Here is a 52845-nt window from a genome sequence, read left to right on the forward strand (position 1 = left end):
CGGGGCGCAGCCACCGCCTCGGGCGATCAGGGCGCAGCCACCGCCTCGGGCTATCAGGGCGCAGCCACCGCCTCGGGCACTTGGGGCGCAGCCACCGCCTCGGGCGATCAGGGCGCAGCCACCGCCTCGGGCTATCTTGGAATGGTTCAAGGGAAGGCAGGTAATGCCTTGTTCGCCGTTGAGCGCAAAGCTTGGGGTGGCCCGATTGTATCTGTTGCATGCGGCATTGTCGGCAAGGACGGGATTGATCCTGACACTTGGTATCAGGCCAAAGACGGGAAGCTGGTGAAAGGCGGTGCGCTATGACCGCCCCCATCCTTTTCCCGCACTCGATGGACGCCCTGCTTTACCAGCGCCGCGAGACCATCCGTCTGGCCACTTATGCGGTGCAGCAGACCCGGCATCATTTCCGGTTCGCGGCCCGGCTGACGAACTGGCAGCTGCGGCTCAACGCCCGTATCGCGCAGGTGGCGGCATGACCGCCCGGCTCTCCGACTGCGGCACCATCGCCGCCCGCAAGCGCGCATCGCGTGACACGCTGATCGTGGCCCTTGCAGACCATGCCCGTTGTCTCGGGCCGTCGCTGCCTTCCGCAAGCTGGCAATCCGGCATCGTCATCGACCTGGACGCTGCCGAGTGGGTGGACATCACCAGCCCGGCAGCCCTGATCCCGCCCGCGCATATCGCAGCGGCTGAACTGGAACGGGGACGCAAATGACCTACGCATCCACGACAACGCTCCACGCCATCCGCGCGGCAAACCCCTGCACCGATGGCTGGACCAAGTTGCTGTCCACTCTCGGCAAGACCCGCGCCGATGACGAGCCGCTGGACCTGCTGACCGTCTTGGACAGCAATGGCCTGGACGACGCACTTTGGGTGCTGTCCTACGCCATGCCGGATGATCGCTTGGCCCGGCATTTTCAGGCATGGTGCGCGGAACAGGTCGTGCATCATTTTGAGGCCGAGCGACCTGATGACCATCGCGTCCGCAACCAGATCGCCATGCTACGGAGCGATGAAGCTTCCGATGAGGAAAGGGCTGCCGCGAGGGCTGCCGCGTGGGCTGCCGCGTGGGCTGCCGCGAGGGCTGCCGCGAGGGCTGCCGCGTGGGCTGCCGCGTGGGCTGCCGCGAGGGATGCCGCGAGGGATGCCGCGAGGGCTGCCGCGAGGGATGCCGCGAGGGCTGGCGCGAGGGCTGCCGCGTGGGCTGCCCAAGAACGTCAGCTTCGGCTGATGCTGGCGCCCGTGCAGATGGAGGCCGCAGAATGACCCGCCCGACCCCCGAAGAACGCCACGACTGGCGCACCGACCGTCACGGCTTGGACCGCCAGCGCCGCATCGCCATCGCGATGATAGATCTGTGGGTCGGCGTCCTGATCGCCCTGCTTGCTCTGGCTTCGGTCTGGTCCGCTACGGATCGCGCCTATGCCCGTCCTGCCGCTTGTGCGGGGCTGAGTGCTGCGGAATGCGGCGCGGCTGTTGCGGAGGGCCGGTGACATGACCTCCGCAGTTGTCGCCACCTATGCCGACGAAGCCTACGACCCGCTGCGCAACTACCTCAAGGCCATGCAGCACGACGACGACCTGATGGACGGCGCCGAGGTCCAGTGGGCCAAGCAGCTGCTCATGGCGATGGAACGGCAGATCGACGCCACGGCCTCGCTGCTGGACCCGGCGCAATTGGCCGCGATCCGCACCCGCCCGGTCCGGCTGATCCGGGAGGAGGACGCATGATCCGCCTCATCACCGATTGGCTGTCCTACCGCACTCTGCGCCGCCAATGGTCCTATGAGCGCGATACAGGCCAATGGACCCGCAACGTGTGGGTGATCGAACAGGGCACCCACGGCTATCGCGTCCGTCGGCGCTGCGGCCCATGGCTGGTCCGTCGCACCCTGTATGAGGCGATGCAAGCAGCCGCCGAGTGGGACCGCGCCGTCACCAGCACCATTACGCACTCCGCCCGTCACATGATCCCCGAGGAGGACTGACCATGCGCGCTATCGTTTTCGTCCACCGTGACACCGGCCAGCGGCATATTTGCGCCTGTATCCAGCAGATCGCGCTGTTCATGGACAGGGCCGACCGTGACGACTGGATCTGCTGCCAGCATCGCAAGCGGTGGCGGCAATGAAGGACGCCGCCCCCGCGACGGATGAAGCAGCCGTCATGGCGGAAATCTTCGCGGAGATTGAGCGACTGCACGACTACTGGCGCAACTACACCCCGCCCGCCTCGCGCTGGCGCATACCCGAAGGCGCAACCGCAGCCGACACGATCTGCCACACCTGCCGAGGCTTCGGCCACCTGACGGACGTGCACGAATACGGCGACCCCACCCATCCCCCATGCCACCGCTGCGGCGGGACCGGCATCAAGCCATAGCCATCCGCGCGCCCTCCTCCCGCGCGGCACCGCTGCCCCGGCTTTCCTCCTCCCTGGCCGGGGCAGCATCAACCCGACACCGAAAGGATATGACGATGAGCATCTTCTCTTTCCTCAAACGAAAGCCCGGTCCCGCGCCCGTAGTGCAGCCGGTAGTCAGCGGCAACAACGACAGCCGGGCCTCCATCTCGATCAAGGGCGATGAAGCGCAGATCGAGGAAATCCGCAAAGGGCTGGCGTTCATCAGGGACCGTCAGAGGCTGCGGAACCAACCCGACGCGGTGCTTTACCTCATCCGCAAGTATCGGGAACACGTCGAACGGCTGTTGCGCGATGAAGGGATTGTGACGATCAAGCCCGCGAAGCAGCCGCAGGAAATCGTTTCCAAGCAGTCAGCCACATTGCCGCCGCGTCCGCCGATTGGCTTGGCTGGCAAGGATGCAATTCAGCGCCGGATTGAAGTTTGCAATCGCGCTATCACGCAGATCGACAATGAGGGCTACTCGTGGGCCTTGCGCAAGCAGTGGACTGAAACGCTGGAAGCCCTGGACCGCCTGATGATCTTGCTCGATAGCGGGCTTTCCCTTGAGAACCGCGTCAGCCACGGCGTCCTAGTTGATGGAAAGCACTATTATCGGCTCGGCAAGGGGCAGGCAAAAATGCTTGGGAACACACATTTCGTGCCGATGGATGTTCACACGTTCATCGCAACCGTGGGGGCGGCAGCATGACCACTGCCCAACTCGCCCGCCTCACCCTTGACGAGGCCGCAGCCTACGCCCCCGGCGACCCCGACCGCGAATGGCGCGTCCGTGCCGCCTGGAAGCTGCAACAGATCGCTGACGGCATCCCGTGCAGCGAATGGACACCGCCCCCCGCATGGTTCGGGCCGGGCTATCAGAAGGAGGCCGCGTGATGGACTGGCAGAAAGCATCCGTAGAACTGGCGAAGAAGCTGGACCCGTCCGCCGTTCGCCAGCGGTCGCAATCGGGGCAGTCGCTGTCCTATGTGGAAGGCTGGTTCGTCATCGCAGAAGCCAACCGGATCTTCGGCTTCGAAGGCTGGACCCGCGAGACGCTGGACATCCGCTGCGTGGCTGAGCGGGAACGCAAGATCGGCAAGGCCCCCAACCAGCGCGACGGCTGGACCGTGACCTATACTGCCCGCGTCCGAGTGACCGTTGACGGCGTGGTGAGGGATGGCGTCGGCGCCGGTCACGGCATCGGGACTGACCTTGGCGAGTGCCACGAAAGCGCGATCAAGGAAAGTGAGACTGACGCGATGAAAAGGGCGCTGATGACCTTCGGCAACCCGCTTGGCTTGGCCCTCTATGACAAGGCCCGCGAGAACGTAGGCGTCAACGTCGATGACAGCGCCGTCACCGAGGCCGTGGACTGCTTCGCCAAGGCCGACACGCTGGACGCCGCGAACGCCATCTGGCGCGACCTGCCTGCCGATCTGAAAGCCGATGCGCGTGTAATCGACGCCGCCAAGGCAGCGAAGGCCCGGAACAAGCCGCAGGTGGCGGCATGACCGCCCCGGCACTCACCGACGACCGCATCCGTGCTGTCGTCCTTGAACAGTTAGAGCGCGACCCCACGGCCCCTCGGACGCTGTTCATCGACTTCTGCGCACATGCCCTGACGGATGCGCGGGCTACCAGGCAGCAGCTTGAGGATGCGGCGGAAGCTGTGGCCGACTGGTTGGCCCGTGAGCATGTCGAGAGGGGGCGGTGATGGCGACCCTTATCCTTCGCGACCCTTCCCATATCGACGCCCTTGCCAAGCGGCTGTCTGAACGCAAGTTGCCTCTCACTGTCTCATGGGCACAAGGGGCCAGCCTGTCAGGACGCCAACAGAGGCTGTCCTTCCGCTGGTATCAGGACATCAGCCGCCAGCTTGGCGACATGGACGTGGAAACCGTCCGCGCCGACTGCAAGGTCACGCATGGGGTGCCGATCCTGTCCGGTGACAGCGACGGTTTCCGGGACAGCTGGCAGCGCAGCATCGGACGGTTCGACTACGAGGGGCAGCGCGAGATCGTCAAGCGCCTGCAAGTGCCGGTCACGTCCCTGATGAGCGTCAAGCAGATGACGGCCTACCTGGACGCGGTTCATCAGCGATACGCGCCGCAGGGGGTGCGGCTGACTGATCCAGAGGCTCTGAAATACGAGGAAGAATTCGCATGAGCCGGGCTGTTGACGAATGGATCGGCAAGACTGACGATGCCGCTATCCCGCCCCGCGTCCGGCTGCGCATCTTCGAGGCCCATGGCGGCATTTGCCACCTGACAGGCCGGAAGATCCGCGCAGGCGACAAATGGGACTGCGACCACATCATTGCCCTTTGCAACGGCGGCGAACACCGGGAAAGCAACCTTGCCCCTGCAATTCGCGAAGCCCACCGGGCCAAGACCGCCGAGGACGTAGCGCAGCGCGCCAAGGACGACCGAGTGCGCAAGAAGCACCTCGGGATCTGGAAGCCTAAAAGCGTCATGGCTGGATCAAAAGCCAGCAAGTGGAAAAAGCCGCTGCATGGCCCGGCTGTTCCGCGATGACACACCCCGACCCCCGCGCCCGCCTTGTCACGTCGGCGGAGCCTCCCAAACAGCGCGGGCACCTGGGCGGCGGCATATCGCTGTGCTGCCGCCCCTTTTCCACAACCGGCAAGGAGCCGATGAGATGAGCGTCACCACCATACCCACCCTTGGCTTTGCACGCGGGGCAATCGTCCGAGCCAGGGGCGGCGGACCTAATATGTTGGCCGTGCGCGGGTTGGATGATCGCACTGTTGTCGTCGTCTGCGAGAGCGACGAAGGCGGCTCGTTGCGACTGCGCGATCCTGAAACCAGCACGCTAGAGCAGGTTCTGCCTGCCACCACCCCCACAGGTGCCGCATGACCGCGCGCACGGACGGGGGAGCGGACGAACGCGAACCGCTCACCACCTGCGAGGATTGCAGCAAGCCGATCTACGAGGGCGACCAATACCAGCCGGGCGGTGAATGCGACTTCTGCCCGGAACACGCCGCGACCTTGGCCGACATTCTCGACTTCTGGGAACAGGACGTTTCGGACGACTGCGAGTGTCCCGCTTGGTCCGACCAGTTCGACAGCATCGAGGATGCACAAGCCTTCATCGTCAGCCTGCGTGAACAGATTGCGCGCGACGGCGCTGACTTCAAACCCCTTTACACAGCATGAGGCCCGACATGACTGACCGCCCCCGGATCAGCGACGAGGAACTGCTGCGGGAAGCCGAGCGCATTGAGGCTTGCGGCTGGCATCCTGACCATTCGCAGAACCAGATCGCCCGCGCGCTTCGGGAACTGTCCGCTCTCCGCACCCGTGAGGCGGAGACGCAGGCGGAGATCGCTGACCTCAAGACCAGCGTGATCGCGTTCGGCGCACTTTGGGCTGCGCAATACGCCAAGGATCGCGGACTGCCGGACGGGCATCTGATCGCCGGTCACTACGACATTCTGGAAAAGGCAGGGGCGCGCATGGACAGCTTCACCCGCGCCGCCCTGTCCCAGCCTACCGGGGAGGGATCGGCATGACCTGGCGCGAGGAAGCAGCCTTGATCATCGCGCACGCCACCCGCGCCTTGCCAGCCGACGCGCCCCTGCACGAGCGCAAGCGCGTTGTCGACGCGGCCCGCCCGCTTGGCTGGATGTGCGCAAGCTGGCCCAAGAAAGCATGGCAGGCCGCCCGCCGCGATTACCTAGTGAGGTTCGGATACCAGCCCAAGACCAAGAAGGCGAAGCAACAGGCCGCTGAGGGGCTGCCGCTGTTTGATGGGGGATCGGCATGAGCGACACCGTGAACGGGACGATTAAGCCGCTTTTGGCGCTTGCGGACCGGATCGAACAGGCAAACGAGCAGCCCATCCGTATTGGGGTATCTGCCGCCGCCGCAATCCGGTCCTGTATCGCCACCCCTGCCAATGCCACGGATACGGCTGGGCTGGTGGCGGAACAAGTGCGCCGTGCCTATGCGAACTTGGAACATGGGGACGAGTTCACCGCTGCTGATTTGCGGGCAATATTGACCGACCATGCCGCGCTACGTGCGGACTTGGACCAGGGTGCGCGAGATTATTGCGATCTGATGGTCAGGCATGATGCGCATTTCGTGTCATGGCAATCTGCCAAGCGCCGCGCCGAAGCCGCCGAATCCCGCTGCGACCGACTGCAAGCGGAGCTGGCGCGGGCGAAAGGTCTTCTGCGCGAAGGCTGCAACTTGTTGGCCGATGAACATGAGGCCCTCAGGAACAGCATAACAATGCCGGACGGGGAATTGCTTTCCGATAACCCTTTGGATGCATGGGCCATTGAAAAGATTGAGGCAATGGATGACTGGATCGGTCGCGCAGGCCGCGCCGCCCTCACCGACAGCCAGAAGGAGACGCGCCATGACTGACACCCGCACCCTGCGCGAACAGGCCCTTGCTGCGCTTGCAGCCTATGACCGCGCCAACCCCATGCGAACCGCAGACTGGCATGGGGATGATTGCGACTGCTTCCGCTGCGAAATGGACCGGCTGCGCACCATCCTCGACGCCCACGCCCCCGCACAACCAGAGCAAGCGGATGCGGTGAGGGAGGCGGCGCTCTACGTCTGCCGGACCTGCCGTCGCGCCGATCCCAACTGGCAGCTTTGCAACCACCCAGCCTGCGCCGATGGACGCTGAACCCATGACCGATGCACCTAAACCTGAAACGCGTGAAGCCTATGCTGTAGTCGGGAACACCGACCGAACGGAAGGCCGGGGCCAGCAGATCGTCCTGCATATCTGCCGCATACCCGCGACGGCATACCGACTAGCGAAAGGTCAAGGCGTCATGGGCAGCGATGCGTGGGTGACGCGCTGCGATCTGGTCAAGCACGGCACTGCTTGGTTCGGCCCCATCACGGTAGTTGAGCCGACTATGGAGGACGAAAACACCCAAGAGCGCATGGACGAGGAAGAAGCGGCCATTGAGGAAGCGCGCAACCTTGGTCTGACAGATGCTCAGATCGCCGCAATCAGGAGGTCGAAGCCATGACCACCCCCGACAAGCAAGCGCCCGAGCGGATCGACACGTCGCGGGAGAATATCGAGCGCATCTACTGGCTGGTCGCAGAAAGCAAGGCAGGCAGGGAAGTCCGCACCGAAGCCCTGCGGCTAATTACTGCCCTATCAGCCGAACGTGACCTTGCCTCCGCACAGACAGCCGCAGCCTGGATCGCGGGCTATTCAGACGGCTGGCGTGACCGCGAGGAGAATAACGCTTGGCAATGCGACGGACCGCCCGCCGATCTGCAAGCCGCTCTTGACGCCCTGATCGCAGAGCGGGTGCGGGAGGCGTTCATCGGTATGGCAGCAGAAATCGAGGACGAGGAACGCGAAGCGGCGTCATGGGGCGGGCCAGATCCGAGAGGGATAAACGCGGCGCAGGTTAACCTAGGCTTTGCGCAGAAGTTGCGCGCCCGTGCCAGCAAGGAGGGCCGCTGAATGGCTGACGAACGGTTCGGCAAGCGCCGCGTTCCGAAGATGTATGCCCAGATCAACGAACTGCGGCAGGCTATAGCCGCAGAGGCAACGCCACGCATCCAGGCGGCTTGGGATAAGGTCGAGGAACACATCGACTATGTTTATCAGGAAGTCGCCCGCGCAGCAGAAAGGGGGAAGTGAGATGCCAGCACCCAAGCCAACAGAAGCCGCTGTCGCCCGCGCTGTCAATGGCGTGCGGAAGGCAGGGCTTGAGGTGATGGGCGTCGAGTTTCATCCCGGCGGGATATTCAGAGTGCTTGCCTGGCAGCCGCATCACGACATACCGTCCACAGAAAACGAGGTGGACGAATGGGACCGTGCATCAGGGATGGGGTCGTAACGCTCGTGGGGATCAGGACCGTCCAGAGGCGAGGCAAGACCTATCGGTATTTCCAGACCAAGGGAATGCCGCTGGTGAGACTGCCGGATCTGCCAATGGATCACCCGGATTTTCTGCGCGCCTATGCCGAGGCCAAGAAGACCAAGCCTGTCAAGGGGGCGCCCGCCGCCGGATCGTTCGCCGGGCTGGTCCGTTCGGCGCTGGCGTCCAAGGACTTTCGGGAGAAGCAGCCAGCCACCCGCGCCATGTTCCAGCGCCATTGCGACGACCTGCTGAAAGACTTCGGCAAACTGTCAGCACGCGGCCTGCGGTCTAAGCATATCAGGGCCAACCTGCCCAAAGCGGCATCCGAAGGCCACAGGCTGCGGACCTGGCGCTTTCTGTGCAGCTACGGCGTCCGCGTGGGCCTGCTGGAACGCAACGAAGCGGCAGACGTGGATATGCCCAAGCCCGGCAAGACCGAAGGGCACCCGATCTGGACGACTGGCGAGATTGAGAAGTTCCGCGCCCGCTGGCCGATGGGTTCTGCCACGCGCGCCGCCTTCGAATTGCTGCGGTTCAGCGGATCGCGGATCAGCGATGCCGTGCGGCTTGGGCCGGGGATGATCGCGCGCGATGGGGTTCTGTCCTACCGGCAGGTAAAGACCGGCGGCATGGCGCATGTGCCGTGGACCTGCCCGCTGCCAGACTTTGCCGTTCATCTGGCGGCGGATCGGGCGATGATGCACGAGGCGCTGAAAGCCTTGGCCGGGCAGATGACGTTCCTGGATGCCAAGGGCAAGGCGCGGTCGGAGAAGTCGCTAGGCACGATGATTCGAGAAGCTGCGAGGGATGCCGGGGTTCCGAAGTCGTCTCACGGGCTGCGGAAGGCGCTGGCAACCGAACTGGCCGAGGGCGGCGCTACCCCCCATCAGATCGCCGCGTGGACGGGTCACGAGACGCTGAAAGAGGTGGATCACTACACCAAGGCAGCCGACCGCCGCAGGGCCGTCAGGGGAACGGAACGCGACGGGAACGGTGGAAAACACCCCGGACAGGGTTGGAAAACCGGAGAATAGCTTTGCGAAATCAAGCGTTTGGAGGTATAATGGCGGACAGTGAGGGATTCGAACCCTCGAGACGGTTCCCCGCCTACACACTTTCCAGGCGTGCGCCTTCGACCACTCGGCCAACTGTCCGTGGGCGCGGTCTAGCTTGTGTCCGCGCCGGGCGCAAGTCAGAGCTTCGAGATACGCTGTTGAAGTTCTGCCAATTGGCGCCGGATTTCCGCCATGTCCTCGCCGCTCTCGTCCTCGGGGGCGGGGCGCTGCCGGGTTTTGCGGGCTGACGCGGCCTCGGCCGTCTGTTCCGGCGCCTCGAGATCGGTGGGCTCGGGGCCCGAGGAGCCGGTCCAGCCCCCCATCAACGCCTTGAGAAAGGCCTGCTGCTGGCGGTGCATGGCGTCGAACCCCGGGACGCGGGCCATGGGATTCGGCATGACCGCCATGTTTTCCATCAGCTTTGACTGGCTTTCGCGCAGCATCTCGAAACTGGCGGCCAGGAACTGCGGCACCACCGACTGCGCGCTGGTCGTGTAGCTGCGCACCAGATCGGTCAGCACGGCGATGGGCAGGACGTTTTCGCCCCGCCCCTCGTGTTCGGCGATGATCTGCAACAGGTATTGCCGCGTCAGGTCGTCTCCGGACTTCAGGTCGATGATCTTGACCTCGCGCCCGTCGCGGATAAAGGCGGCGATGTCCTCCAGGGTCACGTAGTCGCTGGTTTCGGTGTTGTAAAGCCGCCTGCTGGCATAACGCTTGATCAGCAGCGGCTTGGATGTTCCGGCCATGTCGGACCTCGGGCAAACGGTTTCCGACATGATGGGTGCTGCATGCGCAAAAGGCAAAGAAAATTCTGCGCCTGCCAAGGGGCTGTCCCGCGCGCATGAAAAAAGGGGCGCTGACGCGCCCCTTTCCACGAACATTGTCCGGCAGGATTACTTCGCGGCGACGGTGGTCGAGGCGGCCGCGGCCTTTTTCACGGCGATCTGATTGTCGCGCGCGACGTTTTCGGCGACGGTGCGGGCCTCGGCGGCAACGTCCTTGCCGGCGGTCAGCATCAGGTCAACGGTGTCCATCTGGACCTTTTTCGCCACTTCGGCAAAGGCGGCCATGTGCTCGGCCGCGACTTCGGCGGAAGCCGAGGCGAAATCGCTCAGCGACTTGGCGTAATCCGAGGGTTCCTGCTTGACGACGGCCAGCTCGCCCATGCGGGCAATGGTGTCCTTGGCCCAACGGGCCGAAATGTCGGTCGAGCGTTCGGCGGCGCTCAGCGCGACCCGGGCCAGTTTCTCGCCCAGAACGCCCTGCGATTTGACGGCTTCTTGGAACGACGAGGTGTCAACCGGGAAGTTGGCCATCATGTCTTGAAAGGTCTTTGCGAAATCGGGGGTCTTTGCCATGTCAGTCACTCCTGTCAGCGCAGCGGAAGGAAGAGATTCGATGAGAGAGGTTTCCGCAGCTAAAGCCATTCTCGTGACGACAATATGAATGCTGCACCGCAGCATTGCAAGGATTTTGCTGCTGCGGCGCAGAAATTTTTAGCGTGCCGGACGGGGCGGATGGGCAGATCGGGGTAACCTGCTGTTATGGCCCGTCCTTTGTTCCGGGGTCATGCGGCCCTTTCATGGACATAGGTGCCGGGCGCGGGGGCTAGGCCCGGACCGGGGTCGCGCGCAGGCACCATCGGCCCCGCCCGTTCGGCCAGCCATTCGCCCCAACGCGGCCACCAGCTTCCCTCGGCGAAGGAAGACGATTCCTTCCAGGCATGATGGTCCTTGCTGAAATCGCGGCTGCCCATGTAGTGGCCGTATTTCTTCTTGGACGGCGGATTGACGATGCCCGCGATATGGCCGGATTCCGACAGGATAAAGGTCTTGTCGTCTGATCCCATCCGCGCGACGCCGCGCCAGCTGTCCTTCCAGGGCGCGATGTGGTCCGTTTCGCAGGTGATCGCGCACAAGGGCGCCGTTACGTCCGAGATGTGCAGGGTGTGTCCCATCAGGTCGAAGCCGCCTTCGACAAAGGCGTTCTGCTGGCACAGCCTGCGCAGATACTGCATTGTCATCCTGCCGGGCAGGTTCGTGCTGTCGCCGTTCCAGAACAGCAGGTCGAAGGCCGGTGGCGTTTCGCCCATCATGTAGCTGCGGATGGCCGGTCCCCAGACCAGGTCGTTGGGGCGCAGAAAGCTCATGGTGCGCGACATCAGCCTGGCGCGCAGCAGGCCGTGGCGGCTGACCTCGTCGGCGATGCCGCTGACGATGTCGTCCTGAAGAAAGCTGACGAATTCGCCCTGGTCCGAGAAGTCGGTCAGCGTCGTGAACAGCGTGGCGGAATTCACGCGGTCGTCTTTCCGCTGCTTCAGCAGCGCCAGCGTCAGCGACAGAACGGTTCCGCCGATGCAATAGCCCACGACGTTCAGCTTGGGTTGCGCGGTCAGGTCGCGCACCTTGTCCATCGCCTCCAGATAGGCCGACACATAGTCTTCAAGCCCGACATCGGCATAGCTGGCATCGGGGTTCTTCCAGCTGACCACGAACAGCGTGTGCCCCTGTTCGACCAGCCACTTGACCAGGCTGTTCTGGGGTTTCAGATCCAGGATGTAGAACTTGTTGATCCAGGGCGGGAAGATCAGCAAGGGCATCTGGTGCACCTGACCGGTCGCGGGCTTGTACTGGATCAGTTCGAAAAGCGGGTTTCGGTGGACGACCGACCCTTCCGAGGTGCCCACGTTCTCGCCCACGGCAAAGGCCTCGCGGTCGGCCAGCGACACCACGATGTCGCCGCCGTTCATTTCCACGTCGCGGACCAGGTTCTCCAGTCCCCGGACCAGGCTTTCGCCCTCGGTCTCGATGGCGCGCTCCAGGGCGTCGGGATTGGTGGCCAGGAAATTGGTGGGCGCCATCATGTCCACGATCTGATTGGTCAGCCAGCCGATGCGGCGGCGGGCGGTGTCGTCGGGCAGTTGCAGGTTCTGCGCGGCGTCCTTCAGCGCCTTGGCGTTGATCAGGTATTGGCGCTTGACGAAGTTGAAATAGGGATGGCTTTGCCACAGCGGATTGGCGAAACGCTTGTCGGCGGGGGCCTCGTCTTCGGGGATGCCGTCCTGACGGCGCGTCAGCATCATCTGCGCGTTGGCATAGTTCTTCAGCGTCTCGCCCCAATAGTTGACCTGGTTTTCCAGGACGCGGCCCGGCTGTTCGGACAGGGTCTTCATCCAGGCATTGGCGGCGGTCATGAACAGTTCAGGCCCCGGCGCCTCGATCCCGCGGTTGGGCAGGGGCCGCGACGACAGCGCGGCCATGAGGCGCTGGCCCAGGGCCTCGATCCGCTCGATGTTCTCGGCCAGCTTCTTCGCGGTCGAAGGCGAAGACCCCCGGGCCATCGCCTCGGCCATGACTTCGGATGCGCGGCCGTCGCCGGCCACGGTCGAGGCCGCCTGGTGCAGCTGGACCTGCGGCGCGGCAACGGCGGGCGCGGGTTCGGATGCCGGGTCTGCGGGGGGCGCTGATTCCATCGGGGCGGGTTCCGCGGCCTGGGGCCTTGCGCTTTTCTTGCCCGGACGCCGGGCGGCCCGCGCCTTAGGCTTTTCAGACGCTTCCGCCTTGGCCGACGCTGCAACGTCCTTGCCGCCGTTCGATCCTGCGCTGCTTGCCATGATCCCGGTTCCCCCCTTATACCTGAGAGGATGATATGCGCAGGGCAGGCGTTGCGCAAATGCGGTTGGAACCTATTTGCCGCCCCTTTGCTTCCTGTGATGCCGCAGCCGCGAAAGGATGGCCCAGTTGACGATCAAGGGTATCAAGGGCATCGTGTCCTATGACGCTATGGAAACCATTCGGAACACGAACGAATGGATGGGCGCCTCGGCCCGGGCCATCGCCTCTTATCCGATCTTCGCGCTGAACCCGCACCCGATCTTCAAGCTGATGAGCGCGTGGGGCCGCGTCACCGAACGCAGTTTCGCCCGCATGGTTATCAAGCCGGATTGGGAAATCCCGCCGATCGCGGGCGACCAGGGCCAGGACCACATCGTCTATGTCGAACCCGTGATGAAGCGGCCCTTCGGCGACCTGCTGCATTTCCGGGTGGCGCGCCGCGAGGTGCTGCCCCGCAAGGTTCTGCTGATCGCGCCCATGTCGGGCCATTATGCGACGCTGATGCGCTCGACCGTGACATCGCTTCTGCCCGACTGCGAGGTCTACGTGACCGACTGGCACAACGCCCGCGACATCCCCGTCAGCGAGGGCAAGTTCGACATCGAGGATTACACCCAGTATCTGGTCGATTTCATCCGCCACATGGGCCCGGACACCAATGTCATCGCGGTGTGCCAGCCCGCGCCCCTTGCCCTGGCCGCGACCGCCATCCTGGCCGAGGACGACCCCGGCTCGCAGCCGCGCACGCTGACGCTGATCGGCGGCCCGGTCGATCCCGACGCGGCCGCGACCGAGGTGACGGATTTCGGCAACCGCATGACCATGGGCGAGCTGGAGCATCTTGTCATCCAGTCCGTCGGCTTCAAGTACCGCGGCGCCGGGCGGATGGTTTATCCAGGCCTTGCGCAGCTGGCCTCGTTCATCGCCATGAACGCCGAAACCCATGCCCGGGCCTTCACCGACAAGATCTGGGCCGAGGCGCGTGGCTCGGGGTCGGAAGGCGACCGGCACAACAAGTTCTATGACGAATACCTGGCGGTCATGGACATGACGGCGGAATTCTATCTTTCCACCGTCGAGCGGATCTTCAAGAACCTTGAGATCGCGCAGAACCGCTTTGTCGTGAACGGCCGTCCGGTCGACATCGGCAAGATCACCGACGTGGCGATCATGACGGTCGAGGGCGCGAACGACGACATCTCGGCCCCCGGGCAATGCGTGGCGGCGCTGGATCTGTGCACGGGCGTTTCCGCGGACCGCAAGCAGCAGCACCTGGAGCCCGGCGCGGGCCATTACGGCATTTTCGCAGGCAAGTCCTGGCGGCTGAACATCCGCCCGCTGGTGCTGGATTTCATCGACGAACACATGTCCGTGCCCGATTCGATCAAGCCGAAAAAGCGCCGCGCGCGCGGCGGCGTGGCGGCGGATTGCGGCGTCACCGACCCGATCGGCGACAGCGGCAAGATCGCCGTCTGAAGCAACCGCCGCCGGTTGTTCCCGGATCAGCGCAGCCTGGCGATCCAGTCGGCGATCGCCGGCACAAGGTCGCGGGTCAGGCCGGGCGACAAGGCCTCGCCCGCGATCACATGGGCGTCGGGATCGTCCCTCGGGCCCGGCGCCACCTTCAGGACCGTCGCGCCGCCGCCCCATTCGGCGGCGATCCGGGCGCTGGCCCGGTGGTCGATGATCCGGTCCGCATCGGACCAGATGAACAGCGCAGGCGCCTTTGCCGCGCGATAACCGCCTTGCCGGGCCTGCCGCAACACGGCCCCGACCGCCAGCAGCGCCGAGGCAGGATAGCAGCTTGTCCACCCTGCCCGGTGCAGGTCGTTGCGGGTGACGAAGCACCGCTTCGGGTCGCCCGCCAGCCGCAGGATGGTCCGCGCAAAGGGCAGGTCCAGCATCCAGGCATCCCGCGCCCGCAGCGCGAAGTTGGGCGAGACCAGGACAACCCCGTCCACTGCCGCGCCCATCTGCGGATCGCGCGCGGCAAAGGCGGCCAGGGTCGCGCCCGTGGACATTCCCAGCACAACCACGCGGCGGCCCGTCTGCCGCGCAGCCGCCAGCCCTTGGGCCAGATCGCGCCACCAATCCCCGGCGCGGGCGGCGGCCAGATCCGCCCCGCCCTGCCCGTGCCCGGTCAACCGGATCGCCAGCAGGTTCGCGCCAAGCCGCCGCGCCAGATCCTCGGGCAAGGGGCGAAGTTCGGCCGGGCTGGCGGAAAAGCCGTGAATGTAAAGGATCGCCAGATCGGTGGCCTGCCCCGGCTGACCCGCCCATTGCAGATAAGACGCGACCTCGGGCCTGACCCCCGCGTCCCGGGCCGCCAGCCATGCGGCTGGATCGGCGGGCAGATCGACCGCGATCGGGGCAGTCCGCAGCCTGTCGCGCGGACCCAAGATCCACAACAGGAACAGCGCGGCAGCCAGCGCAAGCGCCAGCTTAAGCCAGAACATCGTCGATGGATTGCGCGATCAGCCGCAGGCATTCGGGCGACGAAAAGCGGTGATCGGCGCCCTTGACCAGCGTCAGCCTGATGTCGCTGCCCGTCACGTGATCCAGCAGCCGCATGGCCCATTCGACCGGCACATCCGCATCCGCCGTGCCTTGCAGGAACCGCGCCGGAAAAGGCAGCGGCAGGGGCTGGTTCATCACCAGATGGTCGCGCCCGTCCTCGATCAGGCGGCGGGTGATGACATAGGGCTGGTCGGCATACTCGCTGGGCAACTCGATCCGCCCCGCACGGGCCAAGGCCTGCCGCTGCGTCTCGCCGAACCCCGCCCAGAACCCTTGTTCCGTGAAATCCGGCGCGGCGGCGATGGTGACAAGCCCCGCCACCCGCTGCGGCAGCGTCCGCGCGACCAGCAGCGCGATCCAGCCGCCCATCGAGGATCCGACCAGCACCTGCGGTCCGTCGGTCAGCGTCTCGATCACGTGGCGGGCGTCCTCGAACCAGTCGCCGATGCAGCCTTCCTCGAACACGCCGCTGCTGTCGCCATGGCCCGAATAGTCGAAGCGCAGAAAGGCGCGGCCCCGCTCGCGCGCCCAGTCGTGCAGCCAGGCGGCCTTGGTCCCGGTCATGTCGGACTTGAACCCGCCCAGGAACACCACGCCCGGACCCCGCCCGGCGCTGCGCTGGAATGCGATGCGCCGCCCGGCGGGGGTTTCCAGATATTCGCTCATGTCCGGCCTTTCACTGTCGTGCCGCTTATCTTGACAGTTTTCCCGCCCCGGTCCAAGGAAGGCCGCACATAACCCGCAACCGGGCGTTCCGTGGGCGCCAAACCGACGAGGAGGACGTTTTGTCCCAGATTTCCCTGACCTTTCCCGATGGCCACTCGCGCGACTATCCCGCCGGCGTCACCGCCGCGGCGGTCGCCGAAAGCATCGCGCCCAGCCTGGCCAAGCGCGCGATCTCGGCCAGCCTGGACGGGCGGCATATCGACCTGGCATGGCCCATCGACGCATCGGGCGCGATCAGCATCCACACGATGAAGGACGACGCGCCCGCGCTGGAACTGATCCGCCACGACTTCGCCCATGTCATGGCCCGCGCCGTGCAGGAGTTGTGGCCCGACGTGAAGGTCACCATCGGACCGGTGCGCGATCACGGCTGGTTCTACGACTTCGACCGGGCCGAACCCTTCACGCCCGAGGATCTGGGCCGCATCGAGGCGAAGATGAAGCAGATCATCGCGCTGCGCGAACCCGTCCGCACCGAGGTCTGGGACCGCGACCGCGCCATCGCCCACTACAAGGAGCGCAACGAGCCGTTCAAGGTCGAGCTGATCGACCGCATCCCCGAGGGCGAGCCGCTGCGGATGTACTGGCACGGGCCTTGGCAGGATCTGTGCCGCGGCCCGCATTTGCAGAATCTGGGCCAACTGCCCGCCGACGCCTTCAAGCTGACCCATATCGCCGGGGCCTATTGGCTGGGCGACAGCAGCCGCCCCATGCTGCAACGCATCTATGGCGTGGCCTTCCGCAGCCGCGACGAACTGAAAGCCCATCTGACCATGCTGGAGGAGGCCGCCAAGCGCGACCACCGCAAGCTGGGCCGCGAGATGGACCTGTTCCACATGCAGGAGGAGGCGCCGGGCCAGGTCTTCTGGCACCCGAACGGCTGGAACATCTACACGACCTTGCAGGACTACATGCGCCGCAAGCAGCGCGCCGACGGCTATGTCGAGGTGAACACCCCCCAGGTCGTCAGCCGCACCCTGTGGGAAGCGTCGGGCCACTGGGAAAACTATCAGGAGAACATGTTCATCGTCGAGGTGGACGAGGAACACGCCAAGACCAAGACCGTCAACGCGCTGAAGCCGATGAACTGCCCCTGCCACGTGCAGGTCTTCAACCATGGCCTGAAATCCTATCGCGACCTGCCGCTGCGCATGGCCGAGTTCGGATCCTGCAACCGCTACGAGCCCTCGGGCGCGCTGCACGGGATCATGCGGGTGCGCGGCTTCACCCAGGACGACGCGCATATCTTCTGCACCGAGGACCAGATCGAGTCCGAGACCAAGAAGTTCATCGACTTCCTGTCGGGGATTTACGCCGACCTGGGCTTCGATGGCTGGCGTATCAAGCTGTCCACCCGCCCGGAAAAGCGCATCGGGTCCGAGGAAAGCTGGGACCGGGCCGAGACCGCGCTTGGCAACGCCTGCAAGGCGGCGGGCCACGACTTCGCCGTCTTTCCCGGCGAAGGCGCCTTTTACGGCCCCAAGCTGGAATTCGTGCTGACCGACGCCATCGGCCGCGACTGGCAATGCGGCACGCTCCAGGTGGATCCGAACCTGCCGGAACGTCTTGACGCGGAATATGTGGGTTCCGACGGCGCCAAGCACCGCCCGATCATGCTGCACCGGGCGGTTTTGGGCAGCTTCGAACGCTTCATCGGCATCCTGATCGAAAACAGCGCGGGCAAGCTGCCCTTCTGGCTGGCCCCCCGGCAGGTGGTCGTGGCCTCGATCGTGTCGGACGCCGACGCCTATGTGGCCGAGGTGGTCGAAACCCTGCGCGCCGCGGGCATCCGGGCCGAGGCGGATACGCGGAACGAAAAGATCAACTACAAGGTCCGCGAACATTCCGTCGCGAAAGTGCCGGCGATTCTTGCCATTGGCATGAAAGAGGTAGAAGATCGCACCGTATCGCTTCGGCGCCTGGACCAACAGGGTTCACGCTTGTTACCGTTAACCGAAGCTGTCGCCGTTCTGAAAGACGAAGCCACGCCGCCCGACCTGCGCTGAATCGCGTCAATCTTGCGGGTTCTCGCGTGCGGACGCTTGTTCGCGCGCGTTTCCCGCTTGCCTTTTTTAACGATTCGGTCATCCTCTCAACTGCGTGAGCGAATGCCTTTCTACCGCCTCCCTTCATGGGCAGCCGGAAGTTCGAAAGCGGGCTGCACGGCCTGGCGCAATCCTGCGTCGGGATGACTTGAAGGAGAGAACGGTTATGGCGACCGGAACGGTGAAATGGTTCAACGCCACCAAAGGCTATGGCTTTATTGCCCCCGATGACGGCGGCAAGGACATCTTCGTCCACATCTCGGCCGTGGAACGCGCCGGGCTGACGGGCCTGAAGGACAACCAGAAGATCGCATACGAGTTGCAGTCCGGCCGCGATGGCCGCGCCTCGGCCAGCGATCTGAAGCTGCTCTGATCCAGCTTTCGAACGGTTGCGAAACGGCCCGCTTGCGGGCCGTTTTCCGTTTGCGGCCGTTCCTTGCCAGAAAGAACCCGCATGATCCCGCTCGACATCTTCGCGGACCCCGTCTGCCCCTGGTGCCTGATCGGCAAGGCCGAACTGGACCGCGCCCTGGAAAGCCGCCCGTCCCATCCGTTCCAGATCGCCTGGCATCCGTTCCGGCTGAACCCGGGGATGCCCCGGGGCGGCGCCGACCGGATCGCCCACCTGCACGCCAAGCTGGGCGACCGGGCCGAAGAGGCCTTTCGCGCCGTGGCGCAGCGGGCCGCCGCGCTTGGCCTGACCCTGAACCCGTCGCCGGTCGAGCCCGCCACCACCGATGCACACCGGCTGATGCACTGGGCCGGGCTTGAAGGCGCGCAGACGCGGGTCATGTCGGGCCTGTTGCGCGCCCACTGGCAGGAAGCCCGCGACATCGGAAACGCCGCCGAACTGGCGCGCATCGCGGCTGCGGCGGGAATGGACGCGGACCTGGTGGCCCGCCTGCTGGCCAGCGATGCCGACCGGGCCGAGATCGCCGCGCGCGAACAGCACGCGCGCGAACGCGGCATCGGCTCGGTCCCGACGTTCATCCTGGCCGACCGGCATGTCCTGGGCGGCGCGCAGCCCGCCAGCCTCTGGCAGCAGGTGATCGACGAACTGGCGGGCGATGCGTCGAACTAACTTGCACACTGTGCAACATTCGGTTATAGGCCAGGCTTGACCGAAAGGCCTTCCTCATGTCCATGACCTTGTCCGACGCAAGCGCATCGCAGCGTCGCTTGCCCCTGCCCGAATTCGTGGCGATGCTGGCCTTCCTGTTCGCCACCGTCGCCTTTTCCATCGACGCGATGCTGCCCGCCCTGCCCGACATCGCGGCCCAGCTGACGCCCGACAACGTCAACCGCGCCCAGTTGATCCTGACCGCATTCATGGCGGGCATGGGTCTTGGCACGCTGTTCGCCGGCCCCTTGTCCGACGCCATGGGCCGCAAGCCCGCGATCTTCCTGGGCACGGGCATCTACATCGCCGCGACCGTCGCCGCGATCTTTTCCCAATCCATCGAGTTCCTGTTGGCTGCCCGCTTTCTCCAGGGCCTCGGCGCATCCGCCCCGCGCATCGTCGGCATGGCACTGATCCGCGATCTGTATTCGGGCCGCGAGATGGCGCGCATTTCCAGCTTCGTGATGATGGTCTTCATCATGATCCCGGCGCTGGCGCCCTCCATTGGCGCGGGCATCATCGCGTTTTCGGGGTGGCACGGCGTGTTCCTGGCCTTTGTCGTGTTCGCGCTGATCGGAGCCAGCTGGCTTGGCCTGCGCCAGGCCGAGACGCTGCCGCCGTCCGAACGCAGGCCGCTGCGCCTTGCCACCCTCAGCGCCGCCGCGCGCGAGGTGCTGGCGAACCGTCAGGTCATGCTCTGCACGCTGGTTCTAACGCTGGGCTTCGGCCAGATGTTCGCGCTGCTGTCCTCGGCCCAGCAGCTGTTCGGCGAAGCCTACGGCAAGGGCGACAACTTCCCCGCCTGGTTCGCGCTGATGGCGATCCTGTCGGGGGCGGGGACGCTGTTGAACGCGACCTTTGTGATGCGCTTCGGAATGCGGCGGATTGCCAAATGGGCCTATGTCATGCAGACCGTCGTGTCCGCCGTCATGCTGGCGCTGATCCTGACGGACGCCCTGCCCGCGCCCTTCCGCTTTCCGGCTTTCTTCTTCTGGGCCGTCAGCGTCTTCTTCATGGCGGGCGTGACCTTCGGCAACCTGAACGCGCTGGCGCTGCAACGCATGGGCCATATCGCGGGCATGGCCGCATCCATCATCGCGGCGCTGTCCACCATCGCCGCCACGCTGATCGCGGCGCCGGTCGGTCTGCTTTACAACGGCACGCCCGTTCCGGCGATGACGGCGACGCTGATCTGCTCAGCCCTCGCCTGGATCCTGATGGGCCGGCTGCGCGACTGACAGGTCCGCCGGGCGCGACCGGCGGGCGACGAAACGCGCGTTGGCAAGGTCGTTCTCCAGATGCGCGGCAACCTGGCCCGCATCCTTTCCATAACCCAGCCAGCGTGCGGTCAGGCGCCGTTCCAGTTCCGCCTCGGGCACGTCGAGCCAGACCGTCAGGTCGTAGCGCAGCCGGTTCCAAGGAGCGGCGTCCACCAGCAGATAGTTGCCCTCGATCACCACGACCCGATGATCGGGGGCGACCACCCCCGCCCCGGCCACGGCCAGTTCACGACCGCGGTCGAAGACGGGAAAAACCACCTCGGTCCGCGGCACCGCCAGCCGCTCGACCAGCGCGGCAAAGCCTTCGGCGTCGAAGGTCTCGACAGCCCCCTTTCGGGCACGCAAACCACGCGCTTCCAGCACGCGGTCGTCCAGGTGAAACCCGTCCATCGGCACCAGGACGGCATCGTCAAGCTGCGCCACCAAGGCTTCGGCCAGCGTGGACTTTCCCGATCCCGGCGCGCCTGCCACGGCAACCAGCATCCGCGCACCCTCCGGCGCGCGGATCCGGGCCAGCAGCCCTTGGCCTTCTTCTTTGTCGAAATACCCTGGGGGGAGTCCGAAGGACGGGGGGCAAGGCCCCCCTTTGCCGTCCGTCATGCCGCCACGGCCTCGGACGGCACGCGCGCCCCGGTCATGTAGGCCACCGCATCCGACATCGTGTGTTCCTTGGGATCGATGACGCAAAGCCTGCGCCCGAGGCGATGGATGTGGATCCGGTCGGCCACCTCGAACACATGGGGCATGTTGTGGCTGATCAGCACGATGGGGATCCCGCGCGACCGCACGTCCAGGATCAGATCCAGCACCCGGCGGCTTTCCTTGACGCCAAGCGCCGCGGTCGGCTCGTCCAGGATGATGACCCGGCTGCCGAAGGCTGCCGCCCGCGCCACCGCCACGCCCTGGCGCTGGCCGCCCGACAGCGTCTCGACCGGCTGGCCGATGTTCTGGATGGTCATCAGACCCAGTTCCGACAGCTTTTGCCGGGAAAAGGCGTCCATCGCCGGCTTGTCCAACATGCCGAACCACTTGCCCATGAACCCCGGTCTCTGGATTTCCCGGCCCATGAACATGTTGTCGGAAATCGACAAGGCGGGCGACAAGGCCAGGGTCTGATAAACCGTCTCGATCCCGGCCTTGCGCGCCTCGAGCGGGCTGGCGAAGCTGACGGGCTTGCCGTCCAGCCGGATCTCGCCCTCGTCGGGCTGCACGGCGCCCGAGATGGCCTTGATCAGGCTGGACTTGCCCGCGCCGTTGTCGCCGATCACGGCGAGGATCTCGCCCGGATACAGGTCGAAGTCGGCGTGGTCCATCGCGGTCACGCGGCCATAGCGCTTGACCAGGTTGCGGGCGGAAAGAAGCGGCTCGGTCATGACGAAATCTTCCTGATCCATTGGTCGATGGCGACGGCGACGATGATCAGCCAGCCGGTCGCGAAAAGCTGCCACAGCACGTCCACGCCGGCCAGCCGCAGCCCCGAGTTGAAGACGCCCACGATCAGCGCCCCGATCAGCGGACCCAGGATCGACCCGCGCCCCCCGAACAGCGAGATGCCGCCGATCACCACGGCGGTGATGGATTCCAGGTTCGCCTCGAAGAACGAGGTCGGGCTGACAGACCCCACGCGGCCGATGGACGACCAGGCGGCCAAGGCGCAGATGATGCCCGCGACCACATAGACCGACATCAGCACCCGCTTGGTCTGGATGCCGGCCAGGGCCGCGGCCTCGGGGTCGTCGCCCACGGCATAGACCCGGCGCCCCCAGGCGGTCTGGTAAAGCGCATACCAAAGCACCGCAAAGACGATCACCATCAGCACGACGCCATAGGTCAGCACCGCCCCGCCCAGGTTGAAGCGTTCGCCGAAGAACTTCAGCAACGGCGCCTCGGCGTCCAGCGTCTGGCTGCGGATCGTCTCGCGGTTGGACAGGTAATAATTCAACGCAAGGAAGATATTCCACGTGCCCAGCGTCGTGATGAAGGGCGGCAGCTTCAGCCGCGTGACAAGCGTGCCGTTCAGCGCCCCCGTCGCGGCCCCCACGGCCAGCCCCACCAGGATCGAGATCGGCACCGGAATCCCGAACTCGACCGACAGCCTGCCCATGATGACGGACACCATCACCATGACCGCGCCGACCGACAAGTCGATGCCCGCCGTCAACACCACCAGCGACTGCGCGGCGGCCAGGGTGCCGACCACGGCGACCTGTTGCAGGATCAGCGACAGGTTGAAGGCGGAAAAGAAGTTGGGCGCGATCAGCCCGAAGGCCCCCACCGACAGCACCAGCACGATGACCGGAACCATGGTGGGATAACGGTGCAGGAAGTGCTGCAACCGGTCAAGCGCGCCGCGCGAATGGTGATCAAAGCTGGCGACCGTCTCGGACGGGTTGCGCGCGACCACGGGGTCGGGGGTGTCGGACATCGGGCCCTCCGCTGTTCAGGAAAGGGCGGCGGCACGACGCCGCCGCCCGGATGGTCAGGTCAGCCCCAGCACTGGGCCAGGCCTTCCTCGACGCTGATCGAGGGCACGCCTTCGACCGGCTGGTCCGTGACCAGGTTCACGCCGGTATCGGTGAAATCCAGCCCCTCGGTCGGCTGCGGCTTGGTGCCGTCCTTGGCAAAGGCGGCGATCGCCTCGATCCCCATGGAGGCCATCTTCAGCGGATACTGCTGCGAGGTCGCGCCGATCACGCCCGCCTTGACGTTTTCCACGCCCGGGCAGCCGCCATCGACCGACACAATGGTCACGTTGCCTTCCATGCCAAAGGATTTCAGCGCCTCGTAGGCGCCGGCGGCGGCGGGTTCGTTGATGGTGTAGACCAGGTTGATCGCCGGATCCTTCTGCATCAGGGCCTCCATCGCCTGGCGGCCGCCTTCCTCGTTGCCCGAGGTCACGTCATGGCCGACGATGCGCGGGTCGTCCTCGTCCCCGATGACGTTCTCGTCCTTCACGTCGATGCCGAAGCCTGCCAGAAAGCCCTGGTCGCGCAGCACATCGACCGAGGGCGCGCTGGCCGACAGGTCCAGCATGGCGATCTTGGCGTCCTTCGCGCCTTCTCCCATCTTGCCCGCCGCCCAGGCCCCGATCAGGCGGCCCGCCTCGCGGTTGTCGGTGGCGAAGGTCGCGTCCGCCGCGTCGATCGGGTCAAGCGGCGTGTCCAGCGCGATCACCAGGATGCCGGCGTCGCGCGCCTGCTTGACCGATTCCGTGATGGCCTTGGTGTCGGACGCGGTGATCAGAATGCCCTTCACGCCCGCCGCGATGCAGCTTTCCACGGCCTGCTGCTGGGTTTCATGGTCGCCGTCGATCTTGCCCGCAAAGCTCATCAATTCGATGCCAAGCTCCTCGGCCTTGGCGGTCGCGCCTTCCTTCATCTTCACGAAGAACGGGTTGATGTCCGTTTTGGTGATAATGCAGGCCTTGACGGGATCCTGCGCGCTGGCAAACCCCGCCGACAGCGCCAGAACCGATGCCGCCAGCGACAGGCGCAGCGAAGATTGAACGATCATGCTTGAAACTCCTCCGAATGGCGGCACCTCCTCCGCCTTGCCGTTTCAGAAAGCATGAAGCGTTTCCCCTTGTCAATAAATCAATCATGTTGACTAATGCGGACAGGAAGGATGACGCCCATGCTGCATGACGCGAGAAACCGGCTCGATCTCAGCCGGAACGAACGCCAGATCCTGTCGCTGATCCGCAGGCGAGGCCCCTTGCCCCGCGCCGCTCTGGCCCAGGCCACGGGCCTGTCCCCGCAGGCCATCACGAATCTCAGCAGAAAGCTGATCCAGAACAGATTTCTGGACGCGGGGGCGGTTGTCCGCGGCAAGGTCGGCCAGCCTTCCACGCCCTTGTCGCTTGCGCAGGACGGCGCGCTGTTCCTGGGGCTGAAGCTGGGGCGCAGGCTGGTCGAACTGGCCCTTGTGGATTTCACCGGCCAGATAAAAATCCACCGGCAAGAGATATACAGCCATCCGACCCCCGCCCGGGTGCTGACCTTTGCCCGCAACGGAATCGCGACGATCATCGCAGCCACGCCGCGGCCGGACCGAATCGCGGGCCTGGGCATCGCTACGCCCTTCCGCCTGTGGGACTGGGGATCCGAAATGGCGGACTGGCACGATTTCGACCTGGCCGCCGATCTGGGCAAGGGCCTGCCCTTTCCGGTCTTTCTGGAGAACGATGCCAGCACCGCCTGCGCGGCCGAGCTGATCTTTGGCGGGTCGGTCCTGCCGCGCGATTTCGTGCATCTCTATATCGCGCATTTCGCGGGGGGCGGAGTGGTGCTGGACGGACGCCTGCGGGTGGGCGCGCGCCGCAACGCGGGGGCGCTTGGGTCGATGCCGATCCCCGGCGGGCGGCAGCTGCTGGACGCGGCCTCGGTCTCGACGCTCGAAGAACGCCTGGGCCGCCCGCTGCCGCCGGATGATTCGGGCTGGCATGTGCCTGCGGACATCGAGGCGCGCTGGATCGCCGAATCGGCCGAGGCGCTGGCCTTTGCCGCGCTGTCCGCCACGGCGCTGCTCGACATTCCGGTCGCCGTGATCGACGGCGCGGTGCCGCCCGCCACGCGCCGCGCCCTGGCCGATGCGACCCGGACCGCCATGGCCCGCCTGCCCGCCGCTGGCATCGACCGGCCCGACATCGTCGAAGGCAGCCTGGCCCGCAGCGCCCGCATCCTGGGCGCCGCCGCCCTGCCGCTGGCGCATTTCTTCGAACCGGGCGGCGCGCTGACTTGACAGCGCCGCGCCCGTCCTTATAAGCGCGCACTTCATTGGTGTTGGCGGACCCCGCAAGGGGAAGCCTGTCGGGCCCCGGACCGCAAGTCCCCGGCCAAAGGACAACGCCCTTCGATAACGCGAAAGAAGGAGATCAGCGGTGACGAAACGCACCTCTGCCAAGTACAAGATCGACCGCCGCATGGGCGAAAACATCTGGGGCCGCGCCAAGTCCCCGGTGAACAAGCGCGAATACGGCCCCGGCCAGCACGGCCAGCGCCGCAAGAACAAGCTGTCCGACTTCGGCACGCAACTGCGCGCCAAGCAGAAGCTGAAGGGTTACTACGGCGACCTGACCGAAAAGCAGTTCCGCCGCATCTATGCCGAGGCCGAGCGCGTCAAGGGCGACACCGGCGAGAACCTGATCGGCCTGCTGGAGCGCCGCCTGGACGCCGTTGTCTATCGCGCCAAGTTCGTGCCGACCATCTTCGCCGCCCGCCAGTTCGTGAACCACGGCCATATCACCGTGAACGGCCAGCGCGTCAACATCGCGTCCTATCGCGTCAAGGAAGGCGACGTGATCGCCATCCGCGAGCGGTCGCGCCAGTTGGCCATCGTTCTGGAAGCCGTCGCCCTGACCGAGCGCGACGTGCCCGATTATCTGGAAGTCGACCACAACAAGATGACCGCGACCTTTGTGCGCACTCCGGCCCTGGGCGACGTGCCTTATGCCGTGGTGATGGAACCGAACCTGGTCGTCGAATACTACGCCAAGAACTGATCCTTCGGTTCCTGCGATCTTCGGGCCGGGCCGGGTGTTACCGGCCGGGCCTTTTTCCTGCCCGGCCCTGCCCTGCGCGGCCGAAATTCCCGTTGCGGGAAAGGCAATGCCCACGGCACCGCCCCCGCCGGACCGCCCGGGGGCGGGAAATTCGTCACTTCCGCCGCATCGCTTCGGCCAGCGCCGCCCCGAGACCGCCCTGCCCGCCCGTTTTCGGAGCGGCGCTGGCCAGGCGCGCGCCCGGTTTGCCCGGGGCCTTCTGCGCGGGTTTCGCGGCCTCGGCGTCGGTTCGCATGGTCAACCCGATCCGCTTGCGGGGCACGTCCACCTCGGTCACGCGGACCCGGACCACGTCGCCGACCTTGACCACCTCGTTCGGATCCTTGACGAAGCGGTTGGCCAACTGGCTGACATGAACCAGCCCGTCCTGATGCACACCGATGTCCACAAAGGCCCCGAAAGCCGCGACATTGGTCACGGTGCCTTCCAGGACCATGCCGGGTTTCAGGTCGGTGATCTCGTTCACCCCTTCGGCGAAACTGGCGGTGACGAAGCTGGGGCGCGGGTCGCGGCCGGGCTTTTCCAGTTCGGACAGAATGTCGCGGATGGTGGGCAGGCCGAAGTGTTCGTCCACGAACCGTTCCGCCCGGACTGATTTCAGCGCCGCCCCGTCGCCCATGATCGCGCGGATGTCGCGCCCGCAGGCGGCAACGATCTTGCGCGCCACGCCGTAGGCCTCGGGGTGGACGGCGGATGCGTCCAGCGGCTCTTTCCCGTCGCGGATGCGCAGAAAGCCCGCGCATTGCTCGAACGCGCGGGGCCCGAGCCCCGCGACCTTCTTCAGCGCCGCGCGGGACGGGAAGGCGCCGTTCTCGTCGCGCCAGGCCACGATGTTCTGCGCCAGCGACGGGCCAAGCCCCGCGACATGGGCCAGCAACGGCGCGGATGCGGTGTTCAGGTCCACGCCGACCGCGTTCACGGCATCCTCGACCACGGCTTCCAGCGTTTTCGCAAGCTGCCGCTGGTCCACGTCGTGCTGGTATTGGCCGACGCCGATGGATTCGGGCGGCACCTTGACCAGTTCGGCCAGCGGATCCTGCAAGCGCCGCGCGATCGACACCGCGCCGCGCAGAGACACGTCCAGGCCCGGAAACTCTTTCGCCGCCAGTTCGGACGCGGAATAAACGGACGCGCCCGCTTCGCTGACGATCACCTTGGTCGGCAGCTTCGCGCCCTTGGGCAGGCGCTTCAGCACTTCCCCCACCAGTCGTTCGGTTTCCCGGCTGGCGGTGCCGTTGCCGATGGCGATCAGGTCCGCGCCATGCCGGGCGATCAGCGCCAGCAACGTGGCCTCGGACCCGCGCAGGTCGTTCCTGGGCTGGAAGGGATAGATGGTGGCCGTGTCCAGCAGCTTGCCGGTCGCGTCCACCACCGCGATCTTGCAGCCCGTGCGGATGCCGGGGTCGATGCCCAGCGTCACCCGCGCCCCGGCAGGCGCGGCCAGCAGCAGGTCGCGCAGGTTGCGGCCAAAGACGCGGATCGCCTCGTCATGGGCGCGTTTGCGCAATTCGGTCATCAGGTCGATATACATCGTGTTCGACAGCCGCACCCGCCAGGTCCAGCCCGCCACCTGCCGCAGCCACCGGTCGCCCGGACCCTGCCCCACGGGCCCGAGCGCCTGCGCCACGATCCCCTCGGCCCGCTGCGCGCCGGTTTCCGGGTCGGGGGCGATGTCGATGGTCACGATCTCCTCCTTCGCGGCGCGCAGGATGGCAAGCGCGCGGTGCGAGGGGATGGCCGACCATTTTTCCCGATGGTCGAAATAGTCGCTGAACTTGGCGCCCGCCTGTTCCTTGCCCGCGATCAGCCTGGCCGCGATGAAGGCCTCGTTGCGCATGAAATCGCGCAGACCGCCCAGAAGCGAGGCGTTCTCGGACAGTTCCTCGACCAGGATGTCGCGCGCGCCGTCAAGCGCGGCCTTTGAATCCGGCACGGCGTCCGAGACATAGCCCGCAGCCAGCACCGTCGGATCGGCCGCCCGATCGCCCTGGATCGCGCGCAGCAGCGGCTCCAACCCGTTTTCGCGGGCGATCATCGCCTTGGTGCGGCGCTTGGGCTTGAAGGGCAGATAGATGTCCTCCAGCGCGGCCTTCGTCTCGGCCCCGGCGATTGCGCGGACCAGATCGTCGGTCAGCTTGCCCTGATCCTTGATCGAGTTCAGGATCGCCGCCCGCCGCGCCTCCATGTCGCGCAGATAGGCCAGCCGGTCGGCCAGCGTGCGCAGCTGCGTGTCGTCCAGGCCGCCTGTCGCCTCCTTGCGATAGCGCGCGACAAAGGGAACCGTCGCCCCCCCGTCCAGCAGTTCGGCCGCCGCCGTCACCTGGGCGGGGGTGGCGCTGATCTCGGCGGCGATGGTGCGGGCGATGCGGGCGGCTGTGTCCATGGGATCCTCCGGGGTCGGGACCGTGGTTCTAACCGGCCACGGCGCGCAGGCCAAGGCCGTCATGCGCCTGCGGCATGTTGACACCGCGCGGACCCATGCACAGGTGCAGGGAATGCAAGAAACGAAAGGACGATTGATGCCGACCCTTTTCGACCCCCTTCAGATCGGACCGCTGAGCCTTCGCAACCGCGTCGTCATGGCGCCCCTGACCCGCGCCCGCGCCGGGGCGGACCGAATCCCCAACGCGATGATGGCCGAGTATTACGCGCAGCGCGCCGGCGCCGGGCTGATCCTGTCCGAGGCCACCTCCGTGACCCCCATGGGCGTTGGCTATGCCGACACGCCGGGCATCTGGAACGACGCGCAGGTTCAGGGCTGGAAGCTGGTCACAAAGGCCGTCCACGAGGCGGGCGGGCTGATCTTCCTGCAACTGTGGCATGTCGGGCGCATTTCCGACCCGATGTTCCTGGACGGCCGGCCGCCGGTCGCGCCAAGCGCCATCAGGCCCGCGGGCACCGTCAGCCTGGTGCGCCCGAAAAAGGAATACGTCACCCCCCGCGCCCTGGAAACGGACGAGATCCCCGGCATCGTCGAGGCCTACCGCTTGGCGGCCGAGAACGCCAGGCGCGCAGGCTTCGACGGGGTCGAGATTCACGCGGCCAACGGCTATCTGATCGACCAGTTCCTTCAGGACAGGTCCAACCGACGCACGGACCGGTATGGCGGCCCCATCGAGAACCGCGCCCGCTTCCTGATGGAGATCGCCGATGCCGTCATCGGCGTGTGGGGGGCGGACCGCGTGGGCCTGCACCTGGCGCCGCGCGGCGACCAGCACGACATGGGCGACAGCGATCCCAAGGCGCTGTTCACGCATGTCGCGCGGCAAATGCGCGACCGGGGCCTGGCCTTCATCTGCCTGCGCGAACGCCTGGGCGACGACAGCCTGCTGGATGACATCAAGGCGGCCTTCGGCGGCATCGTCATCGCCAACGAAGGGCTGACCCGCGACAGCGCCGCCGACCTGATCCGGTCGGGCCGCGCCGACGCGGCGGCCTTCGGCAAGGATTTCATCGCCACGCCCGACCTGCCCCGCCGCTTCGCCGAGGATCTGTCGCTGAACCCGCAGGATCCCGCGACCTTCTACGGCAGCGGGCCGAAAGGCTATGTGGACTATCCGGTGGCGGAAGAAGTCTGACCTGAAACCCCGGCGGGCCGCTTGGCCCGCCCGCTCACTTGGCCCGCGCCACTGCGCTTTCCGGCAGTTCTTCGTCGAACAGACGCTGATAGAACTCGGCCACGGTCTGGCGCTCCAGCTCGTCGCACTTGTTCAGGAAGGTCAGCCGGAAGGCATAGCCGATGTTGTTGCCGAAGATGCGGGCGTTCTGCGCCCAGGCGATCACCGTGCGCGGCGACATGACAGTGGACAGATCGCCCTGCATGAAGGCCGTCCGCGTCAGGTCGGCCAGCGTCACCATCTGGCCGATGATCTTGCGGCCCTTTTCGGTGTTGTAGGTCGGGTTCTTGGCCAGCACGATCGCGGCCTCGGCATCGTGGGACAGGTAATTCAGGGTGGAAACCAGCGACCAGCGGTCCATCTGGCCCTGGTTGATCTGCTGGGTGCCGTGATAAAGGCCCGTGGTGTCGCCCAGACCCACGGTGTTGGCGGTGGCGAACAGCCGGAAATACGGGTTGGGCGTGATGACCTCGTTCTGGTCCAGAAGCGTCAGCTTGCCGTCGGTTTCCAGCACCCGCTGGATCACGAACATCACGTCGGCCCGGCCAGCGTCGTATTCGTCGAAGACGATGGCGGTCGGGTTGCGCAAGGCCCAGGGCAGGATGCCTTCGTGGAACACCGTGACCTGCTTGCCGTCCACCAGCTTGATAGCGTCCTTGCCGATCAGGTCGATGCGGCTGACATGGCTGTCCAGGTTCACGCGCACGCAGGGCCAGTTCAGGCGCGCCGCCACCTGCTCGATATGCGTGGATTTCCCGGTGCCGTGATAGCCCTGGATCATCACCCGGCGGTTATAGGCGAACCCCGCCAGAATCGCCATGGTGGTGTCGGGGTCGAACTTGTAGGTGCTGTCGATTTCCGGCACGCGGTCGGTCTTTTCGGCGAAGCCCTTGACCTTCATGTCGCTGTCCAGACCGAACACCTCGCGCAGGTCGATCTCCTCAGTCGGTTTGGCGTTCATGTCCAGCATTGTCGGCACCTTTCCTCGCATCGCCCGCCTTGATCGCGCATAAGTCCGCCGCGCGCAAGCCGGGCTTGCGTTGACGGGGGCGGGACGGCTGCTAAGTTGACCCGGCAACCACGAGAGGATTGCCGTTGCCGGATTCCCGCCACACCCATCTGCAAGACCTGATCGCGCGGGTCGCCCAGGGCGATCGCCTGGCCTTCGATACGCTGTACCAGGCGACTTCGGCGCGACTGAACGCCATCTGCCTGTCGGTGCTGAGAGACCGGCGCGAGGCCGAGGAGGTGCTGGAGCAGGCCTATATCGAGGTCTGGAAGACGGCCGGACAGCATGGGGACAGCGGCCTTTCGCCGAAGACCTGGCTCGCGACCCTGGCGCGCGGCTGCGCGATCGCCCGGCTGCGCGGCCGCGAAGGGGGCCCCGCCCTGCCCGATGCGGCCCTGGCCGATGCCGTCGCGGACCCGGCGATGGCGGTGCGCCATGCCTATCTGCAAGGGCTGGACGCGACTGGCCTCGCGCAGCGCACCGGCCTTTCGGTCGAAGCTGCCCGCCAGAGGCTGCACGAGGGGCTGGCCGACATGGCGGGGGAATTCGACGGGCCGGACGACGCGCTGGCCGCCGAACTGGCGTTTGGCCTGACCGATCCGGGATCCGCCGCGGGGCGGGCATCCCCTGACCCCGGCCTGGCGCACCGGACGCGGGACTGGCACGAGCGGCTGGCCGTTCTGCTGGACGATCTGACGCCGGTCATGGCCCCGGCACGCGCGCGACAGCGGATCCGCGAAAGCCTGGGGCACGGCCTGGCCCCGCTGTCGGTCGATCCGCTGGAACGGTCTCCCTGGTGGCGGGGCACGGGCGGCATCCTGGTCCTGATCCTGCTGGCCGCGGTCTTGGGCTGGTATCTGTGGGCGACCTAGCGGGCCTCAGGCGTTGAACAGGAAGTGCAGGACATCGCCGTCCTTGACGGGATAGGTCTTGCCTTCGACGCGGAACTTGCCCGCCTCTCGCGCGCCTGCCTCGCCCTTGCAGGCGACATAGTCGTCATAGGAGATGGTCTCGGCGCGGATGAATCCACGTTCGAAATCGCCATGGATCACGCCCGCCGCCTGCGGAGCCAGCGTGCCCCTGTGGATGGTCCAGGCACGGGCCTCCTTGGGGCCGACCGTGAAGTAGGTGTCCAGACCCAGCAGCTTGTAGCCCTCGCGGATCAGGCGATCCAGGCCCGCCTCGTGCAGGCCCATTTCCTCCAGGAACATCGCGGCCTCGTCGGCGGGAAGCTGGCTGATCTCCTCCTCGATCCGGGCGGAGATCACCACATGGCCCGCCCCCTGCGCCCGCGCCATTTCCGCAACGCGGTCGGACTGGGCGTTGCCGGTGGCGGCGTTCTCCTCCTCGACGTTGCAGACGAACAGGACGGGCTTGGCGGTCAGCAGTTGCAGCATGGCCCAGGCTTTCCGATCCTCGTCGGCAACGGGGACGGTGCGGGCGGGCCTGCCGGATTCCAGCGCCGCCTGCGCGGCCTTCAGCAGCCTTTCCTGGGCCACGGCCTCCTTGTCGCCGCCCTTCAGCTTGCGTTGGATGTTGGCCAGGCGGCGTTCGACCGACTCCAGGTCGGCGATCATCAGTTCGGTCTCGATGGTTTCGGCGTCAGCGATGGGGTCCACGCGGCCCTCGACATGGGTCACGTCGCCGTCCTCGAAGCAGCGCAGAACATGGGCGATGGCGTCCACCTCGCGGATGTTGGCGAGGAACTGGTTGCCCAACCCCTCGCCCTTGCTGGCGCCCTTCACAAGGCCCGCGATGTCCACGAAGGTGATGCGGGTCGGGATGATCTGCTTGCTGCCGGCGATGGCGGCCAGCGTGTCCAGGCGCGGATCGGGAACCGCGACATCGCCGACATTCGGCTCGATGGTGCAGAACGGAAAATTTGCGGCCTGCGCGGCGGCGGTTTTCGTCAGCGCGTTGAACAGCGTCGATTTGCCCACGTTCGGCAGGCCGACAATTCCCATGCGAAAGCCCATGACGCGCCCCTTTTGTCCAAGTCAGGGCGCGTTCTAGGCAAGCGGCGGGGGTTTCGCAAGCGGCCCTTCCTATGGCGGGCCGGACAGGACAGGCAATCGCGTCGCGTTTTCCCGCCCGCGCGCGGCGGTGCCGCCAAAGACGGTGCCGCCCGCGACCACGAGAGGCCGGCGCCGGGTGGAGGCGGGGCGGGGCGGGCGCCGGCAGGGCTTTTGCAGCCCGGCGGCGTGGGTGGTCAGGGATCGCGTGACAAAGGCCATGGCCTTCGCCAGTCAGGCCTGGGATTGTCGCCCCTATCTTACCTGAACAACACCAGCGATCCCGGCGACCAGGCCAGCCGGGTCCGCGTCCCCACCTCCTGCACGTCGCGGCCGAAGACGTTGCGCATCGAGATCCGCACCGGGCGCGCCCTGCCGTCCATCGCCGCGGCGCCGTCCAGCCGCAGGTCGTAATAGGTCATGTCGCCGTAATAAACGACCTCGTCTATGGTGGCATTCGTTTCGCGCGGCTGGCTGTGGGTCTGGGCCGGACCCACAAGCGTCATCGTCTCGGGGCGGAAGCCGATGGTCGGGCCGTCGTCGTCGGGATTGGCGCGGCTGACCTGGCGGGCGGGCAGGTCCACCACGCCCAGGCCCGGCGCCTCGACCGTGACCGAGCCGTCGGACTCGCCCAGAATCCGCGCGGGCAGGAAGTTCATCACCCCGATGAAATCCGCGACCCGGCGGTTGGCGGGGCGGGCATAAAGCGCCTCCGGGCCGTCAAGCTGGGCGATCTCGCCCTCGAACATCACGGCGATGCGGTCGGACATGACCAGGGCTTCCTCCTGGTCATGCGTCACCAGCACGAAGGTGATGCCGACCTGGCGTTGCAGCTTGATCAGCTCGACCTGCATCTGCTCGCGCATCTTGCGGTCCAGCGCGGATAAGGGTTCGTCCAGCAGCAGCACCTTGGGCTTCAGGATCAGCGCGCGGGCCAGCGCCACCCGCTGCCGCTGCCCGCCCGACAGGGCATGGGCCGCGCGGTTGCCGTAGCCGCGAAGGCCGACCATGGCCAGCGCCTCCTCGACCAGGGCCGCCTTTTCCGCCTTGCCGCGCGGATCGCGGCGCAGCCCGAAGGCGACGTTCTGCGCGACCGTCAGGTGCGGAAAGATCGCATAGGACTGGAACACCATGTTGGTGGGTCGCTTGTTCGCGGGCACCTCCTCCATATGCTTCTGGTCGATCAGGATGGCGCCGTCGGAAATGTCCTCGAACCCCGCGATCGTGCGCAAGAGCGTGGTCTTGCCGCAGCCCGACGGGCCGAGCAGCGAAAAGAACTCGCCCGCGCGGATGGTCAGGTCGATGCCGCGCAGGGCGTGATAGTCGCCGTAATGCTTGTGGACGCCGCGACATTCGATCATCGGCTTGCGGTCGTCGGTCACAGAAACCCTCCGGTCGGATTGCCGCCCATGCGGGCGTTGCCGCGGCGGCGGAAGTATTCGCCAAGCGCCAGCAGCAGGATGGACAGCGCCACCAGAACGGTGCCGAGCGCCATGATCATGGGGATCTGCTTGGGGAACCGCAGCTGGCTGAAGATATAGGTGGGCAGCGTCGGCTGGTTCCCGGCCAGGAAAAAGGCGATGATGAATTCGTCCAGGCTGATGGTGAACGAGATCAGCAGCGAGGAAATGATGCCCGGCATGACCAAGGGCAGCGTGATCAGGCGGAACGCGCTCCACCGGGTTTCGCCCAGGTCATAGGCCGCTTCCTCCAGCGACCTGTCCAGGCTGGAAAAGGCCGTGGACAGGATGGCGATGGCATAGGGCATGCAGATCAGCACATGGCCGACGATCACCGTCAGGATCGACAGCTGCACCCCCACCGCCAGCAGCACGACCAGCAGCGACATGGCGACGATGATTTCGGGCAGCACCATCGGCAGCAGGATAAAGCCCATCATGCCGCCCTTGCCCGGAAACTCGAACCGGGTGGATGCGCGGGCGGCGAAGATGCCCAGGCAGGTCGCCAGGACCGAGGCGGAGACGGCGATGATCAGCGAATTGGTCAGCGCCGTGCGCAGCGTGGCATTGGCCCACATCTGCGCGAACCAATCGGTGGTGAAGCCCTGCAACGGAAACGCGATGATCGTGCCCGAGTTGAAGGCGAACAACGGCAGCAGGATGATCGGCGCGTAAAGGAACAGCAGGTAGAGAGCCGCATAGGCCTGCAAGCCGCGCCCCCGCCCCTTCACGAGCGCACCTTGAGGAAGCGGCGGTTGATCAGCAGAAAGACGATGCTGACCAGCGCGACAATGGCCATGGCCGTGACCGCCAGGGCCGAACCCAGCGGGCGGTTGTCCAGGGCCAGCATCTGCACCTGGATCAGGTTGGCGAACATCGGGATCTTGCCGCCGCCGATCAGTTCGGGCGTCACGTAATCGCCGATGGTGGGGATGAAGACGATCAGCACCGCCGCCAGCACGCCGGGCATCGCCAGGGGCAGCGTCACGCGCCAGAAGGTCATCGCCCGGCTTTCGCCCAGGTCGCGCCCGGCCTCGAGCAGCGCGCGGTCGATCTTTTCCAGGGCCACGAAGATCGGCAGGATCGCGAAGGGCGCATAGGCATGGGCCAGCGTGATCACGATGGAATTGACGTTGTAGAGGATGAAGGTCAGCGGCTCGTCGATAATGCCGAGCCCGGTCAGGCTGGAATTGATGACGCCGTTGTAGCCCAGGATCACCTTCCACAGGAACACCCGGATCAGGTAGCTGGTCCAGAAGGGAATGGTGATCAGGAACAGCCAAAGCGACTTCTTTTCGGGGCGGACAAGGAAGCTGACGTAATAGGCTACCGGAAAGGCCAGCAGCACCGTGACCAGCGTCACAAGGGCCGACACCATCAGCGACCGCAACATCACCGCGCGCACGATGGGATCGGTCCACACCTGGGCATAGTTGGCCCAGGTGAAGTCGCGCACGACCGTCAGATAGCCGTCGGTCAGAAAGCTGTAGGTCAGGATCGTCAGCAAGGGCGCGGCCAGCACCAGAGCCGCGTAAAGGAACGGAGGCGCGATCAGGGCATAGCCCTGCCTCGCCTGTGCATCCAATCCGCCCTTGGCCATCCGATCCTTCCCGCCGCGCCGTCGTTTCAATTCCTTTCATATCGGGGAAAGGGTGAAAAGAGGGTTTATGCGGCTGTCATTTTGCCGATGCTTATCGCCACCACCGCCCCGTCAGCGCCAGCCGCGCCAGCGATGCGCGGCGCTGAAACGGCGTCACCTCGACATCCTGCGAGAAACAGTCGATGTCGCCTTTCAGAACGGCATCCAGGAACTGCCGGACGCGAGGACCGGGGTACAGGGCGGCCGCCGCCTGCCGGGGCAGCAGGCGGCGCGACCTGGCGGCGCGGCGCAGCGCATCCCGGGCGATCCCGGCCAGGGCAACCCCATCCTCGGGGCGCTGGCGGTCCAGTCCGAGACCCAGCGGTTGCAGTCGGGGAAGCGCACGCAGCCAGGCGGCCAGTCCCGCCCCAAGCGCCTGGTCGGCCACCGCGCCCCGCGCACCGGCCGGCGCGCCAAGCCGTTCCGCCGCAAGTCCCATCAGCCGGCCTGCCGTGTCCTTCACATAGTCCACGACGCCTTCCGGGTCCGCGAAAGGCTCTCGCGCGCAGTCGCGGCGGCGCGCCTCGGCCAGGCATGCGACCGGACCGGCCTTCCGGTTCCAGCTTTCCCACAGCGGAGTGAGCACGTCGTGCAGGGGCGGCGCCTTGCCCGTCCCCATGTCCTCCAGACGGTCGATCCACCATTGCAGCCGCATCTCGGCCAGCATCGGCTCGGCCGACTGGAAGGGCGCCCGGGCGATTTCGAGGTTCAACGCGTAAAGTGTGATCAATGCGGGACGATCCTCGACCCGGGCGACCAGGACCGCCCCGAAGCGGTCGGGATCGTGGATCCGCACCAGTTCGGTGCAGGCCGCCAGCGTCACGCCAGCAGATCCCCGGCGATGCGGGCCACGTCCCGCTGCGCGGTGGTGGGCCGCACCAGCAGCTCGATCCCGGCCTTGGACATGCGGACCTCCAGCCCCGCGCCGGTCAGGTCGGCCTTGGCCCGGTCAAGGCGCGAGAAATCCTTGGAAGCCATCGCCTGCGCCCGGATCTCGGCCAGACGGTTTTCCAGGGCGGCAAGGATTTGGTCGAAGTCCTTGTGGACCGACTGGCTGTCCAGCGCCTGGTAGTCGGCCCGCATCCAGCCGTCATCGCCCGCCTGCAACAGCCCGATGAAGCGCGCGGACGCCAGCAGCAGCGCCGGATCGTCCCTGAGCCGGTGCAGCACGGCGATCGCGCCGGGCGTGTTCAGGTCGTTGGCGACGGCCTCGACCACCTCGGGATGCGGGGCGGCGGCGGGTTCGGCGTCCTTGGTCAGCAGCCGCCACTGCCAGAGAATGTCGCGTGCCTCGTCCGCCTTGGCCTGGGTCCAGTCCATCGGCTTGCGGTAATGGGTGGACAGCAGGACATGGCGGATCACCTCGCCCGCGATGCGGCGGTCCAGCAGGTCGCGGACGGTGAAGAAATTGCCCAGGGACTTGGACATCTTCTTGCCTTCGACCTGCAACATCTCGTTATGTAGCCAGACATTGGCGAAACCCGCGCCGGGATGGGCGCAGCAGCTTTGCGCGACCTCGTTCTCGTGGTGGGGGAATTGCAGGTCGATGCCGCCGCCGTGGATGTCGAACGACGGCCCCAGCAGCGCCGCCGACATGGCCGAGCATTCGATATGCCAGCCAGGGCGTCCCCGGCCCCAGGGGCTGTCCCAGCCGGGCTGATCGGCCCCGGACGGTTTCCACAGCACGAAATCCATCGGATTGCGCTTGAAGGGCGCGACCTCGACCCGGGCGCCCGCGATCATGTCATCGACGGACCGGCCCGACAGGCGGCCATATTCGGGAAAGGACCGCACGTCGAACAACACGTGCCCCTCGGCCACGTAGGCGTTGCCGCGGGCGATCAGGGTCTCGATCATCGCGACCATCTGGCCGATGTATTCGGTCGCGCGCGGCTCGTGGTCGGGGCGGGCGGCGCCCAAGGCGTCCATGTCGTCGTGATACCAGGCCACCGTTTCCTCGGTGATCTCGCGGATGGAGCGGCCGGTGGCGGCGGCGCGGGCATTGATCTTGTCGTCCACGTCGGTGAAGTTGCGCACATAGGTGACGTGATCCGCACCATAGACATGGCGCAGCAGCCGCACCAGCACGTCGAAGACCAGCACGGGCCGCGCGTTGCCCAGATGCGCGCGGTCATAGACGGTCGGCCCGCACAGATAGAGCCGCACGTTCCGGGGGTCCAGCGGCCGGAACGCCTGCTTGGCTCGGGTGCGGGTATTCGTCAGCCGGATCTCGACCATGGTGCGCCTTTCCTTGTCATCGCGGATCTAGCCCATCGACGCGTGGCTTTCCACCCATGCGATCTGGCGCGGCAGGCTGTGGCGGTCGAGGTCGTAGCCGTCCAGGATCACCTGCCGCGCCGCCGCCCGCAGCCGTCCGGCCTCGGGATCGCCCGCCAGACCCCGGATCAGCGCGGCGGACAGCGCGGGCACGTCGAAGAAAGGCACCAGCCGTCCGTTTTCGCCGTCGCGGATCAACTCGCGCACGGGTTCGGTGTCGGAGGCGACGACATACCCCCCCGCCGCCATCGTCTCGGTCAGCGACCAGGACAGCACGAAGGGATAGGTCAGGTAGCAATGGACGCGGGCCAGCCGGATCAGCGAAAGATAGTCGTCATACGCGACGCGGCCCAGGAAATGGACCCGCGACGGATCCAGACGGCCGCCCAGTTCGGCCATCATCCGGGCCTTCCAGGTGCCGCCCTCCTTGGGCGGGGTGCCGTAGCTGACGCCCTCGGCGCCCACGATCACGATCTGCGCCTGCGGGCGGGCGGCCAGAACCTCGGGCAAGGCGCGCATGAGGATGTGGAACCCGCGATAGGGTTCCAGCGAGCGGCTGACATAGGACAGCACCTCGTCCCCCGCGCGCAGCACCTGTCCGCCGGGCAGGGTCAGGCTGGCATGGGGATCGGGGCAAACGCGGCCGGTGTCGATGCCGTCGTGGATGACGGTGATCTTGCCGCGCAGTTCCGGGGGAAAGCTGCCGGCCTGGTATCGGGTGGGCGATATCGCCGCATCGGCCTGCACGATGCCCTGGATCAGATGGGCGGACCGGGCGACGGCCAGCATCCGCGCCTCGTCGCTGTCGGTCTGGAGTTCGGGATCGAAGCCCACGTCGTGGCCGCGCGTGCGATACAGAAGCTCGGCATAGACCAGCAGCTTCGCGTCGGGCCAGATTTCGCGCAGGAACAGCGTCTCGCCCCAGCCGGTATGGCCGATGATCAGGTCGGGAACAAAGCCGTGCCGGTCCCGCAAGGCCCGCGCCCCGCGCGCCGCCAGATAGCCGCGTTCGGCATGGCCCGCATAGCTGCGGCCCCATCCGTCCACCTGCGCCGCGTCGGGCGTCTTGTAGCGGACGGTCGGCACCGGGCTTGGCCGCCCGTTCTTCTCGTCCGTCAGGGCCAGCACCTGATGGCCGCGCGCAGCCAGGGCCGGAGCCAGATGCGGGAACTGGCCGGGGAAATTCTGATGGACGAACAGGATCTTCATCGGTGATGGTCGCGGAACGCCGCCGCCAGCAGCGCCCGGGTATAGTCCTGCCGCGGGTCGTCGAAGATCTGGGCGGTGCTGCCCTGCTCCACCACCTCGCCCGCGCGCATGACCATGATCTTGTGGGACATGGCGCGGACCACGCGCAGGTCGTGGCTGATGAACAGGAAGGCAAGGCCGTATTTCCGCTGCAAACCGCGCAAAAGCCCGACGATCTGAACCTGCACCGTCATGTCCAACGCCGATGTGGGTTCGTCCAGCACCACCACCTTGGGCCGCAGGATCATGGCGCGGGCGATGGCGATGCGCTGGCGCTGGCCGCCGGAAAATTCGTGCGGATAGCGGTGCATCATCTCGGGGCGCAACCCGACCTCGGTCATGATCTCGGCCACCATCTGGCGGCGGTCGCGGCCCTTTTCGACGCCGTGGACGCCCAGGCCCTCGGCGATGATCTGTTCCACGGTCATGCGCGGCGACAGGCTGCCGAAGGGATCCTGGAAGACGATCTGCATGTCGCGGCGCAAGCGGCGCAACTGGCGCGACTGCCAGCGGGCGATGTCCTGGCCCATGAACAGGATCGGCCCGTCGCTGTCGATCAGCCGCATGATCGCCAGGGCCAGCGTGGTCTTGCCGCTGCCCGATTCGCCCACGATGCCCAGCGTCTCTCCCGCCCTGACGGCCAGGGTGGCGCCGTTGACGGCCTTCACATGGCCCACCGTGCGGCGCAGCAGCCCGCGCTGGATCGGAAACCAGACCTTGAGGTCGCGCGTCTCGACCATGGTTTCCGACCCGTCGGGGACCGGATCGGCGGCGCCGGCGGGTTCGGCCGCCAGCAGCTTGCGGGTATAATCGTGACGGGGATTGGCGAAGATCTCGGCGACCGGCCCCTGTTCCACGATCTCGCCGTCCTTCATCACGCAAACGCGGTCGGCGATGCGGCGCACAATGCCCAGGTCGTGGCTGATGAACAGCATCGACAGCCCCTCGGCCGCCTTGAGTTCCGCCAGCAGGTCCAGGATCTGCGCCTGAATGGTCACGTCCAGCGCGGTTGTCGGCTCGTCCGCGATCAGCAGTTCGGGACCGTTGGCAAGCGCCATGGCGATCATCACCCGCTGCCGCTGTCCGCCCGACAACTGGTGCGGGTAATCCGCCAGTCGGCTTTCGGGGTCGCGAATGCCGACGCGGGTCAGCAGTTCCACGATCCGCGCACGCGCCCGCGCGCCCGTCAGCCCCTGGTGCAGCGCCAGGCTTTCGCCCAACTGCTTTTCCAGCGTGTGCAGCGGGTTCAGCGAGGTCATCGGCTCTTGGAAGATGAAGCTGATGTCGTCGCCCCGGATGTCGCGCAGCACCTTTTCGGGGGCATCGACCATCTCGCGGCCCGCGTATTTCACCGACCCCTGGATCACGGCGGAATCGCCCAGCAGGCGGACGGTGGACAGCGCCGTGACCGACTTGCCGGACCCGGATTCACCCACAAGCGCGACCGTTTCGCCCTTGCCGATCTGGAAGCTGACGCCCTTGACGGCGGGCACGATCCTGCCCTCCTGGCGAAAGCTGATGCGCAGGTCCTGGACCGACAAAACGGCTTCGGTCATTTGAAGGTCTTTCGGGGATCGAAGGCATCGCGCACGCCTTCGAACACGAAGACCAGAAGCGACAGCATGATGGCAAAGGTGAAAAAGGCGGTAAAGGCCAGCCAGGGGGCCTGGAGGTTCTGCTTGGCCTGCAAGGCCAGTTCCCCCAGCGAGGGGGCGGAGGCGGGCAAGCCGTAGCCCAGGTAGTCCAGCGCCGCCAGGCCGCTGATCGTGCCGGTCACGACAAAGGGCAGCATGGTCAGCGTGGCGACCATGGCATTGGGCAGGATGTGGCGGAACATGATGGTGCGGTCGCCGACGCCCAGGGCGCGGGCGGCGCGGACGTATTCGAAGTTGCGCGCCCGCAGGAACTCGGCCCGGACGACGCCCACCAGCGCGGGCCAGCCGAACAGGATGGTGACGAACACCAGAAGCCAGAAGCTGCGCCCCAGGATCGCGAACAGGATGATGATGACGTAAAGCGATGGGGTGGATGCCCAGATCTCCAGCAACCGCTGGAACACCAGATCCGTGCGCCCGCCGAAGTATCCCTGGATCGCCCCGGCCGCGATGCCGATGACCGAGGCCACCACCGTCACGATCAGCGTGAACAGGATCGAGATGCGGAAGCCATAGATCACCCGCGCCAGCACGTCGCGCGCGGTGTCGTCGGTGCCCAGCCAATGGGTTCCGTCCGGGGCGCTCGGGGCGCTGCCCACGTTGTTGATGGTGGAATAATGAAAGGGGATCGGCGGCCAGATCATCCAGCCCTGTTCGGATTCCGGTATGTCGCTGGTGCCCGCGTCCACGGCGGCGATCAGATCCTCGGGCGTGTCCCAGCATTCCTGCCGCCCGCCGGTGACGATCAGGCATTGCACCGCCGGATCGGTATAGATCGCCTCGGTCCCGAAATCGCCGCCGAAGGCCGTTTCGGGATAGAAGTTGTAGGCCGGAAAATACAACTCGCCCCGATAGCTGGCGACGATGGGCTTGTCGTTGGCGACGATCTCGGCGCACATCGCCACCACGAACAGCACCGAAAAGATCACCAGCGACCAGAAGGCGCGGCCGTTGCGGCGGAAGTTGCGCCAGCGGCGGCGGTTGAGTTCCGACAGCGCCATCAGCCGGCCCTCGATTCGAAGTCGATGCGCGGATCGACGAAGACATACATCATGTCGGACAGGATGCCCACGACCAGGCTCAGCAGGCCGAAGACGTAAAGCGTGCCGAAGATCACCGGATAGTCGCGCTGCACCGCCGCCTCGAAGCCCAGGCGGCCCAGGCCGTCCAGCGAAAACACCGTCTCGATCAGAATGGATGCGCCGAAGAACACGCCCAGGAACACGGCGGGAAAGCCCGCGATCACGATCAGCATGGCGTTGCGGAAGACATGGCCGTAAAGGACGCGGCGTTCCGTCAGGCCCTTGGCGCGGGCGGTCATCACGTACTGCTTGTTGATCTCGTCCAGAAAACTGTTCTTGGTCAGAAGGGTTAGCGTGGCAAAGCTGGAAATCGTCGAGGCGATGACCGGCAGCGTGGCGTGCCAGGCATAGTCCTTGATCTTGCCCCACAGCGACAGGTCCGCGAAGTTGTCGCTGGTCAGCCCCCGCAGCGGGAAGATCTGCCAATAACTGCCGCCCGCGAACAGCACCATCAGCAGCACCGCGAACAGGAATGCCGGGATCGCATAGGCCATGATGATCACGGCCGAGGTCCAGGTGTCGAACCGCGACCCGTCCCGCGTGGCCTTGCGGATGCCCAGCGGGATCGAGATCAGATAGGCCAGCAGCGTGGACCACAGCCCCAGCGTGATCGAGACCGGCATCTTTTCCACCACCAAGTCGATGACGCTGATCGACCGGAACCAGGACGTGCCGAAATCGAAGGTCAGATAGTTGCCCATCATCGTCAGAAAGCGTTCCAGCGGCGGCTTGTCGAAGCCGAATTCCTTTTCCAGTTGCGCGATGAATTCGGGCGGCAGGCCGCGCGCGCCCTCGTATCCCTCGACCACGCCGGTGTCGGCCCCCGCGCCCGCGCCCGAGATGTTGCTGAAGGCGTCGCCCGACCCCTGGACCTGGGCGGCGATCTGTTCGATGGGACCGCCGGGGACGAACTGCGTCAGGGTGAAGTTCACCACCATGATCCCGATCAGCGTCGGGATGATCAGCAGCAACCGCCGCAGGATATAGGCGCCCATCGGATCGACCTTGCCCCTTGCGGGCCTTCGCGGCCCCGTTTCCTTTATCCGGCCCTTGTCGGGCCGGACCGCCGGGAAATCAAGCCCGCCGTCACCGGATCGCGCCCGCCGCCTTCAACTCGGCCTCGCGCCCGGCGTCCGCCCACCAGAAGTCCAGCGTGCCGAGCGCATAGGGAGGCATGGTTTCGGGGTGGCGGTACATGTCGTAATAGGCCAGCGTGTATTCCGCCTTGAACCATTTCGGCACCCAGAAGCGCAGGCTGCGCAACGCGCGATCCAGCGCATTGATGGCGACGACGTTGTCTTCCATGGTTTCCGCCTGCTGGCCGACCTCCAGCAGCTTGTCGATGGCGGGGTTCGCCAGGCCCATCGGGTTGAACACGTCGTCCGCATCCTCGGACCCGAAGACCTGGCCCGCATAGCCGCCGATGGCGTAGGACTGGCCCAGCGAATCCTCGACCATGTCGAAGTCCTTGGACCGGGTGCGGAGCTGCATCTCGGCATTGTCCACGCGGCGGTTGATGGCGTCGATGCCGATGGCGCGCAGGTTCTGGATGAAGGGATTGATGATGCGGTCGTTGCCCACGTCGTCGTTCAGGATCTCGATGCTCAGAACCTCGCCCGCAGCGTTGCGGCGCATCCCGTCGCTGCCGACCGTCCAGCCCGCCTCGTCCAGCAGGGCCACGGCGCGGCGCATGTTCCGGCGATCAAGCTGGCGTTCGCCCGACACCGGCTGGACCACCGCGGGGTCCGTCAGAATGCCCGGGGGCAGGTCGCCCGCGACCGGTTCCAGCAGCGCGACCTCGGCGGGCGAAGGCGGGCCCTCGGCGCGGAACTCGCTGTTGTCCCAAAAGGAATTGACGCGCGTTTCCAAGCCGTAGAGCAGCGTCTGGTTCGTCCATTCGAAGTTGAACATCAGCCCGATCGCCTCGCGCACGCGGATGTCCTGGAACTTGGCGCGGCGCAGGTTGAAGACCCAGGCGTCGCCGGTGGCGATGGTCCCGTCCGGCAGCGTTTCCCGCACCACCGCGCCCGAGGCGAGCGCCGGGAAGTCGTAGCGCGTGGACCAGTGCATCGAGGAGGTTTCGTTGCGGAAGGTGTATTCGCCCGCCTTGAACGCCTCGAAGGCGCTGTCGAAATCGCCGAACATCTCGTAGCGGATGCGGTCGAAATTGAAGCGGCCCTGGTTGATGGGCAAGTCCTTGCCCCAGTAATCGGGGTTGCGCTTTACGACCAGGGTGCGGCCCATGTCGGCGCGGTCGAACATATAGGGGCCGGAACCGACATAGGGCACGGTCGTGCTCTGCTCCAGGTCGCGGTTGTTGTCCTCGAAATCCTTTTTCGAGAAAACGATCTGGTTGCCCATCTGGCTGATCACGTCGCGGCGGGGATAGCCTTCGGCGAAGGTGAACTTGATGCGGTGGTCGTCCAGCACCTCGGCCTTGGCGATCATCTGCTGCATGGCCATGCGGAAGGACGACAAGCCCTTGTCGCGCAGAGTCTCGAAGCTGAACAGCACGTCATGGGCGGTCAGGGGGGTGCCGTCGCTGAAGCGCGCCTCGGGGCGCAGGTTGAAGATCACCCAGTCCTTGCTTTCGGGATATTCCAGCGTTTCGCACAAAAGGCAGTAGTCCACGCCCAGCTCGTCCGCGGGGCTGTCCATCAGCGGTTCAAGCTGGATCACCGACAGGGCGATGGCGCGGCCGCGATGGGTGAAGGGGTTGTAGCTGTCGAAGCCGCCCACCGCGCCAAAGGAAATCTCGCCCCCCTTGGGCGCGTCGGGGTTCACATAACGGTAATGCGGAAAGTCGGCGGGCAGCGCGGGTTCGCCGAACAAGGCGACGGCATGGGTCTTGATGACCTTTTCGCCCGCTTCGGCCGCCGGCGCCTCTTGCGACAGGGCGGCGGATGCCGGAGCAAGGGCCAGGGCGGCGATCAGGGCAAGGCGGTGCATCGGCGAACTCCGGTTCTGGTGTCTGCTGCACGCTAGGCAGCGCCGGGAACACGATCAAGCCGCGATTTCGTGAGGGGCGGCCACGAAAAAAGGCGCATCCGGGGATGCGCCCTTCAAGCGGTCCGCTGCCAGCCTTACTGCTGGCCTTGCAGATAGGCGATGATGTCGGCGCGGTCCTGCGGATCCTTCAGCCCCGCGAAGGACATCTTGGTCCCGGGCACGACGCCCTTGGGATTGGCCAGGAATTCCTGCAACGCTTCGGGCGTCCATTGCGGAGTCTCGGCCTTGTATTCGACCATGGCGGGCGAATAGCTGAAGCCCGCGACCGCGGCGACCTCGCGGCCGACCACGCCGTTCAGGTGCGGGCCGACGCCGTCGGTGCCGTCCAGCTTGTGGCAGGCCTTGCACTTTCCGAAGTCCTTCTCGCCCGCCGCGACATCGGCGGACGCCAGAAGCGCCGCGAAGTCGATCTGCTCCTCGGCCGCCTCCTCGCCGCCGCCGGCGGCTTCCTCGACCGGGATGGAATAGGCTTGCGCGACTTCCTCACCCTCGCCGCTGTGGGGGGGTCCGACGTGATACAGCGACTCCGCCGCCCAATTGGCCAGCATCAGAAACAACAGCGCGCCGATCAGCGCGCCTGCGGCCTTGGTCACGGTCATGGTGTTGAACATCGCGTGCGGTCCCCGCCTTGGTAAGCTCGTCAATTCGACGGGTATCTATCCGCTTTCGCTTTGAAGGTTCAAGGTATAGTTACCCGGCGATCAGTCAAAATTCGGACAGTGCGCCATGACGACCACGACCAACCGCATCGCGTTCCAGGGCGAACCGGGCGCCTACAGCCACGAGGCCTGCCGCAAGGCCCGTCCCGGCATGGAAGCCCTGCCCTGCCGCACCTTCGAGGACGTGATAGAGGCCGTGCGCAGCCACCAGGCCGACCTGGCGATGCTGCCGGTCGAGAACTCGACCTACGGGCGCGTGGCCGACATCCACCACCTGCTGCCCGAATCCGGCCTGCACATCCTGGACGAGGCCTTTGTGCGGGTCCGCATCGCGCTGATGTCGCTGCCGGGCACGCGGTTGCAGGACGTGCGCCATGTCCGCGCGCATCTGGTGCTGATCCCGCAGGCGCGCGGCTTTCTGACGCGGCACGGGATCACCGCCGCGGCCTCGGCCGACAGCGCGGGCGCCGCCGCCGACCTGGCGCGCGACCGCATGCCGGGCGAAGGCGTTATGGCCAGCGAACTGGCCGCCGAGATCCACGGGCTGGAAGTGCTGGCCCGCGACATCGAGGATCACCACCACAACACCACCCGCTTCCTGATCATGGGACGGCAGCCCGATCACAGCCGCCGGTCCGACCGGATGCTGACCACCTTTGTCTTCCGGGTCCGCAACATCCCCGCCGCGCTGTACAAGGCCATGGGCGGGTTCGCCACGAACGGCGTCAACATGACCAAGCTGGAAAGCTACATGGTGGACGGCGTGTTCACCGCGACGCAGTTCTATGCCGACGTGGAAGGCCATCCCGAGGATCCGGCCCTGCGGCGCGCGCTGGAGGAACTGCGCTATTTCACCTCGTCGCTGGACATGCTGGGCGTCTATCCCGCCGACCCGCTGAGAGAGGCGCAGCGCCCCTCGGCCTAGGCCGCCCGCAGATGGGTCAGGAAATCGGCGATGCGCTGGTCATACTTGCGGTCCAGCTGCGCCTTGCCCAGCTTGGCCGTCTGCAACAGAAGCCGCGCGCGCATGTTGCGCGGGCGCACCTCGGTCTCGAACAGAAGGCGCGACTTGGCGCGGCTCAGGTCCACCACGGTCATGTTGATCGCCAGGTCGAACTGGTCGGACGGCCCTTCCAGCCCGATCTGCGACGGGCGGTCGAAGCGCGTCACCGCCAGCCGCATCGTCCGGCGCTGCCCGCGCCAGTTGAACTCCAGTTCCCAGCCAGGCCCGGCGCCCGGTTCCTCGGTCGGCTCGATCCGGCGGACCAGCACGCCCCGGGCCGACAGCGCCCTTTCGCTGCGGCAAAAGTCTCCGGCGATGTCGAACAGATTGCCCGCAGGCATGGCGGTGTCGATACGGGTCGAGAACTTCATTCAGGGCTGACCATCCAAGGCATGGTCCGCGGCGGCAGGCCGCGGACCATGCGTTCATAATCCGACAGCCCCACGGGATTCAACCGGACAGAGAGCCGCGGCGTCCCGCGCATCCCGGACCAGGAATGACGCGTGCTGCTTTTGGCACGACAATGTGGCGGTTTTGCATGTGCAATTCGATAAACCTTCGCCATTCAACAATCTAAGGTTGAGCGATGGGATCAAGGCCGCTAGTCTGGCACGGCTGGCGCAGGATGGCGCATGGCGGCCTTGGATCGGGGGGCGAATGCCGGACGGAACGGGCGGGATCGCGCTTTCCATGCGCCCCTTGGTAAAACTGCGCGAGACGGTCGTGCTGCGTGTGCTGGCCACGACCGACATGCACATGAAGCTGTTGCCGCACGACTACCATGCCGGGCGGCCCTGCGGACGGGGAAGCCTGGCCCAGGTGGCCTCGCTGGTGGAACGGCACCGGCGCCTGGCGCGGAACACGCTGCTGGTGGACAACGGCGATTTTCTTCAGGGCACGCCGCTGGGCGATCATGCGGCGAGAGAGGGCGGCAGGGACCATCCCGCCATCGCCGCCATGAACCTGATGGGCTATGACGCCGCCGCGATCGGCAACCACGATTTCGCCTTCGGGCTGGATGTCCTGCAATCGGCCGCGCGGCAGGCCCGCTTTCCTTTGCTGGCCGCCAATCTGCGGGTCAGGGGCCGCGCGGATTTCCCCCGGTATGCGATCCTGCGCCGGCAGGTCGTCACCGTTGGTGGCCGCCCGGCCACGCTGCGCATCGGCCTGATCGGCTTTCTGCCACCGCAAACCACCGCCTGGGACCGCGACCTGGCCGGGCGGATGGAGTGCGACGACATCCTCGAGACGGCGCGCCGCGTCGTGCCCCGCATGCGTGCCGAAGGGGCGGATCTGGTTGTCGCGCTGGCCCACAGCGGGATCGCCCCCCGCCCCGCCGGCCCGGGGGCCGAGAATGTGGCGGCCGATCTGGGCGCCCTGGACGGCATCGACGCCATTGTCGCGGGCCACACGCACGAGGTCTTTCCCGGAAAGATCGCGCCCCGGGCGGATGGCGTCGACACGGCGCGCGGCACCCTGTGCGGCAAGCCTGCCGTCATGCCGGGCTTCGGCGGCTCTCATCTGGGGGTGATCGAACTGTCGCTGACCCGCGAAGGCGCTTCGGGCTGGCGGCTGGCCCGCGCCACGGCGCGATGCGAACCCGTGGGGCCCCACCTTCCCCCCGCGCCCGCCGTGCTGCGGGCGGTGGCACCCTCGCACCGTCTGACGCTGTCGCATCTGGGGACGCGCATCGGCAGCAGCGGACAGCGCATCAGCAGCTATTTCGCGCTGGTGGGCGTCGATCCGGCCCTGACGCTGGTGAACATGGCGCAACGCTGGTTCGTGCGCAAAAGCCTGCGGGACACTGCCCTGGAAGGATTCCCGGTGCTGTCGGCCGCCGCCCCCTTCCGTGCGGGCGGACGTGGCGGGCCGTTCCATTACACCGACGTGCCGCCGGGGCGATTGCGGCTTGGCAACCTGACCGACATCTACTCCTTTCCGAATCGCATCTGCGCCCTGCCCGTCTCTGGGGCGGATCTTCGCGGCTGGCTGGAACGGTCCGCCAGCCTGTTCAACCGCATCCGGCCCGGCCGCCCCGACCAGCCGCTGGCCGATCCGCGCTTTCCCGCCTATCAGTTCGACGTGATCGAGGATCTGCGCTGGCGCATCGACCTGTCGCAGCCGCCGGGCTTTTCGGCGGACGGGACCGCCACCGGAAGCAGCCGCATCCGCGACCTGACCTGGCGCGGGCGCCCGGTTCGCGATGACGACCGCTTCGTGCTGGCCACCAATTCCTATCGCCTCGCGGAATGCGGATTGTTCGCGCCCCTCACCGCAGGCAAGCCCTTCGTCATGCCCCCCGGCCCGCAGACGCGCGACGTGATCCGCGACTATCTGCGCCAGCGCCGCCGGGTGTCGATCGACCCCGCCCCGTCCTGGCAGTTCGCCCCCCTGCCCGGCACCTCGGCCCAGTTCGAGACCGGCCCCGGCGGCTTGCCCCTGCTGCCCGGGATCGCCGCCCGCACCAACCGGCGGATGGAGCATCTGGGCCGGACCGAGGGCGGCTTCGCCCTTGTGCGGCTTTATCTGTGACGGGCTTGCATCGGCCGCGCAACGGCACTATCTAGCGGGCGAGAGGTTGGCGCGGGCAGGCGCCTCGCCAACCCGGTCAGGACCGGAAGGTAGCAGCCGTAACGAGCCCCGCTTGGGTCGTTGTCCAGCCTCTCACCCGGCTTCCCGCACCTTGACAGCAGGACGTCCCGCCCCGCGGGCCTTCGGGCGGCCGCGCCGAGCCGTGTTTGCCGCAAGACCTGGGCTAGACCTGATCTTTTTCCTTTCTCGCTTCACAAGCCGACAGCCCGGGACACGCGGATCGCGGCCACCGTCTGGAACTGCGCCGATCCCGCCGGACTTTGCAGGTTTCCAGTTTTCCTTCTCTTTTGCAGGCATAGTTTGCAAATTTTCTCAATTCCGCTTTCCCGGCCTGCTGCGGCTGGTTAACCTGCCGCAGCAAGGTCAAGGGGGCTGCGATGAAGGACATTCTTCAGGAACTGGAAAATCGTCGTGAACAGGCCCGTCTTGGCGGCGGCCAGCGGCGCATCGACGCGCAGCACGCGCGCGGCAAGCTGACGGCGCGCGAACGGATCGAACTGCTGCTGGACGAAGGCAGCTTCGAGGAGTTCGACATGTTCGTGGCCCATCGTTCCACCGATTTCGGGATGGAGGCCGACCGGCCCTATGGCGACGGCGTCGTGACCGGATGGGGCACGATCAACGGACGCCTGGTTTACGTGTTTTCGCAGGACTTCACCGTGTTCGGCGGCTCGCTGTCGGAAACTCATGCCCAGAAGATCTGCAAGATCATGGACATGGCGATGCAGAACGGGGCGCCGGTGATTGGGCTGAACGACTCGGGCGGCGCGCGCATCCAGGAAGGCGTGGCGTCCCTGGCGGGCTATGCCGAGGTGTTCCAGCGCAATGTCCTGGCATCCGGCGTGGTGCCGCAGATCAGCGTCATCATGGGCCCCTGCGCGGGCGGCGCGGTGTATTCGCCCGCCATGACCGACTTCATCTTCATGGTGAAGGACACGTCCTACATGTTCGTGACCGGCCCCGACGTGGTGAAAACCGTCACGAACGAGGTCGTGACGGCGGAACAGCTGGGCGGCGCATCCACCCATACCAGGAAATCCTCGGTCGCCGACGGCGCCTTCGAAAACGATGTGGAGGCGCTGACGGAAATCCGCCGCCTGTTCGACTTCCTGCCGCTGAACAACCGCGACAAGGCTCCGGTGCGGCCCTTCTTCGACGACCCCGCCCGGATCGAGGACAGCCTGGACACGCTGATCCCCGACAACCCGAACCAGCCCTACGACATGAAGGAGCTGATCGTGAAGGTCGCGGACGAGGGCGACTTCTATGAGATCCAGCGCGACTTCGCCGGCAACATCATCACGGGCTTTGTCCGCATCGAGGGGCGCACCGTGGGCGTCGTCGCAAACCAGCCTATGGTGCTGGCAGGGTGCCTCGACATCGACAGCAGCCGCAAGGCCGCGCGCTTTGTCCGTTTCTGTGACGCGTTCGAGATCCCGATCCTGACCTTCGTGGACGTGCCGGGCTTTCTGCCGGGCACGGGCCAGGAATATGGCGGCGTCATCAAGCACGGCGCGAAGCTTCTGTTCGCCTATGGCGAGGCGACGGTTCCGAAGGTCACGGTGATCACCCGCAAGGCCTATGGCGGGGCTTATGACGTGATGGCGTCCAAGCACCTGCGCGGCGATTTCAACTATGCCTGGCCCACGGCGGAAATCGCGGTGATGGGCGCCAAGGGCGCGGTGGAGATCCTGTACCGCAGCGAGCTGGGCGACCCCGACAAGATCGCCGCCCGGACCCGCGACTACGAGGACCGCTTCGCCAACCCCTTTGTCGCCGCCGAGAAAGGCTTCATCGACGAGGTGATCCAGCCCCATTCCACCCGCAAGCGCGTGGCCCGCGCGCTCGCCAGCCTGCGCACGAAGCGGCTGTCGAACCCCTGGAAGAAGCACGACAACATTCCCCTGTAAGGCCCCGGTTTTCCATGACGTTGCACAAAGGCGTGATTGATGCAGTCCAGCCACAGGGCGGGGGACATTTGTCCGCCGCCGCCCTGCCCGGCTGTCTGCGCGCGGGCGCCGCGGCTATCATGCCCGGCGGGGCGGTGCATGAAGACATCCCCCTGAACCCGAGCAGACGGGCGCAGCCGCGCCCGCTTAACAGGAGCAAGACAACATGTCGAAAAAGATCATCCTCGGCCTGGTGCTGGTGTCGGCCTTTGCTGCGTGCCAGCGTCAGGCAGCCGAACCCGAGGTTTACGTGCCCGCCCCGAACCCCGTCACGACCGAGCCGGTCTATCAGGGCAAGTACGGCGCCAACTGAGCCGACCCGACTGTTATCGCGCGGGCGGTCCGGCTGCCCGCGACTTTCCGGCCCGGTCCCGCCCCGCCCCATCCCCAAGGGCGCATCATGCTGAAGCACCGAGGCTTTCCGGGACGCCTTCCCGGCACCGATTTCCAGTTCGTCATCCGCCGCGAGAACCGCAAAAAGGGCGCGACGCCGATCACCCGGCGGGAACGCTTCCGCGACCGCAAGCCCGCCGACCGCCGCGCCGATGCGGGCTTCCTGGCCGCCCTGATCGAGCATTTCGGCGATGAACCCTTTGTCCGCGGCAACCTGGACGCGGGCCGCCTGGGCTGGCTGATCGGGCGCGAGGTCAAGCCCGTCGGCCCCTTCGATCCCGCCGACTACGACCAGTTGCTGCAAGTGGACATGGCCGCCGCCGAAGCCTCGTTCCCCGAACTGTTCGCCCCCGACAGCCCACCCGATTTCGGCTGGGACGAAGACAACTGGGACGAAGGCGAAGACGACGATCCGGCGGGCGGGCGATGATGCGCGACTTGCTGCCTAGGGCGTTGATCTCACACGCATGTCAGTTTGACCTTCCTTGTTGCTGTGCGATAATCGTTCAAGACCTTTCACCGGCCGCCGATGCGGCCCACAATACAGGCAAGACTTCATGCAGACTTCGACGTTCACCCGCCTCGCTGGCGGCGCCCTCCTTCTTCTCGGCCTGGCTGCTTGCCAGCAGGGCTATGGCGCGGGCGGCATCTCGCCCGACGCGCAGCGCGCGGCCGGCGGCGCCGTCGCCGGTGCCGTCATCGCCAAGGCCCTGGACGAGGATCTGGCGACGGGCGCGGCCATCGGCGCCGTGGGCGGCGCGCTGTGCGACGACGCCGGCGTCTGCCAGCGTCGTTACTGAACCTGACCGGCTGGATCGGCGTTCCGGTCCAGCCATCCATTCCACAGGAAGACCCCAATGTCCAAGTTCCTTGCCCTTGCCGCCCTTGTCGGGGCGACTGCCGTTGCCGGCTGCACCCAGGGCATCAACCCGACCGACACCGACCGCGCCCTTATCGGCGCGGGCGTCGGCGCGACCGTTGCCAGCGTCAGCGGCCGCAACGTCATCAAGGGCGCTGCCATCGGCGGCGCCGGCGG

Annotated in this window: 66 protein-coding genes, 1 tRNA gene and 1 other RNA gene (1 of these 68 only partly in view); 42 read left to right on the forward strand and 26 right to left on the reverse strand. The window is 66.3% G+C overall.

Going from position 1 to position 52845, the window contains the following annotated elements:
* The 25 genes from ACFOM8_RS02175 to ACFOM8_RS02295 form a co-directional block, all read left to right on the forward strand.
* Positions 1–306, forward strand: a 306-nt coding sequence (locus tag ACFOM8_RS02175; protein WP_377758880.1) for a hypothetical protein, incomplete at its 5' end; no start/stop codon positions are given.
* Complete coding sequence (locus ACFOM8_RS02180; RefSeq protein ID WP_377758882.1) at positions 303–479, forward strand: hypothetical protein; 177 nt, start codon at positions 303–305, stop codon at positions 477–479. The genes ACFOM8_RS02175 and ACFOM8_RS02180, both read left to right, overlap by 4 nt.
* Positions 476–718, forward strand: coding sequence for a hypothetical protein (locus ACFOM8_RS02185; protein WP_377758884.1), 243 nt, complete (start codon positions 476–478; stop codon positions 716–718). Before ACFOM8_RS02180 ends, ACFOM8_RS02185 begins: the two co-directional genes overlap by 4 nt.
* Positions 715–1272, forward strand: coding sequence for a hypothetical protein (locus ACFOM8_RS23095; protein ID WP_449301485.1), 558 nt, complete (start codon positions 715–717; stop codon positions 1270–1272). The genes ACFOM8_RS02185 and ACFOM8_RS23095 overlap by 4 nt, the downstream gene beginning before the upstream one ends.
* Positions 1269–1499: a hypothetical protein gene (locus tag ACFOM8_RS02195; RefSeq protein WP_377758885.1), complete on the forward strand. Its 231-nt coding sequence runs from the start codon at positions 1269–1271 to the stop codon at positions 1497–1499. Before ACFOM8_RS23095 ends, ACFOM8_RS02195 begins: the two co-directional genes overlap by 4 nt.
* Position 1500: 1 nt before the next feature.
* Positions 1501–1737, forward strand: coding sequence for a hypothetical protein (locus ACFOM8_RS02200; protein ID WP_377758887.1), 237 nt, complete (start codon positions 1501–1503; stop codon positions 1735–1737).
* A complete protein-coding gene (locus ACFOM8_RS02205; RefSeq protein WP_377758889.1) occupies positions 1734–1994 on the forward strand; it encodes a hypothetical protein in 261 nt (86 codons plus the stop codon). Before ACFOM8_RS02200 ends, ACFOM8_RS02205 begins: the two co-directional genes overlap by 4 nt.
* Before the next feature lie 2 nt (positions 1995–1996).
* The gene (locus ACFOM8_RS02210) at positions 1997–2137 is read left to right on the forward strand and encodes a hypothetical protein (protein ID WP_377758891.1); all 141 of its coding nucleotides are present in this window, start codon (positions 1997–1999) and stop codon (positions 2135–2137) included.
* Positions 2134–2388, forward strand: a complete 255-nt coding sequence (locus ACFOM8_RS02215) for a hypothetical protein (protein ID WP_377758893.1) — start codon at positions 2134–2136, stop codon at positions 2386–2388. Before ACFOM8_RS02210 ends, ACFOM8_RS02215 begins: the two co-directional genes overlap by 4 nt.
* Positions 2389–2483: 95 nt before the next feature.
* Positions 2484–3119 (forward strand): hypothetical protein, encoded by a 636-nt coding sequence (locus ACFOM8_RS02220; RefSeq protein ID WP_377758895.1) that lies wholly within the window; start codon positions 2484–2486, stop codon positions 3117–3119.
* Entirely contained in the window at positions 3116–3304 is a 189-nt protein-coding gene (locus ACFOM8_RS02225) for a hypothetical protein (RefSeq protein ID WP_377758897.1), read from the forward strand. The genes ACFOM8_RS02220 and ACFOM8_RS02225 overlap by 4 nt, the downstream gene beginning before the upstream one ends.
* On the forward strand, positions 3304–3921 hold the full coding sequence (locus tag ACFOM8_RS02230) for an RAD52 family DNA repair protein (protein ID WP_377758899.1): 618 nt from the start codon (positions 3304–3306) through the stop codon (positions 3919–3921). The genes ACFOM8_RS02225 and ACFOM8_RS02230 overlap by 1 nt, the downstream gene beginning before the upstream one ends.
* The gene (locus ACFOM8_RS02235) at positions 3918–4124 is read left to right on the forward strand and encodes a hypothetical protein (protein WP_377758901.1); all 207 of its coding nucleotides are present in this window, start codon (positions 3918–3920) and stop codon (positions 4122–4124) included. The genes ACFOM8_RS02230 and ACFOM8_RS02235 overlap by 4 nt, the downstream gene beginning before the upstream one ends.
* The gene (locus tag ACFOM8_RS02240) at positions 4124–4576 is read left to right on the forward strand and encodes a hypothetical protein (RefSeq protein ID WP_377758903.1); all 453 of its coding nucleotides are present in this window, start codon (positions 4124–4126) and stop codon (positions 4574–4576) included. Before ACFOM8_RS02235 ends, ACFOM8_RS02240 begins: the two co-directional genes overlap by 1 nt.
* Complete coding sequence (locus ACFOM8_RS02245) at positions 4573–4944, forward strand: HNH endonuclease (protein ID WP_377758905.1); 372 nt, start codon at positions 4573–4575, stop codon at positions 4942–4944. Before ACFOM8_RS02240 ends, ACFOM8_RS02245 begins: the two co-directional genes overlap by 4 nt.
* A gap of 124 nt (positions 4945–5068) precedes the next feature.
* Complete coding sequence (locus ACFOM8_RS02250; protein ID WP_377758907.1) at positions 5069–5287, forward strand: hypothetical protein; 219 nt, start codon at positions 5069–5071, stop codon at positions 5285–5287.
* Entirely contained in the window at positions 5284–5589 is a 306-nt protein-coding gene (locus ACFOM8_RS02255; protein WP_377758909.1) for a hypothetical protein, read from the forward strand. Before ACFOM8_RS02250 ends, ACFOM8_RS02255 begins: the two co-directional genes overlap by 4 nt.
* 8 nt (positions 5590–5597) lie before the next feature.
* Positions 5598–5945, forward strand: a complete 348-nt coding sequence (locus ACFOM8_RS02260) for a hypothetical protein (RefSeq protein WP_377758910.1) — start codon at positions 5598–5600, stop codon at positions 5943–5945.
* Entirely contained in the window at positions 5942–6199 is a 258-nt protein-coding gene (locus ACFOM8_RS02265) for a hypothetical protein (RefSeq protein ID WP_377758912.1), read from the forward strand. Before ACFOM8_RS02260 ends, ACFOM8_RS02265 begins: the two co-directional genes overlap by 4 nt.
* Positions 6196–6807: a hypothetical protein gene (locus tag ACFOM8_RS02270; protein WP_377758914.1), complete on the forward strand. Its 612-nt coding sequence runs from the start codon at positions 6196–6198 to the stop codon at positions 6805–6807. Before ACFOM8_RS02265 ends, ACFOM8_RS02270 begins: the two co-directional genes overlap by 4 nt.
* Positions 6800–7078, forward strand: coding sequence for a hypothetical protein (locus ACFOM8_RS02275; protein ID WP_377758916.1), 279 nt, complete (start codon positions 6800–6802; stop codon positions 7076–7078). The genes ACFOM8_RS02270 and ACFOM8_RS02275 overlap by 8 nt, the downstream gene beginning before the upstream one ends.
* 4 nt (positions 7079–7082) lie before the next feature.
* Positions 7083–7433 carry a hypothetical protein gene (locus ACFOM8_RS02280; protein WP_377758918.1) on the forward strand — a complete coding sequence of 117 codons (351 nt, stop codon included), beginning with the start codon at positions 7083–7085 and terminating at the stop codon, positions 7431–7433.
* On the forward strand, positions 7430–7882 hold the full coding sequence (locus ACFOM8_RS02285) for a hypothetical protein (RefSeq protein WP_377758920.1): 453 nt from the start codon (positions 7430–7432) through the stop codon (positions 7880–7882). The genes ACFOM8_RS02280 and ACFOM8_RS02285 overlap by 4 nt, the downstream gene beginning before the upstream one ends.
* Positions 7883–8062, forward strand: a complete 180-nt coding sequence (locus ACFOM8_RS02290; protein WP_377758922.1) for a hypothetical protein — start codon at positions 7883–7885, stop codon at positions 8060–8062. It abuts the gene before it with no gap.
* A gap of 264 nt (positions 8063–8326) precedes the next feature.
* Positions 8327–9319 (forward strand): tyrosine-type recombinase/integrase, encoded by a 993-nt coding sequence (locus ACFOM8_RS02295; RefSeq protein ID WP_377758923.1) that lies wholly within the window; start codon positions 8327–8329, stop codon positions 9317–9319.
* Between the two features lie 30 nt (positions 9320–9349).
* Here the strand turns inward: ACFOM8_RS02295 and ACFOM8_RS02300 are convergent.
* The 4 genes from ACFOM8_RS02300 to phaC form a co-directional block, all read right to left on the reverse strand.
* A tRNA-Ser gene (locus tag ACFOM8_RS02300) sits at positions 9350–9439 on the reverse strand.
* 38 nt (positions 9440–9477) lie between these two features.
* Entirely contained in the window at positions 9478–10089 is a 612-nt protein-coding gene (gene phaR / locus ACFOM8_RS02305; RefSeq protein ID WP_377758925.1) for a polyhydroxyalkanoate synthesis repressor PhaR, read from the reverse strand.
* Positions 10090–10236: 147 nt separating this feature from the next.
* A complete protein-coding gene (locus tag ACFOM8_RS02310; RefSeq protein WP_377758927.1) occupies positions 10237–10701 on the reverse strand; it encodes a Phasin in 465 nt (154 codons plus the stop codon).
* A 209-nt stretch (positions 10702–10910) separates the two neighbouring features.
* Positions 10911–12815, reverse strand: a complete 1905-nt coding sequence (phaC, locus tag ACFOM8_RS02315) for a class I poly(R)-hydroxyalkanoic acid synthase (RefSeq protein ID WP_377758929.1) — start codon at positions 12813–12815, stop codon at positions 10911–10913.
* Between the two features lie 283 nt (positions 12816–13098).
* Here phaC and phaZ point away from each other — a divergent pair, with 283 nt between their 5' ends.
* The gene (phaZ, locus tag ACFOM8_RS02320) at positions 13099–14433 is read left to right on the forward strand and encodes a polyhydroxyalkanoate depolymerase (protein ID WP_377759175.1); all 1335 of its coding nucleotides are present in this window, start codon (positions 13099–13101) and stop codon (positions 14431–14433) included.
* Between the two features lie 26 nt (positions 14434–14459).
* On the opposite strand, the gene ACFOM8_RS02325 is transcribed toward phaZ, so the two are convergent.
* Both ACFOM8_RS02325 and ACFOM8_RS02330 read right to left on the reverse strand, forming a co-directional pair.
* The gene (locus ACFOM8_RS02325) at positions 14460–15413 is read right to left on the reverse strand and encodes an alpha/beta hydrolase (RefSeq protein ID WP_377758931.1); all 954 of its coding nucleotides are present in this window, start codon (positions 15411–15413) and stop codon (positions 14460–14462) included.
* Positions 15400–16140 carry an alpha/beta hydrolase gene (locus ACFOM8_RS02330; RefSeq protein WP_377758932.1) on the reverse strand — a complete coding sequence of 247 codons (741 nt, stop codon included), beginning with the start codon at positions 16138–16140 and terminating at the stop codon, positions 15400–15402. The genes ACFOM8_RS02325 and ACFOM8_RS02330 overlap by 14 nt, the downstream gene beginning before the upstream one ends.
* 119 nt (positions 16141–16259) lie before the next feature.
* Between ACFOM8_RS02330 and thrS the strand changes: the two genes are divergently transcribed.
* From thrS to ACFOM8_RS02350, 4 genes are all read left to right on the forward strand, one after another.
* The gene (thrS, locus tag ACFOM8_RS02335) at positions 16260–18206 is read left to right on the forward strand and encodes a threonine--tRNA ligase (protein WP_377758934.1); all 1947 of its coding nucleotides are present in this window, start codon (positions 16260–16262) and stop codon (positions 18204–18206) included.
* A 205-nt stretch (positions 18207–18411) separates the two neighbouring features.
* Positions 18412–18618, forward strand: a complete 207-nt coding sequence (locus tag ACFOM8_RS02340; protein ID WP_089388183.1) for a cold-shock protein — start codon at positions 18412–18414, stop codon at positions 18616–18618.
* Between the two features lie 81 nt (positions 18619–18699).
* The gene (locus ACFOM8_RS02345; protein WP_377758936.1) at positions 18700–19326 is read left to right on the forward strand and encodes a DsbA family oxidoreductase; all 627 of its coding nucleotides are present in this window, start codon (positions 18700–18702) and stop codon (positions 19324–19326) included.
* A gap of 56 nt (positions 19327–19382) precedes the next feature.
* On the forward strand, positions 19383–20603 hold the full coding sequence (locus ACFOM8_RS02350; RefSeq protein WP_377758938.1) for a multidrug effflux MFS transporter: 1221 nt from the start codon (positions 19383–19385) through the stop codon (positions 20601–20603).
* Here ACFOM8_RS02350 and ACFOM8_RS02355 read toward each other — a convergent pair.
* The 4 genes from ACFOM8_RS02355 to ACFOM8_RS02370 form a co-directional block, all read right to left on the reverse strand.
* A complete protein-coding gene (locus ACFOM8_RS02355) occupies positions 20562–21128 on the reverse strand; it encodes a nucleoside/nucleotide kinase family protein (protein ID WP_377758940.1) in 567 nt (188 codons plus the stop codon). The genes ACFOM8_RS02350 and ACFOM8_RS02355 overlap by 42 nt on opposite strands.
* A gap of 113 nt (positions 21129–21241) precedes the next feature.
* The gene (locus tag ACFOM8_RS02360) at positions 21242–22018 is read right to left on the reverse strand and encodes an ATP-binding cassette domain-containing protein (RefSeq protein ID WP_377758942.1); all 777 of its coding nucleotides are present in this window, start codon (positions 22016–22018) and stop codon (positions 21242–21244) included.
* A complete protein-coding gene (locus tag ACFOM8_RS02365) occupies positions 22015–23070 on the reverse strand; it encodes an ABC transporter permease (protein WP_377758944.1) in 1056 nt (351 codons plus the stop codon). The genes ACFOM8_RS02360 and ACFOM8_RS02365 overlap by 4 nt, the downstream gene beginning before the upstream one ends.
* Before the next feature lie 59 nt (positions 23071–23129).
* Complete coding sequence (locus ACFOM8_RS02370) at positions 23130–24158, reverse strand: sugar ABC transporter substrate-binding protein (RefSeq protein WP_377758946.1); 1029 nt, start codon at positions 24156–24158, stop codon at positions 23130–23132.
* Positions 24159–24278: 120 nt separating this feature from the next.
* Between ACFOM8_RS02370 and ACFOM8_RS02375 the strand changes: the two genes are divergently transcribed.
* Together ACFOM8_RS02375 and rpsD are read left to right on the forward strand one after the other, a co-directional pair.
* Complete coding sequence (locus tag ACFOM8_RS02375; RefSeq protein WP_377758948.1) at positions 24279–25385, forward strand: ROK family transcriptional regulator; 1107 nt, start codon at positions 24279–24281, stop codon at positions 25383–25385.
* 139 nt (positions 25386–25524) lie between these two features.
* Positions 25525–26145, forward strand: coding sequence for a 30S ribosomal protein S4 (gene rpsD, locus ACFOM8_RS02380; protein ID WP_377758950.1), 621 nt, complete (start codon positions 25525–25527; stop codon positions 26143–26145).
* 154 nt (positions 26146–26299) lie between these two features.
* On the opposite strand, the gene ACFOM8_RS02385 is transcribed toward rpsD, so the two are convergent.
* Entirely contained in the window at positions 26300–28588 is a 2289-nt protein-coding gene (locus ACFOM8_RS02385; RefSeq protein ID WP_377758951.1) for a Tex family protein, read from the reverse strand.
* Between the two features lie 136 nt (positions 28589–28724).
* On the opposite strand from ACFOM8_RS02385, the gene ACFOM8_RS02390 reads away from it, so the two are divergent.
* A complete protein-coding gene (locus tag ACFOM8_RS02390) occupies positions 28725–29783 on the forward strand; it encodes an alkene reductase (RefSeq protein WP_377758953.1) in 1059 nt (352 codons plus the stop codon).
* A gap of 34 nt (positions 29784–29817) precedes the next feature.
* Here ACFOM8_RS02390 and cobS read toward each other — a convergent pair whose 3' ends face one another.
* The gene (gene cobS, locus ACFOM8_RS02395) at positions 29818–30792 is read right to left on the reverse strand and encodes a cobaltochelatase subunit CobS (protein ID WP_377758955.1); all 975 of its coding nucleotides are present in this window, start codon (positions 30790–30792) and stop codon (positions 29818–29820) included.
* Between the two features lie 125 nt (positions 30793–30917).
* On the opposite strand from cobS, the gene ACFOM8_RS02400 reads away from it, so the two are divergent.
* Positions 30918–31703 (forward strand): sigma factor, encoded by a 786-nt coding sequence (locus tag ACFOM8_RS02400; protein ID WP_377758957.1) that lies wholly within the window; start codon positions 30918–30920, stop codon positions 31701–31703.
* Between the two features lie 6 nt (positions 31704–31709).
* Here the strand turns inward: ACFOM8_RS02400 and ychF are convergent, their stop codons facing one another.
* The 13 genes from ychF to ACFOM8_RS02465 all read right to left on the reverse strand — a co-directional run bounded on the left by ychF (position 31710) and on the right by ACFOM8_RS02465 (position 45824).
* Positions 31710–32807 carry a redox-regulated ATPase YchF gene (gene ychF / locus ACFOM8_RS02405; protein WP_377758959.1) on the reverse strand — a complete coding sequence of 366 codons (1098 nt, stop codon included), beginning with the start codon at positions 32805–32807 and terminating at the stop codon, positions 31710–31712.
* Between the two features lie 69 nt (positions 32808–32876).
* Positions 32877–33065 (reverse strand): hypothetical protein, encoded by a 189-nt coding sequence (locus tag ACFOM8_RS02410; RefSeq protein WP_377758961.1) that lies wholly within the window; start codon positions 33063–33065, stop codon positions 32877–32879.
* 38 nt (positions 33066–33103) lie between these two features.
* Positions 33104–34225, reverse strand: a complete 1122-nt coding sequence (locus ACFOM8_RS02415; protein ID WP_377758963.1) for an ABC transporter ATP-binding protein — start codon at positions 34223–34225, stop codon at positions 33104–33106.
* On the reverse strand, positions 34222–35034 hold the full coding sequence (locus tag ACFOM8_RS02420) for an ABC transporter permease (RefSeq protein WP_377758965.1): 813 nt from the start codon (positions 35032–35034) through the stop codon (positions 34222–34224). The genes ACFOM8_RS02415 and ACFOM8_RS02420 overlap by 4 nt, the downstream gene beginning before the upstream one ends.
* Positions 35031–35903: an ABC transporter permease gene (locus ACFOM8_RS02425; protein ID WP_377758967.1), complete on the reverse strand. Its 873-nt coding sequence runs from the start codon at positions 35901–35903 to the stop codon at positions 35031–35033. Before ACFOM8_RS02425 ends, ACFOM8_RS02420 begins: the two co-directional genes overlap by 4 nt.
* A gap of 91 nt (positions 35904–35994) precedes the next feature.
* The gene (locus ACFOM8_RS02430) at positions 35995–36765 is read right to left on the reverse strand and encodes a squalene/phytoene synthase family protein (protein WP_377758969.1); all 771 of its coding nucleotides are present in this window, start codon (positions 36763–36765) and stop codon (positions 35995–35997) included.
* Positions 36762–38180, reverse strand: a complete 1419-nt coding sequence (gene cysS, locus ACFOM8_RS02435) for a cysteine--tRNA ligase (RefSeq protein ID WP_377758971.1) — start codon at positions 38178–38180, stop codon at positions 36762–36764. Before cysS ends, ACFOM8_RS02430 begins: the two co-directional genes overlap by 4 nt.
* Before the next feature lie 27 nt (positions 38181–38207).
* Complete coding sequence (locus ACFOM8_RS02440) at positions 38208–39428, reverse strand: glycosyltransferase (RefSeq protein ID WP_377758973.1); 1221 nt, start codon at positions 39426–39428, stop codon at positions 38208–38210.
* Complete coding sequence (locus ACFOM8_RS02445; RefSeq protein ID WP_377758974.1) at positions 39425–41023, reverse strand: ABC transporter ATP-binding protein; 1599 nt, start codon at positions 41021–41023, stop codon at positions 39425–39427. Before ACFOM8_RS02445 ends, ACFOM8_RS02440 begins: the two co-directional genes overlap by 4 nt.
* On the reverse strand, positions 41020–42123 hold the full coding sequence (locus ACFOM8_RS02450; RefSeq protein ID WP_377758976.1) for an ABC transporter permease: 1104 nt from the start codon (positions 42121–42123) through the stop codon (positions 41020–41022). The genes ACFOM8_RS02445 and ACFOM8_RS02450 overlap by 4 nt, the downstream gene beginning before the upstream one ends.
* Entirely contained in the window at positions 42123–43199 is a 1077-nt protein-coding gene (locus ACFOM8_RS02455; RefSeq protein WP_377758978.1) for a microcin C ABC transporter permease YejB, read from the reverse strand. Before ACFOM8_RS02455 ends, ACFOM8_RS02450 begins: the two co-directional genes overlap by 1 nt.
* Before the next feature lie 91 nt (positions 43200–43290).
* Positions 43291–45153 carry an extracellular solute-binding protein gene (locus tag ACFOM8_RS02460; protein ID WP_377758980.1) on the reverse strand — a complete coding sequence of 621 codons (1863 nt, stop codon included), beginning with the start codon at positions 45151–45153 and terminating at the stop codon, positions 43291–43293.
* A 134-nt stretch (positions 45154–45287) separates the two neighbouring features.
* The gene (locus ACFOM8_RS02465; RefSeq protein ID WP_377758981.1) at positions 45288–45824 is read right to left on the reverse strand and encodes a c-type cytochrome; all 537 of its coding nucleotides are present in this window, start codon (positions 45822–45824) and stop codon (positions 45288–45290) included.
* Between the two features lie 115 nt (positions 45825–45939).
* Between ACFOM8_RS02465 and ACFOM8_RS02470 the strand changes: the two genes are divergently transcribed.
* Complete coding sequence (locus ACFOM8_RS02470) at positions 45940–46797, forward strand: prephenate dehydratase (RefSeq protein ID WP_377758983.1); 858 nt, start codon at positions 45940–45942, stop codon at positions 46795–46797.
* On the opposite strand, the gene ACFOM8_RS02475 is transcribed toward ACFOM8_RS02470, so the two are convergent.
* A complete protein-coding gene (locus ACFOM8_RS02475) occupies positions 46794–47246 on the reverse strand; it encodes a hypothetical protein (protein ID WP_377758985.1) in 453 nt (150 codons plus the stop codon). The genes ACFOM8_RS02470 and ACFOM8_RS02475 overlap by 4 nt on opposite strands.
* 319 nt (positions 47247–47565) lie before the next feature.
* Between ACFOM8_RS02475 and ACFOM8_RS02480 the strand changes: the two genes are divergently transcribed.
* From ACFOM8_RS02480 to ACFOM8_RS02510, 7 genes are all read left to right on the forward strand, one after another.
* A complete protein-coding gene (locus ACFOM8_RS02480) occupies positions 47566–49407 on the forward strand; it encodes a bifunctional 2',3'-cyclic-nucleotide 2'-phosphodiesterase/3'-nucleotidase (RefSeq protein WP_377758987.1) in 1842 nt (613 codons plus the stop codon).
* 40 nt (positions 49408–49447) lie between these two features.
* An RNA gene (gene ffs, locus ACFOM8_RS02485) (signal recognition particle sRNA small type) lies at positions 49448–49544 on the forward strand.
* A gap of 300 nt (positions 49545–49844) precedes the next feature.
* The gene (locus ACFOM8_RS02490) at positions 49845–51377 is read left to right on the forward strand and encodes an acyl-CoA carboxylase subunit beta (protein WP_377758988.1); all 1533 of its coding nucleotides are present in this window, start codon (positions 49845–49847) and stop codon (positions 51375–51377) included.
* Positions 51378–51582: 205 nt separating this feature from the next.
* A complete protein-coding gene (locus ACFOM8_RS02495) occupies positions 51583–51729 on the forward strand; it encodes a hypothetical protein (RefSeq protein ID WP_377758990.1) in 147 nt (48 codons plus the stop codon).
* Between the two features lie 87 nt (positions 51730–51816).
* Complete coding sequence (locus ACFOM8_RS02500; protein ID WP_377758991.1) at positions 51817–52239, forward strand: hypothetical protein; 423 nt, start codon at positions 51817–51819, stop codon at positions 52237–52239.
* 127 nt (positions 52240–52366) lie between these two features.
* Positions 52367–52609, forward strand: a complete 243-nt coding sequence (locus tag ACFOM8_RS02505; RefSeq protein ID WP_377758993.1) for a hypothetical protein — start codon at positions 52367–52369, stop codon at positions 52607–52609.
* A 57-nt stretch (positions 52610–52666) separates the two neighbouring features.
* Positions 52667–52845, forward strand: the 5' portion of a protein-coding gene (locus ACFOM8_RS02510) for a hypothetical protein (protein WP_377758995.1). The gene runs 34 nt beyond the window's last position; the window shows 179 of its 213 coding nt (coding positions 1–179); its start codon is at positions 52667–52669; its stop codon lies off the right edge, out of view.

Source organism: Paracoccus angustae, assembly GCF_042648745.1.
GTDB lineage: Bacteria > Pseudomonadota > Alphaproteobacteria > Rhodobacterales > Rhodobacteraceae > Paracoccus > Paracoccus angustae.

Bases quoted from the DNA above. Each gene is read 5' to 3' on its own strand.
- ACFOM8_RS02180 (WP_377758882.1), top strand. From the start codon at position 303: ATGACCGCCCCCATCCTTTTCCCGCACTCGATGGACGCCCTGCTTTAC.
- ACFOM8_RS02185 (WP_377758884.1), top strand. From the start codon at position 476: ATGACCGCCCGGCTCTCCGACTGCGGCACCATCGCCGCCCGCAAGCGC.
- ACFOM8_RS23095 (WP_449301485.1), top strand. From the start codon at position 715: ATGACCTACGCATCCACGACAACGCTCCACGCCATCCGCGCGGCAAAC.
- ACFOM8_RS02195 (WP_377758885.1), top strand. From the start codon at position 1,269: ATGACCCGCCCGACCCCCGAAGAACGCCACGACTGGCGCACCGACCGT.
- ACFOM8_RS02200 (WP_377758887.1), top strand. From the start codon at position 1,501: ATGACCTCCGCAGTTGTCGCCACCTATGCCGACGAAGCCTACGACCCG.
- ACFOM8_RS02205 (WP_377758889.1), top strand. From the start codon at position 1,734: ATGATCCGCCTCATCACCGATTGGCTGTCCTACCGCACTCTGCGCCGC.
- ACFOM8_RS02210 (WP_377758891.1), top strand. From the start codon at position 1,997: ATGCGCGCTATCGTTTTCGTCCACCGTGACACCGGCCAGCGGCATATT.
- ACFOM8_RS02215 (WP_377758893.1), top strand. From the start codon at position 2,134: ATGAAGGACGCCGCCCCCGCGACGGATGAAGCAGCCGTCATGGCGGAA.
- ACFOM8_RS02220 (WP_377758895.1), top strand. From the start codon at position 2,484: ATGAGCATCTTCTCTTTCCTCAAACGAAAGCCCGGTCCCGCGCCCGTA.
- ACFOM8_RS02225 (WP_377758897.1), top strand. From the start codon at position 3,116: ATGACCACTGCCCAACTCGCCCGCCTCACCCTTGACGAGGCCGCAGCC.
- ACFOM8_RS02230 (WP_377758899.1), top strand. From the start codon at position 3,304: ATGGACTGGCAGAAAGCATCCGTAGAACTGGCGAAGAAGCTGGACCCG.
- ACFOM8_RS02235 (WP_377758901.1), top strand. From the start codon at position 3,918: ATGACCGCCCCGGCACTCACCGACGACCGCATCCGTGCTGTCGTCCTT.
- ACFOM8_RS02240 (WP_377758903.1), top strand. From the start codon at position 4,124: ATGGCGACCCTTATCCTTCGCGACCCTTCCCATATCGACGCCCTTGCC.
- ACFOM8_RS02245 (WP_377758905.1), top strand. From the start codon at position 4,573: ATGAGCCGGGCTGTTGACGAATGGATCGGCAAGACTGACGATGCCGCT.
- ACFOM8_RS02250 (WP_377758907.1), top strand. From the start codon at position 5,069: ATGAGCGTCACCACCATACCCACCCTTGGCTTTGCACGCGGGGCAATC.
- ACFOM8_RS02255 (WP_377758909.1), top strand. From the start codon at position 5,284: ATGACCGCGCGCACGGACGGGGGAGCGGACGAACGCGAACCGCTCACC.
- ACFOM8_RS02260 (WP_377758910.1), top strand. From the start codon at position 5,598: ATGACTGACCGCCCCCGGATCAGCGACGAGGAACTGCTGCGGGAAGCC.
- ACFOM8_RS02265 (WP_377758912.1), top strand. From the start codon at position 5,942: ATGACCTGGCGCGAGGAAGCAGCCTTGATCATCGCGCACGCCACCCGC.
- ACFOM8_RS02270 (WP_377758914.1), top strand. From the start codon at position 6,196: ATGAGCGACACCGTGAACGGGACGATTAAGCCGCTTTTGGCGCTTGCG.
- ACFOM8_RS02275 (WP_377758916.1), top strand. From the start codon at position 6,800: ATGACTGACACCCGCACCCTGCGCGAACAGGCCCTTGCTGCGCTTGCA.
- ACFOM8_RS02280 (WP_377758918.1), top strand. From the start codon at position 7,083: ATGACCGATGCACCTAAACCTGAAACGCGTGAAGCCTATGCTGTAGTC.
- ACFOM8_RS02285 (WP_377758920.1), top strand. From the start codon at position 7,430: ATGACCACCCCCGACAAGCAAGCGCCCGAGCGGATCGACACGTCGCGG.
- ACFOM8_RS02290 (WP_377758922.1), top strand. From the start codon at position 7,883: ATGGCTGACGAACGGTTCGGCAAGCGCCGCGTTCCGAAGATGTATGCC.
- ACFOM8_RS02295 (WP_377758923.1), top strand. From the start codon at position 8,327: ATGCCGCTGGTGAGACTGCCGGATCTGCCAATGGATCACCCGGATTTT.
- phaR (WP_377758925.1), bottom strand. From the start codon at position 10,089: ATGGCCGGAACATCCAAGCCGCTGCTGATCAAGCGTTATGCCAGCAGG.
- ACFOM8_RS02310 (WP_377758927.1), bottom strand. From the start codon at position 10,701: ATGGCAAAGACCCCCGATTTCGCAAAGACCTTTCAAGACATGATGGCC.
- phaC (WP_377758929.1), bottom strand. From the start codon at position 12,815: ATGGAATCAGCGCCCCCCGCAGACCCGGCATCCGAACCCGCGCCCGCC.
- ACFOM8_RS02325 (WP_377758931.1), bottom strand. From the start codon at position 15,413: ATGTTCTGGCTTAAGCTGGCGCTTGCGCTGGCTGCCGCGCTGTTCCTG.
- ACFOM8_RS02330 (WP_377758932.1), bottom strand. From the start codon at position 16,140: ATGAGCGAATATCTGGAAACCCCCGCCGGGCGGCGCATCGCATTCCAG.
- ACFOM8_RS02340 (WP_089388183.1), top strand. From the start codon at position 18,412: ATGGCGACCGGAACGGTGAAATGGTTCAACGCCACCAAAGGCTATGGC.
- ACFOM8_RS02345 (WP_377758936.1), top strand. From the start codon at position 18,700: ATGATCCCGCTCGACATCTTCGCGGACCCCGTCTGCCCCTGGTGCCTG.
- ACFOM8_RS02350 (WP_377758938.1), top strand. From the start codon at position 19,383: ATGTCCATGACCTTGTCCGACGCAAGCGCATCGCAGCGTCGCTTGCCC.
- ACFOM8_RS02355 (WP_377758940.1), bottom strand. From the start codon at position 21,128: ATGCTGGTTGCCGTGGCAGGCGCGCCGGGATCGGGAAAGTCCACGCTG.
- ACFOM8_RS02360 (WP_377758942.1), bottom strand. From the start codon at position 22,018: ATGACCGAGCCGCTTCTTTCCGCCCGCAACCTGGTCAAGCGCTATGGC.
- ACFOM8_RS02365 (WP_377758944.1), bottom strand. From the start codon at position 23,070: ATGTCCGACACCCCCGACCCCGTGGTCGCGCGCAACCCGTCCGAGACG.
- ACFOM8_RS02370 (WP_377758946.1), bottom strand. From the start codon at position 24,158: ATGATCGTTCAATCTTCGCTGCGCCTGTCGCTGGCGGCATCGGTTCTG.
- ACFOM8_RS02375 (WP_377758948.1), top strand. From the start codon at position 24,279: ATGCTGCATGACGCGAGAAACCGGCTCGATCTCAGCCGGAACGAACGC.
- ACFOM8_RS02385 (WP_377758951.1), bottom strand. From the start codon at position 28,588: ATGGACACAGCCGCCCGCATCGCCCGCACCATCGCCGCCGAGATCAGC.
- ACFOM8_RS02390 (WP_377758953.1), top strand. From the start codon at position 28,725: ATGCCGACCCTTTTCGACCCCCTTCAGATCGGACCGCTGAGCCTTCGC.
- cobS (WP_377758955.1), bottom strand. From the start codon at position 30,792: ATGCTGGACATGAACGCCAAACCGACTGAGGAGATCGACCTGCGCGAG.
- ychF (WP_377758959.1), bottom strand. From the start codon at position 32,807: ATGGGCTTTCGCATGGGAATTGTCGGCCTGCCGAACGTGGGCAAATCG.
- ACFOM8_RS02410 (WP_377758961.1), bottom strand. From the start codon at position 33,065: ATGGCCTTTGTCACGCGATCCCTGACCACCCACGCCGCCGGGCTGCAA.
- ACFOM8_RS02425 (WP_377758967.1), bottom strand. From the start codon at position 35,903: ATGGCCAAGGGCGGATTGGATGCACAGGCGAGGCAGGGCTATGCCCTG.
- cysS (WP_377758971.1), bottom strand. From the start codon at position 38,180: ATGGTCGAGATCCGGCTGACGAATACCCGCACCCGAGCCAAGCAGGCG.
- ACFOM8_RS02440 (WP_377758973.1), bottom strand. From the start codon at position 39,428: ATGAAGATCCTGTTCGTCCATCAGAATTTCCCCGGCCAGTTCCCGCAT.
- ACFOM8_RS02445 (WP_377758974.1), bottom strand. From the start codon at position 41,023: ATGACCGAAGCCGTTTTGTCGGTCCAGGACCTGCGCATCAGCTTTCGC.
- ACFOM8_RS02450 (WP_377758976.1), bottom strand. From the start codon at position 42,123: ATGGCGCTGTCGGAACTCAACCGCCGCCGCTGGCGCAACTTCCGCCGC.
- ACFOM8_RS02455 (WP_377758978.1), bottom strand. From the start codon at position 43,199: ATGGGCGCCTATATCCTGCGGCGGTTGCTGCTGATCATCCCGACGCTG.
- ACFOM8_RS02460 (WP_377758980.1), bottom strand. From the start codon at position 45,153: ATGCACCGCCTTGCCCTGATCGCCGCCCTGGCCCTTGCTCCGGCATCC.
- ACFOM8_RS02465 (WP_377758981.1), bottom strand. From the start codon at position 45,824: ATGTTCAACACCATGACCGTGACCAAGGCCGCAGGCGCGCTGATCGGC.
- ACFOM8_RS02470 (WP_377758983.1), top strand. From the start codon at position 45,940: ATGACGACCACGACCAACCGCATCGCGTTCCAGGGCGAACCGGGCGCC.
- ACFOM8_RS02475 (WP_377758985.1), bottom strand. From the start codon at position 47,246: ATGAAGTTCTCGACCCGTATCGACACCGCCATGCCTGCGGGCAATCTG.
- ACFOM8_RS02480 (WP_377758987.1), top strand. From the start codon at position 47,566: ATGCGCCCCTTGGTAAAACTGCGCGAGACGGTCGTGCTGCGTGTGCTG.
- ACFOM8_RS02490 (WP_377758988.1), top strand. From the start codon at position 49,845: ATGAAGGACATTCTTCAGGAACTGGAAAATCGTCGTGAACAGGCCCGT.
- ACFOM8_RS02495 (WP_377758990.1), top strand. From the start codon at position 51,583: ATGTCGAAAAAGATCATCCTCGGCCTGGTGCTGGTGTCGGCCTTTGCT.
- ACFOM8_RS02500 (WP_377758991.1), top strand. From the start codon at position 51,817: ATGCTGAAGCACCGAGGCTTTCCGGGACGCCTTCCCGGCACCGATTTC.
- ACFOM8_RS02505 (WP_377758993.1), top strand. From the start codon at position 52,367: ATGCAGACTTCGACGTTCACCCGCCTCGCTGGCGGCGCCCTCCTTCTT.